Here is a 54717-nt window from a genome sequence, read left to right as displayed (position 1 = left end):
CCGCCTGGCCGGCGTCAGGGCCGGCCGATGCTCCGATCGCGGAAGCCGGCCTCGCGCATCGCCCGCGGGTCACGGAGGGTGTGCAGATCCCCGATCACCACCCCGCGCATCGCCGCCTTTGGCCGCACCGGATCGTCCCGCCACCACCCGAACGCCGCCCAGGCAACCGGCAAGCCGGCCCGAGCCCTGGCTGATCAGGCCGCGCTGGCTGCGGCGAAGAAGCGGTTCGGCGGGCGCTTCAGCCCCAGATGCTCGCGCAGCGTCACGCCCTCATACGCGGTGCGGAACAGGCCGCGCCGCTGCAGTTCCGGCACCACCTTGTCCACGAAATCGTCCAGCCCCGCCGGCACATGCGGGAACATCACGTTGAAGCCGTCGCAGCCGCGCCCTTCCAGCCAAGCCTCCATCTCGTCCGCAATCGAGGCGGCCGTGCCGACCAGGGCCAGCCCGCCATAGCCGCCCAGGCGCTGCGCCAATTGCCGAACCGTCAGCCCCTCTCGCCGCGCCAGGCCGATGGCACGCTCGCGGCCGGATTTGCTGGCTTCGGTTTCGGGTATCTCGGGCAGCGGTCCGTCCGGGTCGAAGCCGCGGGCGTCGACGCCCAGCGCGATGGAAAGCGAGCCGATGGCGCTGTCCCAATGCACCAGGCTGTCCAGGTGGTCGCGGGCGGCGCGGGCGGCGGCCAGCGTGTCACCCACCACCACCAGCGCCCCGGGCAGGATCTTGATCTGGTCCGGATCGCGCCCGTAGCGGGCCGCGCGGCCCTTCACATCGGCATAGAAGCCCTGTGCCTCGGCCAGCGTGCCGCCGGCGGCGAACACCATCTCCGCCGTCTCGGCGGCAATCTGCCGGCCGGCTTCGGAGGCACCGGCCTGCACGATCACCGGCCACCCCTGCACGGGCCGCGCCACGTTCAGCGGGCCGCGCACCGCCAGTTCCGGCCCCCTGTGGTCCAGCACATGCATCCGCGCCGGGTCCCAGAAGATGCCGCTCGCCTGGTCGCGGATGAAGGCATCGTCGGCGAAGCTGTCCCATAGGCCGGTGACCACGTCGAAGAATTCCCGCGCGCGGACATAGCGCTCACCATGCGCCCGATGGGCATCCTGCCCGAAATTCTGCGCCGCATCGGGATTTGCCGTGGTGACCAGATTCCATCCGGCACGGCCGCCCGAGATGTGGTCGAGCGAGGCGAATTTGCGGGCGATATGGTAGGGGTCGTTGTAGGTGGTGCTGGCGGTCGCGATCAGCCCGATGCGCTCCGTCACCGCGGCCAGCGCCGGCAGCAGGGTCAGCGGATCGAAGCTGGTGACGGTGTGGCTGCGCCGCAGCGCCTCGATCGGCATGTTCAGCAGCGCCAGGTGGTCGGCCATGAAGAAGGCGTCGAACTTGCCCGCCTCCAGCTTGCGGATCAGGTATGTCAGCCGCCCGAAATTGAAATTGGCGTCGGCCCAGGCGCCGGGGTAGCGCCAGGCGCCGGTGTGGATGCTGACCGGGCGCATGAAGGCCCCGAGATGCAGGCGGCGACGCATGGGCAGGGCTTTCCTTCGGCCGGGGTGCCATCCAACACGATGGTACTTCGTGATATATGATCGCCTACGACATGGGATGGTGAAACCGCTGATGCAACGCCGCCGCCCCGGCGGCGTTGAGCCTGCATGGATCGCATCACCGCTTCGGACCCGCCGCCCGAATTGCCTGGCCTGCCGCCGGTGAACCCGCCGACGCCGGAGCGGGAAATGCCACCGACGCCGCCGGACACCATGCCCGGCCCACCGCCGGCGGCCCCGCCCGAGAATCCCAACCCCGGCCCGGACCTGCCCTACCCGGGCCAGTTCCCGGAAGTGCCGAGCATCAGCCCGCCCGGCCCGCAAATGCCGCCGCCCGTGGCCTGAGCAGGCGCCCGCGGTCGGGTCAGCCCGTCTCGTCGTCGCGCGGCGTCACGCCATAGGGCGCGACCAGCGCCCAGACATGCGGCGGCACCATGTTCTTCAGCCGCGCCGGCACGGCCCGGCGCAGGTGCAGCACGGTCTCCACCGCCTTCATCTCCACCCTGGCGCGGGCGAATTCCAGGCCACGCGGGCCGATGCGCGGCATCAGCCAGCCGACCAATCCGCGCAGGAAGCCGGGCATCCGGCGGAGCGGCAGGCCGCCGGCGGCGCGTTCGGTATTGGCCAGGAAGCCCTTCACCGCGCCCGCGCGCCGGCCGGCGCTGCCCGGCGTGGCGGTGATCACCTCCGCGCCCAGCAGGTCCAGCAGCGCGGCGCCACGGGCATTGCGCACCAGCAGCCATTGCTCGCCCTCGCCGGCCATGTAGCCCACGGTGATGTCCGCCAGGACATTGGTGTAGTCGACGCAGGTGCGGCAGGTCAGCGGAAAGAAATCGCCCGGCAACTGGCTGATCGGCAGTTGCAGGAAGGGGACCTCCCTGACGCCGCCATCCGCGAAGCGCAGCTCCACATGGTAGTCGGCGCGGAATTCCAGATAGGTGATGTCCTCCGGCCGTGCCGAAAGCAGGGCCAGGAATTTGTGGAAATTCTCGGTGCTGGTGTTGTCGGAACAGGGCGTCCCGATGACGTGGATCGATTCGAACCCCAGCTCCGCCTCCAGCGCCCGCAGCGCATAGACCTGGCAGGGGATGCCGATCAGGGCGAGGCGCCGGTGGCCTGCCGCGCGGGCGGGCTCCAGCAGCGCCAACAGCGGCGCGTAGCCCATGCGCATGCCGCGGCATTGCGCCATGCCTTCGGGCTTCGTGACCAGCACCGGCACCGGTCGCCAGCGATCCGCCGGGTCGGCCGCCATGCACAGCACGGCATCCACCGCCCCGCTTTCCAGCAGCCGTTCCGCCAGGCGGGTGGCGATCCCGGTCCATTGCGCGCCCGGGCGGGGCGGTGCCAGGCGCGCGCGGAGCATGCGCTGGAAGGGGCCGAAATGCAGCTCGTCCGGCCGGGAGGGATCGCGGGCCCGGCCATGCACCTGGGCTTCCAGCCGCGCATAATCGGGCTTGATGAACTGGCAGGCCCGGCCGCAGGCCTTGGAGTCCGCCATGCGGGAGACCCCGCAATCCGTGCACAGGCCGCGCGGCGCCGCAGGGCCGGGCACCGGCACCTGCACCGCCGCGGGGGTCATGGCAGGCGGCGCCTCCGGCGCGGGCTCAGACGCCCTCGCAGCCCAGCTTGCGCAGGGTGGCGTCCACCCAGGCGCGGTCGATGGTGCCGGCCTCAATCTCCGCCATCTGCCTGGTCTCCGCCGCGTGCTTGGCCTCGGTGGCGGCGCACACCGTCTCGGCGTCGGCGAAGGGAATCGAGACGAAGCCATCCTCGTCGCCCAGGATCATGTCGCCCGGCTCGATCACCAGGCCCTCGAACCCGATGGCGACGTTGATCTCGCCCGGGCCGTCCTTGTAGGGGCCGCGATGGGTGATGCCGGCGGCGAAGACCGGGAAATCCTGCTTCGCCAGCGCGCCGCTGTCGCGGATGGCGCCGTTGATGACGATGCCGCCCAGCTTGCGCCGCACCATCTGCGCCAGCATCAGCTCCCCGATGATGGCGTTCGTCAGGTCGCCGCCGGCATCCACCACCACGATGTCGCCCGGCTCGGCGATGTCGATCGCCTTGTGCACCATCAGGTTGTCGCCCGGGCGGGTGCGCACGGTGAAGGCGGGGCCGGCCATGACGGCGCCGGCATGCATCGGCCGCAGCCGCGGCCCGGCGGCGAAGAGGCGGGACATGCTGTCGGAGACATTGGCCACCGGCAGCTTCCGGAAGCGCTCGATGAGGGCGGGCGCGACCGCGCGGGTGCGGGGCAGGATGCGGAAGCCGACGGGCATGGGCATTTCTCCAGGCGGGACTTTTTCCTCGCCTACAGGCGGCGGGGGGAGGCGGCAAGGGGGAGGCGGCATCGCGCCACAGGCGGGCAGCGGTGGCGCGGGGGTCGCGCGGGAATGTCATGGCAAAGCCGGCGGGCGCCCCCCATCTCCCGCAGCGCCAACAGAAGGAGAGTACCGATGGCGAGCATCACCCGCAGCGGTTCCGCCCATTGGGAAGGCGGCGGCAAGGACGGGACCGGCCATGTGTCCACCCAGTCCGGCGTGCTGAAGGAGGCGCCCTATGGCTTCAACGCCCGCTTCGGCGATGGCCGCGGCACCAATCCGGAGGAGCTGATCGCCGCCGCCCATGCCGGCTGCTTCACCATGGCGTTGGCCTTCCAGCTGGCCGGCGCCGGGCTGACGGCAGAGCGGATGGACACGGCGGCGAAGCTGTCCATGGAGCAGGTGGAGGGCGGCTTCCGGATCGTCCGCGTGGCGCTGACGCTGAAGGCCAAGGTGCCGGGCTGCGAGGAGGCGACGTTCCAGGAACTGGCCGCCACCGCCAAGGCGAACTGCCCCGTCTCCAAGGTGCTGAACGCCGAGATCACGCTGGAGGCGACGCTCGAAGGCTAGAACCGCTTCACCGAAAGCGACGACGGTGAAACGGCTTCAGCCTAGTGTGCCAACGCATCTTCCGAACCGCCTCGCGAAGCCGCACGGCTTGGACATGCCTTGAGGCCAGATCGCGGTGATCGGGGCCGATCACCGCCTCGGCGCAGGCTTGGCGGCGCGCCGGCTGGCGCGTCAGACGATGGCGGTCGGCAGCGGCCGCCCGTCCAGCTGCGCCTCCAGATTGGCCAGCATCAGCCGTCCCATATCCTTGCGGGTGTCGACCGTGCCGCTGGCCGCGTGCGGCTGCAGCACGACATGCGGCAGGGCGAGGAATTCGGGGTCGATGTCCGGCTCGTTCAGGAAGACATCGAGCCCCGCCGCCCCGATCTGCCCGCTGCGCAGCGCCGCCAGCAGCGCCGTCTCGTCCACCACCGTGCCGCGGGAGACGTTGACGAAGACGACGCCGGGGTTGAGCGCCGCGATCGCCGCGGCATCCACCAGGCCGCGTGTCGCCGCGCCGCCGGCGGCGGAGACGCAGAACACGTCCACATGCGGCGCCAGGGCGGCCGGCGTGGGGTAGTGGGCATAGGCCAGGCCGGGCTGCGGGCGGCGGCCGGAATAGGCGATGGACATGCCGAAGGCCTCCGCCCGCCGGGCGATGGCCTTGCCGATCCGCCCCAGCCCGACGATGCCCATGCGCTTGCCCCAGACCCGCGTTGTCAGTGGCATCGGCCCTTTCGCCGCCCAGGAGCCGTCGCGCACCCAGGCCTCGCCCAGGCGCAGGTTCCGCGCCGCCGCCAGCATCAGCATGATGGCCATGTCGGCCACCTCCTCCGTCAGAACGTCCGGCGTGTTGGTCACGCGGATGCCGCGGGCGCGCGCCGCCTCCAGGTCGATGGCATCCACCCCGACCCCGTAGCAGGCAATGATCCGGGTGTTGGGCAGCGCATCCATCAGCGCGGCGTCGGCGCCAATCTCGCCCTTGGTGGAGATGGCGACGATGCTGTCCCGGCCCGCTTCGAGCATCGCCGCGCGGTCCGGCGCCCGCCAGTAGAGATGCAGCGTGAAGCGCGCCGCCAGGGCGGCAAGATCCCACTCGGGCAGTTCGCCCACCACCAGCAGCCCCGGCTTGTCCGACATCCGATTTCCCCGCACCTTCGCCCCGAATGAAGGGCAGGAGACAGGAATGACGCAAGGGCTGTTCGACCTGAAGGGGCGCCGGGTGCTGATCACCGGCTCCAGCCGCGGCATCGGCTTCGCCCTCGCCCGCGGACTGGGCCAGGCAGGGGCCAGCGTGGTGCTGAACGGCCGCGATCCCAGCGTGCTGGCCGAAGCCACCCGCACCCTGGCCGCGGAGGGGCTGGACGTGACGGAAGCCGGCTTCGACGTGACGGACCCGCACGCCATCGACGCCGCGGTGGGGGAGATCGAGACCCGGCTCGGCCCGATCGAGGTGCTGGTGAACAACGCCGGCATCAACCGCCGCTTCCCCGCCGTGAACGTGACGCCCGAGACGTTCCGGGAGGTGATGTCCACGAATGTGGAAGCGGTGTTCTTCATGGCCCAGGCCTGCGCCAGGCGGATGCTGGCGCGCGGCCATGGCAAGATCGTCAACATCGCCAGCGTGCAGTCCGAACTCGGCCGCGCCACCATCTCCCCCTACGCCACCAGCAAGGGCGCGGTGCGCATGATGACGCGGACGCTCTGCGCTGAATGGGCCAAGGGCGGCATACAGGTGAATGCGGTGGCGCCGGGCTACTTCGCGACCGACCTGACGAAGCCGCTGGTGGATGACCCGGCCTTCACCGAATGGCTGTGCCAGCGCGTGCCCGCCGGCCGTTGGGGCAATGTGGAGGAGCTGGTGGGGGCGGCGGTGTTCCTCTCCTCCCGCGCCTCGGACTTCGTCAATGGGCACCTGTTGTATGTCGATGGCGGAATGACCGCGGTGGTCTGAAGCGGCGATCCTGCGGCGCGCTTGCCGCGCCGCAGGATCGCTGAATGGGGTTGCAACCGTTGCAACCAACGTTCCGTTTCGTGAAACCGTCCAGCGCCGCATGAGTCTCCTCGACGCCGCTGCCCAGGTGCTGCGCTGCTACGGCGCGGATTGCACCGACCTGACGGTGACGGAGCTCGTCACGCGGCTCGGCATGCCGAAGAGCAATGCCTCCCGCCTGCTGCGCGCGATGCGCGATGCGGGGCTGCTGGAGAATGTGGGCGCCAGCAAGCGCTACCGCCCCGGCCTGCTGCTGGTGGATGCGGCGCGGGTGTATCTGCGCGCCTCCTCGCTCATCGCGCGGGCGGATGCCATGCTGGCGCGCATCGTGGCCGATTGCGGCCATACCGGCCACATCGCCCTGCGCGAGGGGCGGGAGGTGACGGCGATCACGGACCATCCCGGGACCAAGGCGCTGCGCGTGGCGAGCTCCATCGGCACGCTTCTGGCCGCCTTCGCCAGCGCCACCGGCCGCAGCCTGCTGGCGCGGCTACCGGAGGCCGAGGTGCGCGCGCTGTATGCCGCGGGCTTCGCCCCACCCTCGCCCAGCGCGCCGCAGGACATGGCGGATCTGCTGCGGCGGCTGGAGGAGGTCCGGCGGCGCGCCTATGCCACCGCCAACGACGAGGCCAGTCGCGGCATTGGCGCGGTGGCGGTGGCCATCGTCGATCCGCGCGACGGCCAGGCCGTGAGCCTCTGCATCGCCTACCCCGCAGCCACCACCGATGCGGCGGAACGCCGCTCCCTCCTCGCCGCGCTGCTGGACGGGGCGGCGGAGATCGCCGCCCTGGTGGGCGACGCCACCCATGCCGTGCGGCCCCGCGCCGGGTGACGGACAGCCCCGCATCACCGCTTCCCCCTGGGCCCCGGCTTCGATCGCCGCGGCGCCTTCACCGGCTTCGTGCTGGTGAAGGGCCAGAGCACGCTGCGTTCAGATGATTCCAGCTGAGCACATATTGCTCTGGGTGGCGTGGCACAGGCGCCTGGCCACGCCGCGCGACCCGACCTGTGCGTGTGGGCAGGTGTTCGACGCGCCGCAAAGCCTTTATGCCCAGACCCTGCTGGCCGCCATGCCCGAGGTGCCGGCGCAGCGCTGACCGGGCAGGGGGACAGACCATGAAGCTGCTGCGCTTTGCCGTGGATGGCGCGACGCATACCGGCAGGCTGGACGGGGCGGCGGTGGTGGGCTTCGCCGGCAGCCCGGACCTCGCCACGCTGCTGGACGGCAGCATGCCGGCCGAGGCCGGGCGCTGGCCCCTGGCCGCCGTTACGGTGCTGGCGCCGCTACCCCAAGCGCGGCTGTTCTGCATCGGCCTGAACTACCCCAAGCCGCACCCGCTGGGCGGGGAGGTGAAGGGGCCGGCCAACATCTCCTACTTCATCAAGCACCAGGCGGCCCTGGTGCCGCATGGCGCGGCGCTGCGCCCGCCCGGCGTTTCCGTGCAGTTCGACTATGAATGCGAGCTCGCCGCCGTCATCGGCCGCGGCGGCCACCGCATCGCGGAAGCCGACGCGCTGGGCCATGTCGGCGGCTACACCATCCTGAACGACGGCTCGGTGCGCGACTGGCAGGCGCACAGCGTTACCGCCGGCAAGAATTTTTGGCAGTCCGGCAGCTGCGGCCCCTACGTCACCACCGCCGAGGAGGTCGCGGATTGGCGCGAGCTGCGCCTGCAGACAAGGCTGAACGGCCGCACCGTGCAGGACAGCAAGGCGGGCGCGATGTTCTTCGGGGTGGAGGCGATCATCGCCTATCTCTCCACCATCACCCCGCTGCTGCCCGGCGATGTCATCGCGACCGGCTCGCCGGAGGGCACCGGTGCCACCCAGAAGCCGCCGCGCTTCCTCACATCCGGCGATGCGCTGTCCTTCGAGGTTTCCGGCCTCGGTATCCTGGCCAATACTGTCGCCTGAACCGCCCCGAGGACCCCATGGACATCAACGCCCGATCCCCGATTCCCGCCGGCATGGACGAGGCCGAATGGACGCTGCGCTGCGACCTGGCGGCGCTGTACCGGCTGGTGGCGCACCACAAGATGACGGACCTGATCTACACCCATATCAGCGCCCGCATCCCGGGGCCGGAACACCATTTCCTCATCAACCGCTACGGCGTGATGTTCCATGAGATGCGCGCCAGCGACCTGGTGAAGATCGACCTGGACGGCAATGTGCTGGGCGAGGATGCGCCCATGAACAAGGCCGGCTTCGTCATCCATTCCGCCATCCATGCGGCGCGGGAGGATGCGCAATGCGTGATCCACACCCACACCGCCGCCGGCATCGCCGTCTCCGCCCAGGAACACGGGCTGCTGCCGATCAGCCAGCACGCGCTGAAATTCTACGGCCACCTGGCCTATCACGGCTATGAGGGCATCGCCCTCGACCTCGATGAGCGCGACCGGCTGGTGGCGGACCTCGGCGCGCATCCGGCGATGATCCTGCGCAACCACGGGCTGCTGGTGGCCGGCCGCACCATCCCGGAAGCCTGGAACCTGATCTACTACCTGGAACGCGCCTGCCAGGCGCAGGTCGCGGCGCTGGCCGGTGGCGCCAAGCTGGTACTGCCGCCGGAGGCGGTGCGGCTGCGCACCGCCGCCCAGTTCAACAGCAACCCGAAGCCGGACAGCCCGCACATGCTGCTGGCCTGGGAAGCCAGCCTGCGGCTGATCGCCGGCGACCGCAACGACTGGCGCTGCTGAGACGATGGCCCTGCAGGAGAGCACCCGCGCTGCGCTGAAGCGCGTTTCCACCGCCACGCTGGCCACCGCGCTCTACAAGCGCGGCTTCCGCTGCCAGATGATCCAGGGCGTGCTGCCGCTGCGCAAGCTGGGCGAAAGCATGGTGGGCGAGGCCTTCACGCTGCGCACGATTCCGGCGCGGGAGGATCTGAACCCGCTTTCCGCCTTCCGCGACCGCGCGCATCCGCAGCGCAAGGGCGTGGAGGATTGCCCGCCCGGGCACATCTTCGTCGTCGACAGTCGCAAGGACCCGCGCGCGGCCTCCGCCGGCGGCATCCTGGTGACGCGGCTGATGGTGCGCGGCGTGGCCGGCGTGGTCACCGATGGCGGCTTCCGCGATGCGGAGGACATCGCCCGCATGGCCATCCCCGCCTTCCATGCCCGGCCTTCCGCCCCGACCAATCTGACGCTGCACCAGCCGATCGAGATGAACGTCCCGATCGGCTGCGGCGATGCGCCGGTATTCCCCGGCGACGTGCTGGTGGGCGACAATGACGGCGTCATCGTGCTGCCGGCGCATCTGGCGGCGGAGCTGGCTGACGAGGCCGTGGAGATGACCGCCTTCGAGGATTTCGTGCAGGAGCGTGTGGCCGCCGGCCATTCGATCCTCGGCCTCTATCCACCGACGGATGAGGCCAACCTGGAGCTCTTCGCCGCCTGGCGGCAAGCCAAGGGGCGTTGAACCGGCCGCCCCCCATCGCCGGGGGGCGGCGTTTTGCGCTACTCCGCGACGAAGCGGGTGTCGTTGCGCTGGCGGTCCCAGAACAGCGTGATGCGGCTGATGCGGCAGAGATTGGCCTGGCGCAGCTCGGACTGGTCGCCATCATTGTAGACCAGCTTGATGTCCCACAGGCATTCCGAGGATCGGCCCGGGAAGGTCACGTTGAAGCTGCGGCCATTGACCAGGACATTCTGGCCCAGCAGGTCGCGGCCCCAATTGGGGCTGGAGGACGGGCCGACATAGATCTGATCGATCTGGTAGCCGGTGCGGTTGATCATGGTGAAATCCTGTCGCCCCTGCGCCTGCGCGCCGGAGGGCGAGAGGCAGGCAGCAGCGAAGGCGGCGAGCAGCAGGCGGCGCATGGCGTTCTCTCCCGAAGGCGGCGCCATGGTTCGCCAGGAAGTTGATGGGAACAAGGGCGCATTATGGCCTGCGCGTGTCATTCCGCATCCGGCTGCGCCTCCGGCGCCGCCTTGGCGAAGGCGGGCAGGGCGGCGCAGGCGGCCTCCACGCGGAGGATGCGGGGAAACGGCGCGAGATCCGCGCCGAAGCGCCGCGCATTGCCCAGTTGCGGCACCAGGCAGGCATCCGCCAGGCCGGGCGCGTCGCCATGGCAGAAGGCCCCGGCCTCCGCCTCCGCCAGCCGCGTCTCGAAGGCCGTGAGGCCCCGCGTGATCCAGTGCCGCGCGAAGGCGTCGATCGCCGCCTGCTCCTGGCCCATCGCCCGTTTCAGGTATTGCAGCACGCGCAGGTTCTGGATCGGGTGGATGTCGCAGGCGATGATGCCGGCCAGGGCGCGGACGCGGGCGCGGCCCCAGGGATCGGCCGGCAGCAGCTTCGCGCCCGGCTGCGTCTCCTCCAGCCATTCCAGGATCGCCAGCGACTGCGCCAGCACGCCCTGGCCCGGCACTTCCAGCACCGGCACCAGGCCCTGCGGGTTCTTCGCCAGGTAGTCGGGCATGGCTTGCTCGCCGCGGCGCAGGTGGCGAAAGCCGTGCTCATGCGCCAGCCCCTTGAGGTTCAGCGCGATGCGCACCCGCCAGGCGGCGGAGGAACGGAAATACCCCTGCAGGGTCAAGGCGTCGGTCATGGCGGATCCTCCCGGCCGCGGAGGCTGTCCGGGACCCCCGGGCGGGTCAAGCGGCGGCGCGGCCCATCAGCGCCAGGCCTTCCGCCACCGAGACGAATTCGCCGCCCGCCAGCACCCGCTCCGCGCCGAAGCGGTCCGTGAACAGGCGCCGCACCGCCGGCACCAGGGAGGTGCCGCCGGTCAGGAACACCCGGTCCACCTGCGCCGCCTGCAGCCCGGCATCGTCCAGCGCTGCCTGCACGGCGCGGGCGATCTGCGCCAGTTCCGGGGCGATCCAGCTTTCGAATTCGGCGCGGGCGATCGGTGCCGCCACGTCGAAATCGCCGTGCCGGAAGCGCAGCACGGCGTCCTCGGCACGGGAAAGGTCGGCCTTGGCGGTGGAGACGGCGCGGTACAGCGCGTAGCCGGCCTCGTCCTTCACCAGCCGGATCAGGTGGTGCAGCTGTTCCGGGCGGGCTGCGGTGCGGGCCACCGCCTCGATGTCGCGCAGCGTCTTCGGGGCGCGCATGAGGGACAGCAGGTGCCAGCGGGCGAAGCTGCCATACCAGGCGGGCGGAATCGGCAGGTCCGTCCCCGTCACCCGGTAGCTGCCGCCCTTGCCCAGCAGGGGGGAGATGACGCGGTCGATGATGCGGAAGTCGAAGGCATCGCCGGCGATGCCGACGCCGGCCTGGCCCAGTGCGGTGACGCGGCGCGGCGGCTCGAAGCGCAGCAGGGAAAAGTCGCTGGTGCCGCCGCCGAAATCCGCCACCAGCACGTTGGCCGGCGCGGTGAGTCCGGCGGCGAAGCGGTGGCCCGCGGCGGCGGGTTCCAGCGCCACCTGCACCTGTTCCACCCCGGCCAGGGCGAAGGCGCGGCGCAGCCGCTGCTCGCCCAGCGCATCGTCGGCCGACTCGCCGACGAAGCGCACCGGCCGCCCCACCACCACCTGCGCCCCCGCCAGTTCCTCCCGGAAGGGGGCGAGGAGCGCGCGCAGGAACACGCCGATCAGCGGTTCCAGCCCGAAGCCCTGGCCCAGGATGCGGGTTTCCACGAAGCTGCGCTGCGCCAGGTAGCTCTTCATGGACATGATCAGCCGGGCTTCCAACGGATCGTCCAGATAGGCCTCGATGGCGGCCGGCCCGGCGGCGTGGCGGGTGCGGCCATCGGCGCCGTTCCAGAAGCACAGGACGGAGCGGAAGACCTCCTCCGTCCCCTGCCGCAGTACGCGCGTGGTGCCGTCCGGCAGCAGGGCGGTCACCACGCTGTTGGTGGTGCCGAAATCGATGCCGATCACGGGCTGCATGGGTGTGCCTTGGGCCGGGGAGGGGGGCGGCTTAGACCCTGGATCGCCGCCCCTGGCAAGGCTGGCTGGAGCACGCTGCGTTCGCCTGAACGCAGATTGTGCTAGGGAACGACCAGGTCGGCCACGAACTGGATGGAGCCGTTGCCGGACGAATCCTGGAACAGCCAGCCGGTGTAGCCGTTGAGGTCGATCGCCATGTCGGCCTCCGTATCGCCGCCGGTGCTGACCAGCAGCGCGGTCGCCAGCATCTCCCCCTCGAACCAGACACCATGGCCAAGGCGCATCTCGATCCCCTCGCCGGTGAAGGCGCCGGAACCGCGCCATTGCGGGGCGCCTTCGCGGCCATAGAAGTCGGGATCGGGCGCGACCAGGCGGATCTTCTCACCGAGTTGCAGGTCGAGGATCGTGACCTTCGGGCCCTCGGGGGCGCGGATGACGAAGGTGTCGTTCCCCGCGCCGCCCTCCAGCGTGTCCTCATGCGCCCCATCCAGGCTCGCCAGCGTGTCGGCGCCCTCAAGGCCGCGCAGCAGGTTTCGCGGCGCGCTGCCTTCCATGTCGTTGGGGCCGCTGGTCCCGTTGGTGGCCGCGGGGCGGCGCTGGAAGACGAGGCTGCCCGGCGAGGTCTCCTCGAGACCGCTGTCGCCGGCGGCGACGCTGAAGTCGATGCCGTATCCCTGCGGCACCCCGGTGCCCAGCACATCGATCTCCAGCGAGGTTGACGTGATCAGCACCTCGCCGGCCTGCCCGGTGAAGCGGTCGACCACGCGCAGCCCGGGGATCGCGGACAGGTCGATCAGATCGGCAAGGTCGAGGTCGCCAATCGAATCGCGATAGGCGGGAAAATCGCGCCGCTCCACGAGTTCTGCGGTGGAGAGGAAAACGAAGCGGTCGGCCCCGCCGCCGCCGATCAGAACATCGACACCGAGTCCCCCGACCAGCACGTCGTTGCCTTCATCGCCCCGGAGCAGGTCATTGCCGCTGCCGCCGAGCAGCGTGTCGGCGCCCGCGCCGCCCAGCAGCCGATCGATCCCGGCGCCGCCGATCAGCGCGTCATCCCCGCCGAGGCCGGTCAGCGTATCGGCTCCGGCACCGCCCGAGAGGGTCTCGCCTGCCTCCGTGCCCGTGCGCGCGAGCGGCGCCGCGAAGCGGAGCAGGAGGCTGCCCGGCGTCGTCTCCTCCAGCATATGGACGCCGGAGAGGGAGAGGCTGACATCCCCGAGGCCATCGCCGTCGGTGTCGAATTGCAGGCCGGTGGAGCCGGCGGCGATTTCCCAGGGGGTGCCGGTGAACCCGGCATCGCCGACGAAGCGAAAGCCGCCCAGCGCGCTGAGATCCAGCCGGTCGCCCCAGTCGAAATCGGCGATGCCGTCACTTTCGATCTCCGCCAGGCTGCGCCAGGCGAACAGGTCGTTGCCGGCACCCCCGACCAGGCGGTCCCGGCCCAGGCCGCCCAGCAGCGTGTCGTCGCCGGCACCGCCCTCCAGCGTGTCGAGGCCCTCGCCGCCCAGCAGGCGGTCGGCCCCGTCGCCGCCCAGCAGCCGGTCGTCACCGCTGTCGCCCTGCAAGGTATCGGCGCCGGCACCTCCCTCCATCGTGTCGCGCCAGGCGCCGCCGCGCAGCAGATCGGCCCCCTCGAGCCCGACCAGGCTGTCCGCGCCCTGGCCGCCGGTCAGCGTGTCGCCGCCGGCGCCACCGGCCTTCGTGCTGCCGGTGCCAATGCGCAGGATCAGGCTGCCCGGGGCGCTCTGCACCAGGGGGGCGTAGAGGCCGGTCAGGAGCAATTCCCGGTCGGCGACGGCATCGCCATCCGTGTCCAGTTCCACCCGGCCTTCACCGGAGCGCTGCGTGTAGCGGAACTCCCCCGCCCTGCCGGTGAAGGCGGCATCCGCCAGGTAGGTGAAGCCGGCGAGGCCGGACAGGTTCAGCATGTCCTCCGCCCGCAGGTCGCGGATCAGGTCGCCATCCACCTCCGACAGCAGCGGGTAGATGAAGACATCGGCGCCAACGCCGCCCGCCAGCGTGTCGGCGCCATTGCCGCCGCGCAGCGTGTCATTGCCGGCGCCGCCATGCAGGAAATCGGCGCTGTCGCCGCCGCGCAGGATGTCGTTGCCACCGGCGCCGAGCAGTGTGTCGGCGCCCGCCGTGCCGTTCATCACCTCATTGGCGGCGGTGCCGAGCCGGTTCAGCGGCGCGACCGGCGCCAGCAGCCCAGCCCCCAGAAGCTGCAACGCATGCGTGCCGGCCAGGTGCAGCGCCAGCGGCGGGGTGCCGAGCCCTGTCTCGTCGAATTCCAGCCGGGTCGTGCCGGCCTCCTGCAGCAGCCGGTATTCCAGCCCGGCGCCGCTGAACCCGGCCTGGCCGAGGAAGCGCCAGGTGGCGGCGAAATCCAGCAGCAGCCGGTCGCCTTCGCCGAAATCGCCGATCCGGTCGCCGGCCAGCTCCGCCAGGCTGCGGAAGCGGAAGACGTCGGTGCCCTGGCCGCCGCTCAACCCGTCGGTGCCGCGGCCGCCCTCGATCCAGTCGTCGCCCTCGCCGCCCGCCAGCGTGTCCTGGCCGTGCCCGCCGAGCAGGGTATCGGCGCCGCCCCCGCCGAAGATCAGGTCGGGCTCGGTGCCTGTCCCCGCCACAAGCTCATCCGCCGCGCCGCCCAGGATCGTCGCCATCGCCCGCATCTCCCTGTCGGGCCAGGATGGCGGGCAGGCGTGGACGACGCCAGACAGTTGGGCCTGGCGTAAATCCATCTTGTTGAGTGGCTTGGGGTCAGCTCCGCTCGTAGATCAGCCGGGCGCGCACCGTGCCGGGCAAGGCGCGCAGCTCGGCCAGGATGGCCTCCGCCTCCGCCCGCGCCTCCACGCTTTCGACCACGACGTAGCCCAGCTCGCCGCCGGTCTGGTAGTACTGCGCCGCGATGTTCAGCCCGCGGCGGCCGAAACAGGCATTCATCTGGGACAGGATGCCCGGGGCGTCGCGGTGCAGATGCGTCCAGCGCGCGCCGGTGGGCCGTGCCGGAAGCTGCACCTGCGGCAGGTTCACGCTGCCCATGGTGGCGCCGGTGTCGGAATAATCCACCAGCTTGCGCGCCACCTCGGCGCCGATCCGGTCCTGCGCCTCCGCCGTGCTGCCGCCGATATGCGGTGTCAGGATCACGTTCGGCAGACCCTGCAGCGGGGAGACAAAGGCCTCCCCGTTCCGCTTCGGCTCCACCGGGAAGACGTCCACGGCGGCGCCCAGGATGCGCTTCTCCCCCAGCGCCGCGGCCAGCGCCGCCACATCCACCACGGTGCCGCGGGCGTTGTTGATGAAGACGGCGCTGGGCTTCATCGCGGCGAATTCTCGCGCGCCCATCATGCCGATCGTCTCCGGCGTCTCCGGCACATGGATGGTCACCACATCCGATTGCCGCAGCAGGTCGTGCAGGCTGGCGGCCGGTGAGGCATTGCCATGCGGCAGCTTGTTGGTGTGGTCGTGGTAGAGCACCCGCATGCCGAAGGCCTCGGCCAGCACCGAGAGCTGGCTGCCGATATTGCCGTAGCCGATGATGCCCAGCGTCTTGCCGCGCATCTCCCAGCTGTTGGCGGCGGATTTGTCCCAGCCGCCGGCATGGGCGGCGATGGATTTGTCGACGATGCCGCGCATCAGCATCACGGCCTCCGCCAGAGTCAGCTCCGCCACGCTGCGGGTGTTGCTGAAGGGCGCGTTGAACACCGCGACGCCGCGCCGGGCCGCGGCCTCCAGGTCCACTTGGTTGGTGCCGATGCAGAAGCAGCCGATGGCGATCAGCCGGTCGGCGGCCGCCAGCACTTCCTCCGTCACTTCGGTGCGGGACCGGATGCCGAGGATATGCACGCCCTTCACCGCCTCGATCAGCGCCTGGCCTTCCAGCGCCTTCTTCTCGCGGTGGATGGTCGCGTAGTCGGCCTGGCCGAACAGGTCCACCGCGCTGTCGGCGATGCCTTCCAGCAGCAGGATGCGGATGCGGTCCTTGGGGAGGGAGATGCGGTCGTTCATGGCCTGCCACTTCGAGCGGCCGGATGGGGGAGCCTCCGGCGGGCGCCTTCCTGAACCTTGGGGGGCGGCGCCGCAAGGGGGCGGCGCCGCGCTTCCTTCAGCCGCGTGCCAGGGCCATGCCGGCCCGTTCCTGGGCGCCGCGCAGGATGCGCTCCGAGCATTCGCGCATCAGCTCCAGGTCGCGCGTCTCCATCGCCCGTTCCAGCAGCTGTGCCTCGGCCTGGGCCGCCAGCAGCGCCATCTCCCGCGCCAAGCCGGGCCCGCCCGGGGGGAGGCCCAGCGCGGCCAGGTAGGGGGCGAAGCTGCTGCGGTGGTCGAAGCGCTCGGCGAAGGCGCGGCCGGCTCGGGCCACCGCTTCCGCCCGCCCGCGCGCCTCCAGGATGCCAGGGATCAGGTGCGGCCAGGCCTCCAGCTCGTCCTCGATGAAGGCCTCCTGGCCCGGCGTCACCTCCAGCCCGCGGAACGCCACCCGGGTGCCCAGCACCGGCAGCCGTTCCGCCATCGCCTCCAGCGTCTTCAGGGAGGATCCGGTGCCGTTGCGCAGCGGGATCACCGCCAGGCTGGCGATGCGGTACAGGCAGCGCAGCGCCAGGTCCGGCACCACGCCCAGCGCCTGGAAGCCCGGCGCGGTCTGCCGTTCCATGCAGCGGCCGACGACCAGGATGGTCACCTCCCGCGACTCCTCGCTCGCCGCCATCTCCCGCGCGATGCCGCGCAGCGCCTCGGCCGCCGTGACGTTGGGGGGAAAGTTGCTGCCGATGAACAGGCAGATCGGGCCCTGCGGCAGGGTGATGCCGTAATACTCCGCCAGGATGCGCCGCGGCGGCGCTGGCAGGCGGCAATCGGCCAGCGCCAGCCGCACCGGATTCGGGATCACCTCCGCCGCCACGCCGCGCGCGGCGAAGACGGCGTGGTCGGCCTCCGAGACGCAGGCCGCCTGGTTGCCGCGCGCCAGGCCCGCGACCTCCATCCGCAGGGTCATCTCGCGCAGCAGGCGCGACCCGGTCACCTGGTTCGCCACCACGTCATGGTCGGTGACGGTCAGCCCGACGCCGTGCCGGCGACAGAGCCGGGCGATCACCGGCGCCCAGAAGGTGTATTCCAGGAACACATGGTCGGCGCGGCCGATCACCCGCGCCGCATGGGCGTGGAAATCCGGGTCCAGCAGACGCGCCAGATGCATGGCCAGCATCAGGTGCTGGCCGCGGGCGCGCGGCCAGAGCAGGGGCATGGTCAGCAAGCCCAGCGCGCGTCGCACCAGCCGGTGGCGGATGCGGTCGCCGCTCGACTGGATGTGGATGTTGCCGCGGCGCAGCCAGGGCGTCGGATCGCCGCCCTGCACCACCGTCACTTCCTCCACCGCTTCGGACAGCAGGTTGGCCAGCATGTTGCTGCGCAGGCTGGCGCCGCTGCGCGGGTCCGCGAAATCGCCCCAGGGGTAGAAGAGGGCGACATTGCGCACCGGCATGGTCGCGGTGGCGGCGGGCCAGGGGCCGGCGGTGAGCCTTACCAGCGCATCGGCATTGTGCACCGCCCGGCAGGCCGTGGCGCCGCGGGCGGCCGAAGCGGCCAGCGTCGTCCACTCCGCGCGCACCGCCATGATGGCATCCTGCAACGCCTCCACATCGCCATCGGGGATGGCCCGGCCGGCGCCATGCCGGTCCAGCAGGTCGCTCAGCCAGGTGGCGCGGGTGCAGATCAGCGGCCTGCCGGTGGCGATCGCCTCCAGCGCCACGCCGGAGGTCCGGTCCTCGTAGATCTCGCGCCGATAGGGGGCGAGCACGACGTCGGCACTGGCCAGCAATGCCTCATAGGCCGCGTGGTCCAGCGCCTTGTCCAGCAGCGTGACACCGGGCGGCGGGCGGGAGCGGAAGCCGCGCAGGACGGAGGCCACGTCCTCCGACGGGTCATTCGCCTGCAGCACGAAGCGGATGCCCTGCGCCGCGCCCGGGATCGCGGCGATGCGCCGGGCGACGGTGAGGATCTCGGCAAAGCCCTTCTCGCCGCGCGCATTGCCCAGCGAGACGAAGGTCAGCGGCCGGTCCGGCGCCGGGTCGGGCAGCGGGATCTCGGCCGGCGCGTGCGGGATGGGCAGGGTGGCGACCGCCAGGCGGGTCAGCCGGCCGATGCGGGCGGACAGCCGGTCGCTGTCGGTGGCCAGGCGGATGTCGGCGCCGCGCGCCGCCAGTCCTTCGAAGCGCCGCAGCGCGCGGCGGGCGATGGCGCCGTGATAGAAGCTGGGCTGGTAGCGCAGCAGCACCACCAGCCGGACGCCCCGCGGCATCCCGGCCGCCCAGCCGGCCAGCCCCAGGATCTGCCGTTCCGTGATCATGTGGGCGAAGACGATGGAGCCGGCCGGCAGGGCTGGCGGCAGATGGCGCGCCAGCGCCTGGCGGAACACCTGGTTGCGGCGCAGCGTGTCGGCCAGCCGGGCGAGGCGCGAGCCGCCCTGGCGGCCGGCCCAGATATCCTCGGCGAAGGCCGGGACCAGCCTTGCGCCGTCCACCAGCCCGGCCTCCGCACCGGGCATTGCCACATGGCCCAGCACCACCGGCGCATAGCCCGCCCGGGCCGCGGCGCGGGCGACGGCATGGTCGTAGCTGGCGTGGTGGCCGAGGAAGTCGCGCAGGTTCGGGTCGATGATGCAGTAGGCGGGATTCACGCAGTCAGCCTTGGTTTGATCGAGGAGCGCAACCATTCTGGTGCGGCGGCGGAATGGGCGAGCGCGGTCAGGTGGACGAATTTCGGCCTCGACGCCACGGACCCGAACCGGCGCACCCATCACAAGATCGTAAGCGTTGCACTGTCGGTCGCATCGGGCGCGGGCGGCTTGCGCCGCAGCGGTATACCCAGCCTACAGGCGAGCCCCTCCGGGCGCCAGTCCAGGGCGATCGTTCCGCCAAGCTGCCGGCGCGCCGTCGCATCCAGCACCCTGGTGCCGAAGCCGACGCGGGAGGGGGGCGCGGCCAGTGGGGGACCGCCGCTTTCTGTCCAGGTCAGGACCAGCCGCTGGTCGGAAAGCCACCAGCGCACCGCCAGATGCCCGGCTTCCACCGACAGCGCGCCATGCTTCACGGCATTGGTCGCCAGTTCATGCACCAGCATGGTCAGCGGCTGCGTCGCTTCCGCCGGCAGGGCGATGGCCGGGCCCTCCAGCCAGGCGCGCGCCTGCAGCGCCGGCTCCTCGCCCAGGAAGGCGGCCAACTCGCCACGCAGCATCGTCTCAAGGTCCGCGCCCACCCAGGAATCCTTGGCCAGCAGCGTCTGTGCCCGCGCCAGCGCGGCGACGCGGCCTTCAAGGGTGCGGGTGAAGCTGCCGATGTCGGTTGCGCGGGTCAGCCGCAGCGCCGCCTGGACCACCGCCAGCACGTTCTTCGCACGGTGGTCCACCTCCCGCGCCAGCAGCGTCTGGCGTTCCTCCGCTTCCCGCCGGTCGGTGATGTCCATCACGGAGCCGACATGGCCGAGATACCGGCCCTCCGGATCGATGCGCGGTTCCGCCGCATCGATGGCCCAGCGCCAGCTGCCATCGACATGGCGCAGCCGATAGTCGACGCGCAGCGATTCGCGCGCGGCGACGGCCCGCGCGAACTGCGCCTTCGCCCGCGGCCGATCCTCGGGGTGCACCGCCTCCAGCCAGCCAAGGCCCAGGCCGGTCGCCTCATCCTGGCCGGTGAAGGCGTACCAGCTGCGGTTCAGGTGGGTGCAGTGGCCGTCGCGGTCCGTCACCCGCATCATCGCCGGTGCCGCGTCCAGCAGCGCCCGGAAGCGGCCCTCATTCTCCCGCAGTCGACGTTCCGCCAGCACCTGTCCGGTGGTTTCCATGCAGGTGCAGAACATGCCGGCGATGGCGCCGGCGTCGTCATGCACCGGGCTGTAGGAGAAGGTGTACCAGTTGTCCTCCGGGTAGCCGTTGCGGTGCAGCACCAGGTGGAGGTTCTCCATCCAGGTGGAGGTGCCCTGCAGCGCCCGCTGCACCAGCGGCAGCAACTCCTCCCAGACCTCCGACCACACCGCCCGGAAGGGCTGGCCGAGCGCGGCCGGGTGGCGCGCGCCGAGGATCGGCACGTAGGCGTCGTTGTAGAGGAAGCTCAGTTCCTTCCCCCAGGCCAGGAACATCGGCTGGCCGGAATGCTGCATCAGCCGGAGGATCGTGCGCAGTGCCTGCGGCCAGCCCGCCCGCGGGCCAAGCGGCGTGGCGGCCCAGTCGGTGGTCTCGATGAGCGTGGCAAATCCGGGCTTTCCTGCGGTCCCGCCTTCACCCAGGCCCTGAGCCATTGCGTCCATACCTGCCTTCGACCCTGCCTCGCGCCCGGCCTCGCGCCCTGCCTCGCGCCCTGGGCACGACGACAACTCGCCAGGCCCGAAACGGCTGCCCGCCATGGGCATCAAGGCCGCGTGTCGCCGGCGCTCAAGCCCGTCCCGCCAGGTCCAGCAGCACCCGCGCCAGCACCTGCGCGCCGCGGGCGGTCTGCGCCGGGCTGGAATACTCGGCCGGATGGTGGCTGATGCCGGCGCGGCTGGGGATGAAGATCATCCCGGTCGGGCAGACCGGCACCAGGAACTGCGCATCGTGGAAAGCGCCGGAGGGCATGGGCCTCGCCTGCAGCCCTTCCGCCTGCGCGGCGGCGGCGATCGCCTCCTGCACCAGCGGCGCGAAACGGGCGGGCAGGGCGTTGAAGGTCTCCGTCACCGTCGCCCGGCAACGCGCCATGGCGCCCTGGATCGTGGCCACCACGGCATCGCCACGCGCCGTCAGCACCGCCGCATCCGGGTGCCGCAGGTCGATGCTGAACCGCGCCAGGTCGGCGACGGTGTTGGAGGAGTTGGGGAAAACCTCCACCCGCCCCACGGTGAAGCGCAGCACGTCCTGCGGGTCTGCGGTCAGCGCGTTCAGCGCGGCGATGGCGCGCACCATGTCCTGTACCGCGTCCTGACGCAGCGCCAGCGGCGCGGTGCCGGCATGGTCGGTCTTGCCGGCGATCTCCACCAGGAACCAGCGGCTGCCCTGGATGCCGGTGACGATTCCGATATCCAGCCCCTCCGCCTCCAGCAGCGGACCCTGCTCGATATGCGGCTCGACATAGGCGTAGGGGGTGAAGCCCAGCGGCCGGCGGGGGATGTCGGCCTCGGCGGCCAGCAGCCGCGCCAGTTCCGCGCCGAAGCGCAGCCCGTCCCGGTCCTTCACCTCGTCCCAGCTCCCAGGCGGGCGAAAGCCGGAAAACGCCATGCTGCCCATGCAGCCTGGGGCGAAGCGTCCGCCTTCCTCATTGGTCCAGGCAACGATCTCGATGGCGCGGCGGGTGGCCAGGCCGGCCTCGCGGATCGCCTGCACCGCCTCCAGCGCCGCCAGCACACCCCAGATGCCGTCGAAGCGGCCGCCCTTGGGCTGGCTGTCCATGTGGCTGCCGGCCAGCACCGCGGGCAGGCCGGGGTCGGTTCCCTCATGCCGCAGGAACAGGTTGCCCAGCGCATCGACCGAAGGCGCCAGGCCCAGGGGCAGGGCCCAGGAAAGCAGCAGGCGCCGCGCCTGGTGGTCGAGGTCGCTCAGCGCCGCGCGGTTCACGCCCTCGCCCTGGATGGCGCCGAGGCGCGCCATCTGCATCAGCCGATCCCATTGCCGCTGCTCGCTGACCCGCATCGCCCGCTCCTGCCAGGACAACAAGCGTTCAGAGGGGATCATCTGAACGCGCTTCTTGCGCTGGGTTCAATGAATTAAGGAGCAGGTTGCGTTCAGGTGAAAGCGGCGTGCTCCGGTCCGCGGCGGAGGTATCAGCCGGGACGGCAAGACGGAAGCGCAACCCCTCGCCGCCGCCATGTTCGGCGGGCTTCGTGAAACGCTCCACCAGCACGCCGCCGCAGCCGAGAATGACGCGCTGGGAGGCGAGGTTGGCCGGGTCCGTCGTCAGTTCCACCCAGGGCAGGCCATGCGCGGCCGCCTGCGGCAGCAGCCGCGCCAGCGCCCGCCTTGCCACGCCCTGGCCGCGCCGGGCCGGGACGATGTTGTAGCCGACATGGCCGAGCACATGCGGCGGCAGGGCCGGCGTGCCCGGCTGCCAGCGCAGGCCGATATTGCCGCAGAACCCGTCCTCCCAGATCCAGAAGGTCATGCCCGGCAGGCGTGGCCGCAGCGTGCCGTCCGGCATGCGCACCGGCGCGCCGGCGCCTTCCGGGTCGTGCAGGCTGGCGAGGAAGGCGTCCGGATCGGCGGCGATCGCCGCCAGATGCTCCGACGCCAGGGCTTCGGCCCGCACCGTGGAAGGGGTCCAGCCAGCCCGCAGCGCCGCCACATAGGAGGGGAGCTCAAGCCGGGAAGGTCTGCGCAGTTCCATGTCCATCGTCGCCCAGCTTCGCGGCAGAATGGCCGTGCGGATGATTGTGGCGCCAGCAATGTCCCTGCATGGCTGGCCTGCCGGCCGCGAAAAAGGGGCTGACGAAGCCGCGCCGGCGCCCGAGACTGCCACACTCACCGTCCGGGAAGCTTCACCATGCGCCGCCGCCACCTGCTTGCCAGCCTGCCGCTGCTTGCCGCCCCCACCGCCCTGCGGGCGCAACCCGCCTGGCCGGAACGGCCGGTGCGCATCCTGGTGCCCTTCGCACCGGGCGGGAACACCGATGCGCTGGCGCGGCTGACCGCCGACCTGCTGCAGGCCGAGATCCCGGGTGCCAGCTTCGTGGTGGAAAACCGCACCGGCGCCGGTGGGCTGATCGCGGCGGAGGCGATGGTGCGCGCCCCGGCCGATGGCCATACGCTGATGATGGTGGCGGTCGCCGTGCTGGCGGTGGCGCCCGTCGCCATGGCGCAGCCGCCCCGCTTCGACCCGGTGGCGGATGTGACGCCGATCGTGAATCTCGGCACCAACCCCTTCGTGCTGATGGCGCATTCCAGCGTGGCGGCCACGGATCTGGCCGGGCTGATCGCCTGGATGCGGGCGCGCAACGGCGCCTTCCCCTATGCCTCCGGCGGCGTCGGCAGCTTCCAGCACCTGTCCATGGCGCTGTTCCTGCAGCGCATCGGCGTGCAGGCGGAGCATGTGCCCTATCGCGGCGGCGCGCCGGCCCTGGCCGACCTGATCGCCGGCAATGCACCGGTGATGTTCGCCAATCTGTCGGAGGCCGTGCCGCATGCGCAGAATCCGGCGGTGCGGCTGTTCGGCGTGTCCGGCACCACCCGCGCCGCCGCATTGCCCGAGGTGCCGGCGATCGCCGAGGCACTGCCGGGCTTCGAGACCATCACCTGGAACGGGCTGATGGGGCCGAAGGGCCTGCCGCCGGCGATCGCCACGCGCATCCACGGCATCATCGCCGCGGCCCTGGCCCGCCCGGCGGTGCAGGCGCGCATGGCGCAGATCGGCGCCGACCCGCTGGGCGAGGGGCCGGAGCCCTTCGCCGCCCGGCTGCGCGCCGATGTCGCGCGCTGGGGCGATGTGGTGCGCAGCGCCGGAATCCGCGTGCCCTGAACCGCGGTACCGGTCCCTTCCCCGCGTCGGCGGGGCAGGGACCGGCTCAGCGCGCGACGGCTGAAAGCCCGAGGCGCCGGGCGCTCTCCACCGGGCCGAGCGCACCCAGGGCGGCCATCTCGCCGAAGCCCACCGGCTGCGGCGGGCGCAGCGAGATCTCCAGCTCGCGCGGCTGGCGGATGAAGCTGGCCAGCGCCTGGCGCAGTTCCAGCAGCGGGTCGGCCTGCGGCGCGGCGGCGGCCGGGGCGCCCTTGCGCGCCGGGCCGGCCGGGGGCGTCGGCCGCCCGCCGCCCGGCACCGGCATGGCCAGCGCCATCTGCGCCATCTGTTCCCGCAGCCTTTCCTCCGGCATTCGCTGCTGGCGCGCCTGCCAGGCGATGGCCCGGCCCAGCAGCCCCTGGTCGCGATAGCTCAGCGTCAGGCTGCGCAGCCGCGCCTGCATCAGCTGCTGCATATAGGCCTCGTCATCCTTCACCTGGCCCGCCTGCGGAATCGGCATGCCGTCCAGCTCGCTGCGCAGGGTCAGGGTCCCGGCCTCGTCCCAGGCGATGCGGAAGGGCTCGATCTCCATCGCCCCGCCCTCGCGCTGCATGGCGGCGCGCAGCTCGATCCCGCCGGCGATCGCGCGGTAGCCGATCTGCTCCAGCCAGGCCGCGGTGCCGGGCGGCAGGGTCACCCGCAGCCCCTCGAAGGCCATGCCGCCGACCAGCCGGCCGCCAGCTTCCACGGCGCCGTCCAGGGCGATGCGGCCGAGCTGGAACATCGGCTGGCCACCGGTCGCCGCCGTCACGCCTTCCACCGTGAAGCGCTGCGGCGTGCCGGGCACCGGGTCCGGCGGCTGCACGCCGTCCAGGATGGCGGCGAGCGTGGTGGCGCCGTCGATGCCGCTGGCGGCGACGCGCCCGATGCGCATGTCGCCCTGGCCGAGCGGCCCGAAGGGCGCGCCGATGCGGGTGCCTTCCAGCGCCAGTTCCGCCAGCCGGCCCGGAATCCAGTCGCGCAGCGCGAATCGGCCGACTTCCAGATCCACCTGCTCGTCCGGCGCGCGCAGCGCCGCGCCTTCCAGCGTCAGGCTCTGCACCGTGAACTGGCGCGGATCCGGCGGCGTGCTGCCATCCATCACCGGCATGACCAGGGACTGCACCGCCGCCCGGCCCAGCCGGAAGGAAGGCGCCTGCTTTCCCTCGCCCTGGAAGTCCACGCCCTCCACCTGCGCCATGCCGAGCACGCCGGGCGCATAGCCCTGGGCGGTGGCGCGGCCGACGACCAGCGTGCCGCTCTTGGCGGTGCCGCGCAGCCCCTCCGCCTCCAACTCGCCCAACTCGAAATTGGCCAGGCTGAGCGCGGTGCCGGGGGCCGGCAGGGGGATGCCGCCGAGCACCAGGCGGGACAGCTCCATCCGGTCGTTGTCGCCGCCGATATCGGTCTGCAGCACCACCTCCCGCGCCTCGGCGTGGCCGAGGCGGGATTCGGTGACGTCCTGCAGCAGCAGTTCCGCCATCGCCAGGCGCTCCTGCGGCGCGGCGATCACCAGATTGCCCAGCCGGGTGCGACCGGTCACCGGGTCCACCTGCCGCAGGCCCACCGTCAACCGGGCGTCCGGCCCGAAGCTGGCGCGCAGCCGCTCCAGCGCCGCGTCGACCTGGCGCTCGGCCTCGGCCTGGGCCAGGGCGCCAGCCCCGGCCAGCGCCATCAGCCCGGTGAAGGCCCCGGTGAAGACGAAGGTGGACAGGCGGCGGCGCAGCATGGCGGGGCTCCCGGGTTGTTGCGGCAGCCTAGGCAGGAACCGCGCGGCAGGTCCAATGTCGGTTCCGCGCGCCTGTTTCAGGCTGTTTCGGCCGGTTTCGCCCTCCTCCTCCGCCTCAGGGGATGGATGCGGCGGCGCGCACGCCCTCGATCATGCTGGTGCGCAGCAGATGCGCCCGCGCCCGCGTCGGGTCCGCCGCGGTGGCGCGCAACTCCGCCAGCCTTGCGGTGCGGGTGGCGGGGTCCTTCTCCTCCAGCGTGCGCTTGTTGGCGATGGTCATGGCCTGCAGGAAGGCCTCCGCCACCTGGCGCCGCTGCCGGTCGTAGCGGTCCAGCAGCGAATCGGGCCCGCCTTCCAGCACCGCCACCAGGCGCTCCGCGGCCAGCACCGCGTCATGGATGCCGAAATTCATGCCCATGCCGCCCAGCGGGTTGTTCACATGCGCCGCATCGCCGGCCAGCAGCACCCGGCCCAGCCGGAAGCGCGCCGCGACGCGCTGGTGCACGGCATAGAGGTTGGTGTGCAGCACCGGATAGGGGTCCGGGTCCGGGATCAGCGCCGCCAGCCGCAGGGCTGCCGCCTCGCGGTCCAGCAACTCGGCCTCCGCCGCTGCCGGGTCGGTGGGGAAGACGATGCGCCAGCGGCCCGGCGGGCCATCGGCGGGAATCTTGAACAGCGCGCACCAGGTCACGGGGTCCGAGACGTAGGAGGACAGCGCGTAGCCCTTCGCCGCCATGTCGCGGTCCGTCGTCACCACCAGGAAGCGTTCCGGCCAGGTGAAGCCCTCGAAGTCGATCGCCTGGCTCTTGCGCACCACGCTGCGCCCGCCATCGGCGCCCAGCACATAGGCGGCGCGGTGCTGCGTGCCGTCCTCCATGGCGATGGTCACGCCATCCGCATCCTGCGCCACGCCGGCCACGGCGGCGCCCCACACCACCTCGGCATGGGAGAAGGCCGCCAGGCGGCGCAGCAGCATCCGGCACAGCTTGTGCTGTTCGCACATCAGCCGGAACGGGAAGGGGGTGGCATCGGCCAGGATGGAGAGGTCGAACGCCGCCACCACCCCTTCCTCCCGCCCGCGGATCTGCCAGATCGGCGCCACCAGCCCTTCCGCCAGCAGATCGTCGGCGATGCCGGATTCGGCAAACATCTCCATCGTCGGCGGGTGGATGGTGGCGGCGCGGGGGTCCTCGAAGGGTTCGGAATGGCGTTCCAGCACCCGCACGGCCACGCCGGCCCGGGCCAGCAGCAGCGCCGCCGTCAGGCCGGAAGGGCCGGCACCCACGATGACCACCTGCGGTTCAGCCATGCCCTTGTCGCTCCGGATTGTCCGGACATTGTAGGACGGCGCGGGTGCCCTGTCAGCCCGGCCCCATCCAGCCAGCCTCCGTCTGGTCCTTTGGCCGCACCGCCAGCCGGTCGATGCGCAGGCCGCGGCGTTCCAGCACGCGCAGCGCGTAGCGGCCGATGGCGAGTTCCGTCCCCACCGCCGGGATGCCGCGCTGGCGGGCGGCGACCAGCCCGCCGATCGTCGCCGCCTCATCCTCCGGCAGGTCCCAGCCAAGCTCGCGGTTGATGTCGCGCACCCGCAGGTCGCCGCGCAGCTCCACCTGGCCGCCTTCCGCCAGGTCGCCCAGAATCGCCTCGCCGCGCTGCACGATCTGGCCGACGACGACCTCCACGATGTCCTCCAGCGTGACGATGCCCTTGAGCGCGCCGTATTCGTCCAGCACCATGGCCATCTTCACCGGCGCCTTGCGGAAATCCTGCAGCTGGTCGCGCAGCGGGCGGGACTCGATGACCAGCGCCGCCGGCTGCGCCACGGCCGCCAGGTCCAGCCGGGCCGGATCGCCGCCCGCGGCATGCAATGCGCGCAGCACGTCGCGCGCATGCACCACGCCCAGGATCTCCTCCCCATCCCGGCCCCAGAGCGGGAAGCGCGCATGGGGGGAGGCGAGGACTTTCGCCAGCATCGCCTCCGGCGGCGCCGAGGCGTGCAGCCCGACGATGCGCGACCGGTGCGTCATCACGTCCCGCACCACCATGTCGTCCAGCGCCAGCACGCCGCGCAGCATGCCGCGTTCCTGCCGCGCGGCGAGATCCGCCGGCCCCTGCTGGCCCATCCCGTGCAGTTCGATGGCGCCCAGCAATTCGTCTTCCGTGATGCCAGGCCGGTCGGCTTCCGGCGGGCGGGCGCCGGCCAGGCGCAGCGTCGCGCGCACCACCCCATTCACCAGATCCGCCGCCGGGCCGAGCAGCCGCATGGTGGCGGACAACACCGGCACGACGCGCAGCGCCGCGGCATCCGGTGACCGCAGCGCCAATGTCTTGGGCAGGACCTCGGAGAACACCACCAGCAGCAGCGTCATCACCAGCGAGGCATAGGCCACGCCGCCCTCGCCGAACCAGGCGATGAGCAGGGCGGAGGCGAGGGCCGTGGCGGTGGTGTTGACCAGGTTGTTGCCCACCAGGATGGCCGCCACCACCCGGTCCTTGCGCTCGCTCAGCCGGCCGAGCGTCGCGGCGCGACGGTCGCCCTCGCGGGCGCGGCGGGTGATGAAGGCACGACTGGCGGCGGTGAAGGCGGTCTCGGTGCCGGAGAACAGGGCCGAGGCACACAGCAATGCCAGGATCACCCCGAGCATCACCAGACTGGAACCGTCCATTGCGCCGCCCATCCCCCCGTGCCGCGCCGCCGGGATCGGCGCCGGGCCGCCCCGCATAGCATGGCCGGGCGCCGCACTGCAGCAATCCGGCGCCACGGCCTGCTTGCCGGCGGGTCACGCCGGCGCGAATGTTGCTCTCACGCTGCCGCTGCCGGGCCTTCCCCCGGCGCCCAAGGACGCCCGAGACGATGGACCCCGCCTACCTCGCCGAATGGGCGAACCTGCTGATTCGCTGGCTGCACCTGATCACCGGCATCGCCTGGATCGGCACCAGCTTCTATTTCATCGGCCTGGACAACCAACTTGACCCGCCGCGGGACGGCAATCCGCGCGTCAAGGGCGAACAATGGTCGATCCATGGCGGCGGATTTTACCACAAACAGAAATACCTGAACGCCCCGGCCGAATTGCCGGAGAAGCTGCACTGGTTCAAATGGGAGGCCTATTGGACCTGGCTGTCCGGCTTCTCCCTGTTCATGCTGATCTATTGGGGCCAGGCCAGCACCTATCTGGTGGACCCGGCGGTGATGGCGCTTTCGCCGGGCGTGGCGGTGGCGATTTCCGCCGCCATGCTGGTGGCGGGGTGGGTTGTCTATGACCTGGCCTGCCGGTCGAAATGGGGCGAGCAGGAAAACCTGCTCTCGGCCTTCGGCGTCGGGCTGCTGGTGGTGGCTGCCTTCGTCGCCTGCCATGTGTTCTCCGGCCGCGGCGCCTTCCTGCAGGTCGGCGCCATGACCGGCACCATCATGGTGGCGAATGTTGCCATGGTGATCATCCCCGGCCAGCGGAAGATGGTCGCCGCCATGCAGGCGGGGCAGGAGCCGGATCCAAAATACGGGCGCTGGGGCAAGCAGCGCAGCGTGCACAACACCTACCTGACGCTGCCCGTGCTGTTCCTGATGATCAGCCCGCACTACCCGATGACCTGGGGCGCGTCGTGGAACTGGGTGGTGCTGCTGGCCATCACCCTGGCCGGCGCGCTGGTGCGGCAGTTCTTCGTGCAGCGCCAGTTCGGCCGAAACCCGGTGGCGCTGCCGGCCGCGGCGGCGCTGGTGGTGGTGGTGCTGGCCGTGCTGCTCATGCCGGCGCGCGGCCCGGCCGGCGGCGAGGCGCCGGCCTTCGCCGAGGTGCAGGCCATCGCCGCCGCCCGCTGCGCCACCTGCCACGCCGCCAACCCGACGCAGGACGGCTTCGTGGAGGCGCCGAAGGGCGTGCGGCTGGACGAGCCCGGCCAGATCCGCCGCTGGGCGCAATCCATCCGCCAGCAGGTGGCCAGCGAGGCCATGCCGCCGGGCAACCTGACCGAGATCACGGCGGAGGAGCGGGCAAAGCTGGTCGCCTGGGTCGCCGCCGGGGCGCCGCGCGAATGAAGCCCTCCGCCCTCACCACCCATGTGCTGGATACCGGCAGCGGCCGCCCCGCCCCGGGCGTGACGGTCGAGTTGTTCCGTCACGACCCGTCCGGCCCGGTGAAGCTGGCCGAGGCGGTGACCAACGCCGATGGCCGCACCGACGCGCCGCTGCTGGGGCCGGACAGCTTCGCACCCGGCACCTACGAACTCCGCTTCCACATCGGCGCCCATTTCGGCGGCGAGGGCTTCCTCGGCATCGTGCCGATCGTGGTGCGGCTGGCGGCGGGGCAGGGGCACTACCACGTGCCGCTGCTCTGTTCGCCCTGGTCCTACGCCACCTATCGCGGAAGCTGAGGCACCGCCGCGGCTTGCCCGCCGCGCCGCCGCCGGGCAACGTCCGGCCCCTGGGCAGGAGCGTTCGATGGGCATCAAGGTGGCGGTGATCGGGGCGGGAACCATGGGGCATGCGCTGGCCCTGGTGTTCGCCCTCGGCGGGCATGAGGTGCGCCTGACCGACAGCAGCATGGCGACGCTGGAGAAGGCCGGTGGCCTGATGCAGACCGCCCTTGAAACACTGGTCGTGGCCGGGGAGGCGCCGCGGGAGGCCGATGCCGAATGGCTGCACCAGGCCGTCACCCGCCTGCCGGTGCTGGCCGAGGCGGTGGAGGAGGCCGACCTGGTGCTGGAGGCGATCAGCGAGAACCCGGAGGCCAAGCGCGCCCTGTTCGCGGAGGTGGACCGGCTGGCGCCGCCGGCGGCCATCCTGGCCAGCAACACCAGCTACCTCGATCCCTTCCCGCTGATCCCGGCGCGGCGGCAGGACCGCGCCGTCATCATGCACTGGTACACGCCGCCCTATCTGGTGGATCTGGTGGACATCGTCGGCGGCCCGCAATGCGACCCGGCGGTGGTGGACTTCGCCGCCGCATTCTGCCGCGCCATGGGCAAGCGCCCGGTGGTGATGCGCAAATTCGTGCCCGGCTACATCGCCAACCGCGTGCAATCCGCCATCGCGATGGAGGTCCAGAAGCTGCTGGACGATGGCGTGGCGACGGCGGAGGAAATCGACACCGCGATCATCGAGGGCATCGCCCTGCGCCTGCCCATCCTGGGCGTGCTGGCCAAGGCCGACTTCACCGGCCTGGCCTTCACCCAGGCGAGCCTCGCCAACCGCATGTATGCGCCGCCGCCGGTGCGCGGGCAGTGCGAGGCGGTGGACGCGCTGGTCGCCGCCGGCCGCACCGGCGTGATGGCCGGCGCCGGCTTCTACGACTGGCCGGGCGAGACGGCCGCGGTGCTGGAGGCGCGCGACCGTCGCCTGCTGGCGCTGAAGCGCGCGCTGCGCCAGATCGGCACCATGGCCGGGCAGGGGAGGGAGGCATGATCACCTATGATCTGCGCGGCAAGGCCGCGCTGGTGACCGGCGGGGCGTCCGGCATCGGGCTGGCCACCGCGACGCTGCTGGCGCGCAGCGGCTGCGACGTCGCCATCAATTTTCTCGCCGGCGATACCCGCGGGCCGGATGCCGTGGCCCGGCTGCAGGGCGAGACGAATGCGCGCATCCTGCCCGCGCCGGGCAATGTCGCCGATGCCGCCGATGCGGCGCGCATGGTGGACCAGGCGGTGGCCGATCTGGGCCGGCTGGACTACCTGGTGAACAATGCCGGCACGCCCGGCACCCCCACCGCCATCGCGCCGCATGAATTCGACCGGCTGACGGAGGAACTGTGGGAAACGGTGCTGGCGGTGAACCTGCGCGGCGTCTTCCGCTGCGCCAAGGCCGCCGGGCCGGCGCTGCGCGCGGCAGGGGGCGCCATGGTCAACATCGCGTCCATCGCCGGGATCAACTCCGCCGGGTCTTCCATGGCCTATGGCGCCACCAAGGCCGGGGTGATCTCGCTGACGAAGAACCTGGCGCGGGGACTGGCGCCGGAGGTGCGGGTGAATGCCGTGGCGCCTGGCGCCGTCGACAGCACCTGGATGATCGAGTGGACCCCGGAACAGCGCCGCGCCTCCATCGAGGGCGCACTGCTGAAGCGCCGCTGCACGCCGGAGGATTTGGCCGAGGTGATCGTCTTCCTGCTGGCCGGCGCCGCCATGGTCACTGGGCAGACCGTGGTGGTGGATGGCGGGCTGACAACCTGAGCGTCTCGGCGCCTTGATGCGGCGGGGGGGTGCTTCGATCAACCAGACGGTTAGGTTTCGGGTGTGCCTCAGGGCCACCCACCAGACCCCGGCTGATCTTCGTCAACCTGCCCGTCCTCGACCTGATCGCCTTCTACAAGGGGATCGGCGCGCGCCGGAATCCGCAGTTCAGCGATGCCACCGCCGCCTGCATGATCCTCTCCGAGACCATCCACGTCATGCTGCTGACCCGTGCCAGAATCGCCCAGTTCACCCGCAAGCGCATCGCGGATGCACATCGATCCTGCGAGGTGACGAACGCGCTTTCCGCCGACGACCGCGCGGCGGTGGACGATCTGGTGGCCAGCGCCGGCGCCGCGAGGGACCCGACGCCGCAGCAGGATCTCGGCTTCCTGCAAGGACGCAGCATCGAGCATCCCGATGGACACATCTGGGAGGTGTTCTGGATGGATGCGGACGCCGTTGGAAAGGCCGCGGCAGCGGGCTGAGGGCTACTCCGCCGCCATCGCCGGCGCCGTCGCGGCGAAGCGCGGCGCCACCTCCTGCATGAACAGGCGCAGCGAGCGCGCGGCAAGGTCCGCCGGCATCGGGCCGAGCCGGAAACTGCCGATGACGCCGCCGATGCCTGTCGCCTCGATCTCGGCCATTCGTGCCGCGACCGTGGCGGGCGACCCGGCGATCAGCGCCTTCGCCGGATCCACGCGCGCCGGCGGCGCAGTCTCCTTCTTCATGATGATGCCCTGCTCGCGGTAGATCCGCTCCCGCAGCGCCTTGCGCTGTTCCTGCATCGCCAGGAAGTTCGGCACCGCGATGCGCTCCGCCTCCGCATCCGTCTCGGCCACGAAGATGTTGCGCCAGCACCAGCTTTCATCAAGCCGGGCCTGCACCTCCGCCGCGCCGAAGCCGGCTTCCGCCATGGTCGCGCGGTACTGCAGGATGCGCTGCGCCGTGGTTTCCATGGACTGCACGTTCATCAGGAAGGGCAGGCCGCGCCGCGCCAGGTGCAGCGCGCCGGCTTCCGAGGAGGCGGCGCGGATCACATAGGGATGCGGCCGGGTGAAGGGCGTCGGCCGCAGCCGCGGGATGTTCAGTGTCCAGAACTTCCCTTCATGCGTCATGCCTTCGGGGCTGGTCCAGGCCTTGAGCATGATGCCCTCGGCTTCCTCGTAGCGTTCCAGCGCTTCCTCCGCCGGAATGCCGTAGCCCTGGTATTCGTAGACGTTATACGCGGTGCCGCGGCCGAGCCCGACGATGACGCGGCCGCGCGAGAGGTTGTCCAGCAGTGCCATCTGCTCCGCCAGCCGTGTCGGATGGTGCAGTGAGACCTGCGCCACCGCGAAGCCCACCTTGATGCGCTTCGTCGCCGACAGGATCGCGGCGGCGAAGGTCACCGGGTCCACATAGGCGCAGTTGCCGTCGAAGTGGTGCTCGGCGAGCCACACGACCTCGAAGCCCAGCTCCTCGCACAGCAGGGCCTCGTCCATCGCTTCCCGGATGGCTTCCGCGTCGCGATCGGGGTCGCGGCTTTCGGGGAACAGGAAGTTGCTGAAGCGCAGCATCCGGCGGGCTCCGCGATTGTCCAGACATTAGGCTAGCAGAGCGCGCCCCGCCTGCAACCTTCCTTCTTGCGTTGCGGCGGCGTGCCGATGTTAAGCTGAACCTCCCCTTCGCGGAGGCTTGCCCCATGCTCAGGCGTCGCACCCTTCTCGCCAGCGGCCTCGCCCTGCCGGCCCTGCTGCGGCCGGCCGTGGCGCAGGACCGGCCCATCCAGCTCATGGTCGGCTTCGCCCCTGGCGGGAACATCGACCTCGCCGCGCGCATGGCCGCGCCGTTCCTGGAGAAGTATCTCGGCGGGCAGCAGATCATCGTCGTGAACCGGCCGGGCGCCGGCGGGATGATCATGCTGAACGACGTCGCGGCCGCCGCGCCGGATGGCCGCACCGCCGCGCTGGTGTCCTTCCCCGCGCTGGTCACCGCGCTGTACGACAACCGGCCGCGCTATACCGTGGACAGCTTCGCCTATGTCGGCCTGCTGACGGACGAGCCCTACACCATCTTCGTCGGGCCCAATTCGCCCTACAAGTCGCTTCCCGACCTCATCGCCGCGGCGCGCGCGCAGCCGGAGCATGTCACCATGGCCGGCGCCGGTGTGGGCAGCGCCCCGCATCTGGCGCTGATGCAGCTGGAACGCGCCGCCGGCGTGCGCTTCACCTGGGTGCCGACGCCGGGCGCGGGGCAGGCGATGCAACTGGTCCAGGGCGGCCATGTCGCGGGATCCATCTCCACCGTCAGCCTGACCGTGCGCGCGCATATCCAGGGCGCCCTGCGCGTGCTGGCGCTGATGTCCGAAAGCCGCTGGGACCGCGCGCCGGACCTCCCCACCACGGGGGAGGCCGGCTGGAAGCTGGAGGCCGGCTCCGCCCGCGGCTTCGCCCTGCCGGCCGCAACCCCGGCACCGATGCTGCAGCGCTGGGAGGATGCGGTACGCCGGACCGCGCAGGACCCGGCCTTCAAGGCGCTGACCGATCGCGACTATCTGATCCTCCGGCACATGGACCGCGCGACGATGACGCGCTTCGTGCAGGATGAGAACGCGACCTATGCACGAATCTGGCGGGAGAGTCCGTGGCGGCAGAACTAGGCGGGCGGCGGGTTCAGGCCGTCATTGGCGGGGTGCAGAAATCTGCCACCTCTGCCCTTTTCCATGCATTGCGTGCGCATCGTGGAATGGCGCCGGCCCGCACCAAGGAAGTGCACTACTTCGACCGCGAGCAGGGTGTCGACTGGTCGGCGCCGGACTACGCCGCCTACCACGCCGAATTTCCCGACCGCCCTGGGCTGTGGCTGGAGGCGACGCCAATCTACATCTTCTGGCCGCCCAGCATCGCCCGGATGCGCGCCTACAGCCCGGCGCTGCGCCAGATCTACCTGTTTCGTGATCCGATCGAACGCTGCTTCTCGCATTGGTGCTGGGAGTATGCGCGCCAGGCGGAGTTGCTCGACTTTCCCGCGGCGATCGAGGCCGAGCCGGCGCGCCTGGCGGCGGCGGCGCCGCTCGACGACCAGCGCCGCGTTGTCACCTACCAGGCGCGCGGTCTCTATGCCGGGCAGGTGGAGCGGCTGCTGGCGCATTTCCCGCGTGAGCAGCTTCTGTTCCTCAGCCAGGCGGAGCTGCGCACGCAGCCGCTGGCGACGCTGCGGCGGGTGACCGATTTCCTGGAGATCGACGCGATCCTGACGCCGCCCGCAATCCGCAATCCGCGGCCGAAGCGCGACTACCCTTCGCGCCTGACCGCCGGGATGGTGGAGCGGCTGCAGCCGGTGTTCCGCGACGACCTGCGGCGCTTCGCCGACCTCACCGGCCTTGACGTGCAAAGCTGGCTGACGCTGCGTGGACCTTCGGCCCTGCCCGAAGCCGGCTGACGGCGCGGCCCTGGACGCCTCCCGCCACGCTGATCCACCATGTCGCCGCAACAGCCAGGGTCTTTCCCATGCCGCAGGTGGACACCGCCCGCTTCCTCCAGGACCTGCACGAACTGCGCAAGATCGGCGCCTACAAGACCGGCGTGCATCGCCCGACCTATTCGCCGGAGGACATGGAAAGCCGCCGCTGGCTGATGGCGCGCATGGCCGAATGCGGGCTGGAGCCCAGCATGGACGGCATTGGCAACGTCATCGGACGTCACCCCGGCGCGGGGCCGAAGCTGCTGGTGGGCAGCCATATCGAAAGCCAGAACCAGGCCGGCTGGCTGGATGGCGCGCTGGGCGTGATGGCTGGCGTGGCGCTGGCGCGCAGCGGCCTGCCGGTGGATGTCATCGCCTTCGCCGATGAGGAGGGCCACTATGGTGGCTTCATCGGCAGCCGTAGCTTCATCGGCGAATTGTCCGAGGAGGAGATCGACCGCCTGTCGAACCGCTACCACGGCAAGCCGCTGCGCCAGGCGCTGCGCGAGGCGGGGCTGGAGGGGCTGCCGCGCATCCAGCGGGAGCCCGGCCGCCACAAGGGTTTTCTCGAATTGCATATCGAGCAGGGAACGCAGCTGGAATCGGCGGGCCAGCAGGTGGGCGTCGTCACCGGCATCGTCGCCATCTGGCAGTGGCGCATCACCATCGAAGGCATGCAGGACCATGCCGGCGGCACCACCATGGCGGAGCGCCGCGATGCCGGGCTGACGGCGGTGCGGCTGCTGGCGATGCTGGATGAGCGCATGCCCATGGCCTGCGGCCCGCGCAGCACCTGGACCTGCGGCCGCATCGCGCTCGACCCCGGCGCGGCCTCCATCATCCCCGGCAAGGCCGAGGTGCTGTTCCAGTTCCGCGACGTGGAGGAGCCGGTCCTGCACCGCATGGAGGCCTGCCTGCGTGCCTGCGTGCAGGAGGCCAACCGCCGCGAGCGCTGCAGCGTGACGCTGGAGGCGATGAGCCTGTCCAAGCCCGCACTCTGCGACCAGGCGATGCAGGCAGCGCTGGCCGCGGCGGCGGAAGACCTCGCGCCTGGCGGGTGGCGCCACATGCCGAGCGGTGCCGGGCACGATGCGCAGTACATGGCGAAGGTCATGCCCGCCGCCATGCTGTTCTCCCCCTCCATCGCCGGCATCAGCCACCATTGGGCGGAGGACACGAAGGACGAGGACCTCGCGAAGTGCGTCGAGGTGCTCGCGGCGGGCGCGGCGCGCTACCTGGGGAACAACGCGCCGGTGTGAGGGGGCGCCATTGCCCCCACCCCACCTTCCCCGCAGGGCGGGGAAGGGTCCGGGTGGGGGCGAAGCCCCGCCTCAGCGCAGCAAGGTCTCCGCCAGCCGCAGCAGCGTCCCACCGGGCTGGCGCAGCGCCTCCAGCACGCGGAAATGGTCGGCGCCCGGGATCGGCACCAGCGGCCCCGGCGCATGGGCGGCGCTGCGCAGCGCGTGGAAATCGCGGCTCTGCCGCACCAGCTCCGGCAGTTCCGCGGTGCCGTAGGCGATGGCCAACGGCTTGTGCACCACCGGCCGGCGCATCGGCGACAGTTCCGCGATCTCCGCCTCCGTCAGATGCAGCGCCGCGTTCAGGTAGGTGTCGCGGATCGGCGCCAGCTCGAAGATGCCGGAGATCGCCAGCCCCGCCGTCACCGCCGGATGCTCCAGCGCCAGCGCCGTCAGATGCCCGCCCGCGGACCAGCCGGAGGCCACCAGCGGCCCGCCGATGCCCTGTGCCGCGCCCTCCGCCGAAAGCCAGTCCAGTGCGCGGTGGATCTGCCAGGCGATCTGCGTCAGGGAGGCGGCCGGCGCCAGCGTGTAGCCGTTGAAGGCGACGGACCAGCCCATCGCCAGCGCCCCCTCCGCCAGGTGCGAGAAATTCTCCCGCTGGTTGCGCTGCCAATAGCCGCCATGGATGAACACCAGGCAGGGCGCCGCGGGATCGCGGCCGGGGAACAGGTCCCAGGCCTCGCGCTCGCCGGGGCCATAGGCGAGGTCGAGATGCGCCGGATGCGCGGCGCGGAAGGCGCCGGCCAGCGCGTCCCGCTCCGCGATCAGCGCCGTGCTGTCCGCCACCGCCTCGGCATTGTTGTAGGCAGCGTCGCGCTCGGCCTGGCTGGCCGCGGCCCAGAAAGCCGGCAGCGCGCTCATGGCGTCAGGAGGCGGATCGGCGCGCCCGCGAGATAGGCCTCGATGGTCTCCACCGCGCCATGGAAGTAGGCCGAGAAATTCTGGCGGGAGACATAGCCCAGATGCGGCGTCAGCAGCGTGTTCGGGCAGGCCATCAGCGGGTGGTCCAGCGGCAGCGGCTCCCGGTCGAACACATCGAGGCCGGCGCCGGCGATGCGCCCTTCGGTCAGCGCTGCGATCAGTGCCGGCTGGTCGATCAGCGGGCCGCGGCTGGTATTCACGATGCAGGCGCTGGGCTTCATGGCGCCCAGTTCCGCCGCGCCGACGATGCCGCGGGAACGGTCGGACAGGATCATGTGCAGCGTCACCACATCCGCCTGCGCGAACAGCGCCGCCTTCTCCACCCGCGTCACGCCGACGGCGGCGGCGGCCTCGGCGGTCAGGTTCTGGCTCCAGGCGATGGTCTTCATGCCGAAGGCCTGGCCCACCCTGGCGACCCGCGTGCCGAGCTTGCCGAGGCCGAGGATGCCAAGCGTCAGCCCCTCGGCCGCCGTGCCGACACTGTTCGGCGCGCCATGCGCCTGCCAGGTGCCGGCGCGCAGGCTGGCCATCTGCGCCGGCAGGTCGCGCAGCAGGCCGAGGATCAGGCCCCAGGTGATGTCCACGGTGGGCGCGCCGGCGGAGGGCGTGCCGCAGACGGTGACACCCTGGGCATTGGCGGCGGCGACGTCGAAGGCGCGGTTGCGCTCGCCAGTCGTCATCAGCAGCTTCAGGTTCGGCAGGCGCTGCAGCAGGCTGGCGGGGAAGGGGGTGCGTTCGCGGATGCCGAGGATGGCGTCGAAGGGCAGCAGCCGCGCCACCAGCGCGTCCTGGTCCGCCACCGCGTCGCGGAACACCTCGATCGTCAGGCCCGGCGGCAGCCGGTCCCAGGGGCCCATCTGCAGGGCGACGCCCTGGAAGTCGTCGAGGATCGCGAGCCGCGTCAGCCTGGTCATGCCGGGATTCCCTTGCGTAGCTGGAACCCGGAATGCGTGCAGCGTTGCCCTTCCGTCAATGCCCCTTCCGCCGGGCCGGCTCAGCCGGCGAGGAGGTCCCAGCGGATGGTGCGGCCGGGGCGGATGGGCAGGGTGCCGGCGGGCGTTTCCGCGGGCTGGCCATCGGCATCCAGAGGGCGGAACGCGGCCGGGTGGAACAGGCCTTCCTGGCGCACCGGCTCCATCCCATCCAGGTCGTCCGGCAGCGCGGCCAGGAAATCCGCGGCCAGCGCCGCGGCCAGGCCGGGCACCGGCAGGGCCACCTCCAGCAGGCGGGGCCGGGGCGGTGGCGGCGGCTGGTCCAGGCGTGGTGCCTCGCCGGGCAGCAGCAGGGCGAAGCGACCCTCGGCATCGGTCCAGGTGACGATGCGCACCGGCCGCCCCTCCATCACGGAGCCGCAATCGAGCCGGCCGAGCGCCACCGTGCGGCCGGCCGCATCGCGCAGCGTGCCGATGACGGCGGTCATCCCGGCGGGGACGGCGCGGCTGGGGGAGGGGCGGAGGCGCAGGGTGAGGCGAGGCGGGGGGGCTGGCCTGGGCGCCGTGTTCCCCGCGCCGCCCAGCGTCGGGCGGGGCGGGAAGCGCGGCGGCACCACCACGGTCAGGGCCGCGGGCAGGAAGCGGCGCGCCGGGTCCGTCACCAGGATGCGGCGCGGGCCGGGCGGCAGGTCCACCAGGCAGGTCAGGCCGGCGCGCAGATCCTCGACCATGGTCGCCTCCGGCACGCCCACGGCCTGCAACCGCAGGCCGGTGATCGCCGGCAGCGCGCCCGGCCGGCCTTCCGCCTCGTAGCGCAGCAGGCGGAGGCCGAGGATCGGCTCCGGCGCGGCCTCCGGCGACGCCAGGCGCCAGCCGGTCTGCAGGGCCCCAGCCGGTGGGCTGGTGATGCTCATGCGCCGCCCTTCCTCCCTTCCGTGTGGAAAAGCTAACAGGGTTGACCGCGGGCCTGCAACTATCGGTTGTCGAACCCTACGCCGCCACGATCAGGCGCGCGGCGGCCTCGCGCAGCGCTGGCGGCAGCGGCGTCGGCTGGCGCTGCGTCGCGCGGTCCACATAGACATGCACGAAATGCCCCTCCGCGCTCACCACCTCCGCCGCGCCGCGGAACAGGCCGATGCCGTAGCGGATGGAGGTGTTGCCCAGCCGCTCCACCCGCAGGCCGGCCGTCACCTCGTCGGGGAAGGCCATGGGGGCATGGAAGCGGCAGAGGGTTTCCACCACCACGCCGATCACCGGGCTGTCCACCAGGTTGATCGCGCCCGCACCCAGCAGGAAGCGCGCCACCACCGTGTCGAAATAGGAATAGTAGGTGACGTTGTTGATGTGCCCGTAGATGTCGTTGTCCATCCAGCGGGTCGGTATGGGCAGGAAGAACCGGTACTCGGCGCGGGTTGGCAGGGTCTTGCTCATGCCAGCGCCTCCGCGACCACCGCGGTGTCGACGCAGGCGGCGAAGCCCGGGCGGCGGGGGATGGCGCCGACGCCGGCCATGGCGCCTTCCAGCGCCTCGAAGGCCGCCTGCGGAAACACCGGGTCCCGCGCCCAGATGCCGAGGTCCAGATAGCGGCCGATGGCGGTGGCCAGCACGCCGCGGTCGAGGTCGGGGAAATGGTCGGCCACCACCGCGGCCACGCCTTCCGCCGGCGTCGCGTGCAGCCAGGCCTGCATGGCGGCCAGGCCGCGCACCATGCCGAGCATGGCCGGGCGCTTGTCCGCCAGCAGGGCGCGCGTGGCGTAGAAGGCGGTGTAGGAAGTCGGGCCGCGGCTGGCCTGGGCGTGCCAGATGGCGCCGCCGGCCGCCACGGCCTGGCTGGCGAAGGGCTCGAACAACTGCGCCACGTCGATCTCGCCGGCCAGCATCGCCGCCATGTTCGCCGCCATCGTCGCCCCTTCGCGCACCGCCAGCCGTGCCGGGTCCAGGCCCAGGCCGAGCAGGTCCTGCTGCAGGCACCACCAGGGCGTCGGCACCTCGCTGACCACGCCGAGGCGAAGTGCCGCCAGATCGGGCAACTTGAATCCCGGCCGCATCCCACGCCCCACCAACAGGAAGGGGTCGCGCATCACCACCCCACCGAAGCTGACCAGCGGGCTGGCGGGGTCCGCCGCATGGTCGCGGATCACCCGCATCGGGCCCGACCAGGCCAGATCTGCCGCGCCGGACAACAGGTTGGCCACCGCCCGGTCCGGCTCCCCCACCGTGATCAGCCGCACCTCCACCCCCTGCCGGGCGAAGTCGCCACGGGCGAGGGCGGCGTAGAAGGGGGTGTAGAAGACGGCGCGGAACGGCTCTTGCAAGGTCAGCGGGGTCACGCGCATGTCTCCGGGGTTGGGGCGCGCATGTGACAACAGCCTCACGTCCAGGAAAAGGGACCCGCCATGCGCCTCTCGCGCCGCCACCTTCTCGCCGCCCCGGCGCTGCTGCTGTCCGCCACCGCCTTCGCGCAGTCCCGCCCGCTGCGGGTGGTGGTGCCCTTCGGCGCGGGCGGGCTGACCGATGTCGTCACCCGCATCCTGGCCGAGCCCATGTCCCAGACGCTCGGCCGGCCGATGGTGGTGGAGAACCAGGGTGGCGCCGGCAGCACCATCGGCGCCTCCACCGTGGCCCGCGCCGCGCCGGACGGCAACACCATCCTGGTCGGCAGTGTCGGCCATGCCGCCATGAAGGCGCTGTATGCCAGCTTCCAGTTCGACCCGGTGGCGAGCTACGCGCCGATCGCGCTGTGCACCCGCCAGCCCTTCGTCGCCGCGGTGCATCCCGCCATCCCGGTGACGGACCTGCCGGGCTTCATCGCCTGGCTGAAATCCCGCAACGGGGAGGCGAATTTCGGCACCGCCGGCATCGGCGCCTCCTCCCACCTCGCAGCGGAATTGCTGCGGAAATCGACGGGCGCCGGCTTCACCGTGGTGCCCTATCGCGGCACGCCGGCGGCGGTGGCGGACCTGACCGCGGGGCGGATCGACTTCATGATCGACAGCCAGACCCTGCTGGCGCCGCTGATGGCGGATAACCGCGTGCGCGGCCTGGCAGTGACCAGCGCCGAACTCTCCACCCTGCTGCCGCAGCTGCCCACCATCGCGGAGGCCGGGGTGCCCGGCTACGACGCCGCCGCCTGGCAGGCGATGTATGCGCCGGCCGGCACCCCCGCCGCGCCGATCCGTGCCATCTCGGACGCCGCCGCCGCGGCGCTGAAGGATCCGGCGACGCTGAAGCGGCTGGCCGATGCCGGCGTCGACGCCTACACCGACAATTCGCCCGAAGCGGCTGCCCGCCACCTGGCGTCGGAGGTGGCGAAATGGGGTGGGCTGGTGCGGGAGCTGGGGTTGCGCGGCTAGCCCCGCAGCCGCACCCGCGCGGCGGCGCCCGATTCGCTGCTGAGATCGCATTGCAGGAACGCCGCGCAAGCGCCTGCAATGCGTCATGCCTGCGCGAGAAGGCTTCGCGCCTTGCCGGCCGGCCGGTATAGAGCACGATCACGCCGCCCCCAGCCCCCGGGAAAACTCCCATCGCGATGTCCGCCGCGTCCAGCCACCCCGCCCCGCGCCTTGAGCCCTTCCGCCTGCGGGGGGCGAATTTCAACCTGCTGGTGATGCGGCTGCTCGACCATCGGGTGGAGGCGCTGGTGCCGGCGCTTGGCGACCAGTTCCGCCGCGCCCCCGGCTTCCTGCGCTTCGCCCCGGTGGTGATCGGCCTGGACGACATCCCGGCGCGGCCGGAGGATGTGGACTTCGCCGGGCTGGTACAGGGCCTGCGCGCGATCGAGATCGTGCCGATCGGCACCACCGGCGGCACGCCGGAAATGCGCAACGCCGCGGTCGGCGCCGGCCTGCCGCCGCTGCGCCTGGCCGGTGGCGGGCGGGAGGAGGATGTGGCGCTGGCGGCGCAACCCTCGCCGCCGCAGCCCGCGCCGCCCCCCCCGGCCGCCCCGGTTGCCGCGATGCCGGCGGCGATGGTGGTGGACCAGCCGGTGCGCGCCGGCCAGCGCATCTGGGCGCAGGGCACCGACCTGATCATCGTCGGCACGGTGAACCGTGGCGCGGAGGTGATCGCGGACGGCAACATCCATGTCTATGGCAGGCTGCTGGGCCGGGCGATCGCCGGCGGCCAGGACAATGCCGCGGCGCGCGTCTTCGCGCTGCATTTCGACCCCGAGCTGGTTTCCATCGCCGGCTATTACGCCGTGCGGGAAGGGCTGGGGGAGGCACCGATCGGCAAGACCGTGCAGGCGCGGCTGGTCGGCGAGCATATGCGGTTCGACCCCGTCGGCTGAGCCGATCCGGGTCGTTTGAAAACGGATGACGGCGCGCGCCTGGCGGGGCGGCGCCGGTTTCAGGGGGTCAGCATGGCGGAAATCATCGTCGTCACATCGGGCAAGGGGGGCGTCGGCAAGACCACCTCCTCGGCGGCCATCGCCACCGGCCTGGCGCAGCGCGGCAAGAAGACCGTGGTGATCGACTTCGACGTCGGCCTGCGCAACCTCGACCTCATCATGGGGGTGGAGCGCCGCGTGGTGTTCGACATCGTCAATGTCATCAGCGGCGAGGCGCGGCTGAACCAGGCGCTGATCAAGGACAAGCGTGTCGAGACCCTGTCGATCCTGCCCGCCAGCCAGACCCGCGACAAGGATGCGCTGACCAAGGAAGGCGTCGGCAAGATCATCGAGGAACTGTCCAAGGACCATGACTTCATCGTCTGCGACAGCCCCGCCGGCATCGAGAAGGGCGCGCTGCTGGCGCTGTACTTCGCCGACCAGGCGATCGTCGTGACCAACCCGGAAGTCTCCTCGGTGCGTGACAGCGACCGCATCCTGGGCGTGCTGCAATCCAAGTCCAAGCGGGCGGAGGAGAAGCGGGAGCCGGTGCGCGAGCACCTGCTGGTCACCCGCTACGACCCGGCCCGGGTGGAGCGCGGGGAGATGCTGAAGCTGGAGGACATCCGGGAGATCCTGGCCATCCCGCTGCTCGGCGTGATCCCGGAAAGCGAAAGCGTGCTGAAGGCGTCCAACACCGGCAACCCGGTCATCATGGATGCGGAGAGCGTGGCAGGGCAGGCCTACAAGGACGCGGTGGGCCGTTTCCTCGGCGACAAGATCGAGCACCGCTTCCTGGAGCCGACGAAAAAGGGCCTGTTCTCCCGCCTGTTCGGGGGGAGGGCGGCATGAGCTGGCTCGCCGATCTTTTCAAGGCCCGCAAGCCGGAGCCGCCGACGGCCGCCAATGCCAAGGAACGGCTGCAGATCGTCCTTGCGCATGAGCGCATCGGCCGGACGCGGGAGGATTTCCTGCCCAAGCTGCAGATGGAAATCGTCGCCGTGGTGGCGAAATATGTCGCCATCGACCCGGGCAAGGTGAATGTCTCGCTCGACCGTGGCGGCGACATGTCGACGCTGGCGATCGAGATCGACCTGCCCGGCCCGCAGGCCATGCCAAGCCGGCGGGCCGCCGCCGGCTGACCGGACCGGCGCCGCGCGGGTCAGCCGCGCCGCCCTGACAAGACCGCCCGGCCGCCTCAGTCGGGCGTGTCGTCGCCGAAGCCTTCCGGCAGGATGCGCGCCAGCGGCAGCCAGGCCTGCCAGCGCAGCCCCTCCGCCGTCCAACCCTGCTCCAGCCGCCCGCCGAGCTGGCGCAGGATGGTTGCTTCGATGAGCTGGGAGCCGAAGCCGCGTCGCGCCGGAGGCGCGCTGGCGTGCATGGCCGGAGGCGCGCTGGCGTCCGTGGCCGGCGGCGCGCTGGGGTCCGTGGCCGGAGGCGCGCTGGCGTCCGTGGCCGGAGGCGCGCTGGCGTCCGTGGCCGGAGGCGCGCTGGCGTCCGTGGCCGGAGGCGCGCTGGCGTCCGTGGCCGGCGGCGCGCCGCCCTGCCCGACGCGGCCGGTCTCGGTCCAGGCGATGTGCAGCAGCCGCTCGGCCTCATCCAGCGTCCAGGCGATCTCAAGATGGCCGTCCGGCAGGGCCAGCGCGCCGTATTTGGCGGCGTTAGTCGCCATCTCGTGGAAGGCGAGGGACAGCGCCTGCACCGCGGCGGGGGAGAGCGCGACCGCCGGGCCCTGCAGCGTGGCGCGCGCGCCGCCCTGCCCCGGGGCGGCGAGGAAGGTGGCCAGTTCCCCGGCCAGCACCGCCCGCAACTCCGCCCCGCTCCAGCGGCCTTCCGCCAGCAGCGAATGGGCGCGGGCCAGCGCGGTGACGCGGCCCTCGATGGTCGCGGCGAAAGCGGCGGGGTCGGCGCGCGGCGTCAGGCGCAGCGCCGCCTGCACCACGGCCAGCGCGTTCTTGGCGCGGTGGTCCACCTCCCGCGCCAGCAGCGCCTGGCGATCCTGCGCCTCGCGCCGCGCCGTCACGTCCTGGGTGGTGCCGATCAGCCGCACCGCCTGGCCTTCCGCGTCGCGCTCCGCCGCGCGGCCATGGCTCTCCACCCAGCGCAACTGGCCATCCGGCCGGCGGAAGCGGTAGCTGACCTGGTAGCGTTCCGCACGGCCGCAGCGCACCTCCTCCACCGCCGCGTTCAGCCGCGCCAGATCCTCCGGGTGCACCCGGTCGCGCCAGGCGGGGAAGCGGCCCAGTTCCGCCTCGCTGCCGACGCCGAAGATCTCCAAGGTCCGCCCCGTGCGCCGGGCGCGGCCATGCCGCAGGTCGATCTCCCAGGCGCCGAGATCCGCCGCCTCCAGCGCCAGGCGCAGCATCTCCTCGCTGTCGCGCAGCGCCGCCTCGGCGGTCTTCAGGGCGGTGATGTCGACATGGGCGCCGATCATGCGCAGGGCGCGGCCGGCACTGTCGCGTTCGATCTCGGCGCGGGCGGCGATCCAGCGGATCGCGCCATCCGGATCGCGGATGCGGTATTCCTGGCCGTAATGCGTCTCCGGCCGGCCATCGGCGACCACGGCGCGGAAATAGCGTTCGGCGCGGTCCCGGTCCGCGGGGTGCAGGCGTTGCAGCCAGGCCTCGTGCGTCGCTTCCTCGGCCGCGGGGGTGGCGCCGTAGAGATCCACGTAGTCGAGCGCGCGCTGGTTGGCGCCGCTGCGCAGGTCCACCAGGAAGCCACCGACGCGGCCGATCTCCTGCACCCGGCGGAACTGGTCGCGGCTTTGGCGCAGCGCCGCCTCGGCCGCCGCCACGGCGCGGCGCAGCCGCTCGAATTCCCGCAGCTCGGCGGGCGGCAGGCTGGTGGCGGCTGGCGCCGGACCGTCGGCGGGAAAGGGCCCGGTGGCCATGACGGCCACGGTTTCCGCGTGGTCCACCAGCGCCTGCACCGGGCGCAGGATGCGCCGCGCAAGGCCGCCGGCCAGGCCGAGCCCGAAGGCCAGCGCCAGCAGCGCGCCCCCGGCCAGCGCCAGCAGGATGTCGCGGCGCGCCGCGGCGAAGGTGGATTCCGGCTCGTTCACCCAGACCATCCAGGCGGGAGCCCGCGTCAGCCTGACATAGGCGGTCCGGATCGCCTGGCCATCCGCCAGGCTGCGGCCACGCAGCACGCCGGCCTGGCCGGAGGGGCCGGCATCGCTGCGCGGCGGCCGCTGCTGGCCGATCAGCGCCGGGTTGCGGGAGTGCGCGACGATCAGGCCCTGCCCATCGGTCAGCGCCGCGGCGCCGGCGCCGGTGGTCGCCTGGCCAGCCAGAAGCGTCGACAGGCGCTGTGGCTCGAGCGGCATGCCGATGATGCGCCAGACCACGCCGTCACGCAGCACGGGCGCCAGCACCACCGGGACGAAGCGGCCGGAGACGCGGCCGGTCGCGGCATCGGTGACCAGCGGGCGGCGCTGTTCCACCACCTGCCGCACCCACCGCCCGCCACCGCCCTGGCCGGTTGCGCCGCCCGGGCCGGGCAGGCTGTCGCCTTCCGGCAGGCCGGTGTGCATCAGCACGCGGCCCTCCGTGTCCATCAGCGTCACCCAGCCGCCGAAGGCTGCGGCGGTGCGGGCGGACAGCCGGCGGAAGCCCGGCAGGTCCACAGGGTCCTGCAGGCTGTCGGCCGCGCCCAGCACCTCCAGCGCCGAGAGCTGGCCGTCGATCCGGCTGTCCATGGCGGAACGCAGCGCCTGCGCCGTGTCCACCAGCCGGCCCTCCAGCGCCCGGTCGCGGCTGCGCAGCGCCTCCCAGGAGGCGACGGCGCCGAAGGCCACCGCTGGCAGCAGCACCGCCAGGACCAGGGCGAACAGGTAGTGGCGCAGCCCGGCAGGCGGCATCGAGGGCGTGATCGGGGGCGGCGCCGTGTCGGCGGGCAGGGCCGGGCCCTGAGCCCGATCAGCAGTCATCCGCGTGGATTCCAGCGTGGTCCGGCAACCCTGCCGCAGGGGCGGGACGGCGCCGGGGGTTCAGATGGACCGGACAGGAGGCTTTGCCGCAAAGCCCGCTGGCCGAAGCACGACTCCTACAGCAAGCGTAATCGAGAAGCGACGCTGCCGCCGCGGGGCATACCGGGCCGCTGCCGGCCCGGACACGAAGATCTGATCCGGCAGGGCGTCGGGCGCGCGCGCCGGACGCCCTGCGGGGCCACCGCCGACATGGGCCTGCCTTGGAATCTTAACAGGACGTTACCCTCATCGCCCGGGTAACTCGCCGCGACCGGCCGGGCACCTCACGCCGGCCTGCGGGAGACACTGCGCCATGGCCACGGGCATCTTCATCAACGAGATCCACTACGACAATGACGGCACCGATACCGGTGAGGCGATCGAGGTGGTCGGCCCGGCCGGCACCGATCTGACCGGCTACACGCTCGTGCGCTACAACGGCAACAATGGCGCGGTCTACACGACGCCGGCGGTCGAAGGCGGCCTGTCCGGCGTGCTGGCCGACCAGGGCGGCGGCTTCGGCACCCAGGTCGTGACCTACCCCGCGAACGGCCTTCAGAACGGCGCGCCGGACGGCATCGCGCTGGTCGACCCCGACGGCAACGTCCTGCAATTCCTGAGCTACGAGGGTTCCTTCACCGCGACCGACGGCCCGGCGGCCGGCATGACCAGCACCGATATCGGCGTGCTGCAGGGCGGCAGCGACCCGGTCGGCTCCGCGCTGCAACTCACCGGGAATGGCACGGTGGACACCGACTTCACCTGGGCCGCCACCGCCGGCAGCAACAGCTTCGGCGCCATCAACCCCGGCCAGAGCTTCGGTGGCGAATCGCAGCCCGGCTTCAACCTTTCGGCCGATTCCCTGGCCCTGACCGAGGGCGGCGCGGCCGGCAGCTTCACCCTGGCGCTGCTGACCCAGCCCACCGCCGAAGTGACCGTGATGCTGACGGCGCCGGTCGGCGAGCTCGCGCTGGACAGCGCCACGCTGGTCTTCACGACCGAGAACTGGAACCTGCCCCGGACGGTCAACGTGACCGCCCTCGAGGATTCGCTGCCCGAGGGCAGCGAGGTCCTGGCCATCGCCCTGACGGTCACCTCCGCCGACGCCAATTATGACGACATCGATCCGGTGGTGGTCGAGGTGACCGTGCAGGACGCGCTGCCGCTGACCGCGATCTACGACATCCAGGGCGCCGGCCACAGCTCCGGCTTCCTCGGCCAGACCGTCAGCACCAGCGGCATCGTCACCGCGGTGGACAGCAACGGCTACTACCTGCAGGACGCGGCGGGCGACGGCAGCATCGCCACTTCCGACGCCATCTTCGTCTTCACCAGCAGCGCACCCGCCGTGACGGTCGGCGATGCGGTGACGGTGCGCGGCACGGTCAGCGAGTTCTTCCCCGGCGGCGCCGCCACGGGCAACCTCTCCACAACGCAGATCAGCGCCACCCAGGCCTCGGCCACCCAGGTGACCTCCTCCGGCAATGCGCTGCCGGATGCCATCCTGCTCGGCCCGGACGGCCGCCTGCCGCCGACCGGGGTGATCGAGGACGACAACTTCGCCAGCTTCGACCCGACGACGGATGGCACCGACTTCTTCGAGAGCCTCGAGGCGATGCGCGTCACCGTGCAGGCGCCGACGGTGGTGGGCGCGACCAACGGCTTTGGTGAGATCTACACGGTGGTGGATGCGCCGGGTGGCGGGCTGAACGCCACCGGCCTGAGCGACCGCGGCACGCTGAACATCGAACCCGGCACCGGCGGCGCCGGCGTGACCAACGTGGTCGGCGGCGACTTCAATCCGGAACGCATCCAGATCGACGACGACACCGGCCTGTTCAACCAGGCGACGCCGGAGGCCGATGTGGGCGACCGCCTGACCGACGTGACCGGCGTGGTCAGCTACAATTTCGGCAATTACGAGGTCCTGCCGACCCAGGCCTATGGCGTCGCCGAGGATGCCGGCCTGGCGCGCGAGACCACGGCGCTGGTCGGCGTGGGCGAGAAGCTCTCGATCGCCACCTACAACGTGCTGAACCTCGACCCGAAGGTGGAGGACATCAACCTGGTCAATGGCCGCAGCAGCTCCAACGTCGATGACGATGTGGGCCGCGGCCAGTTCGACGCCATCGCCCGGCAGATCGTGGACAACCTGCACACGCCCGACATCATCGCGCTGCAGGAGGTGCAGGATGGCGACGGCGCGGAGATCAGCGACCTCGTCTCCGCCGCCGCCACGCTGCAGGCGCTGGTCGATGCGATCGTCGAAGCCGGCGGCCCGCAATACGCCTTCGCCGACAACCCCTTCATCGGCAACGGCACCAGCGGTGGCCAGCCCGGCGCCAACATCCGCACCGCCTTCCTGTACGACCCGGCGCGGGTGACGCTGGTGGAAGGCTCGCTGCGCACGGTGACGGACCCGGTGGCGCAGCAGACCGACACCTCCGCCCCCTTCTACGACACGCGCCTGCCGCTGGTGGCCGACTTCGTCTTCCAGGGCGAGACGGTGACGGTGGTGAACAACCACCTCTCCTCCAAGGGCGGCAGCACGCCGCTGTTCGGTGCGGTGCAGCCGCCGCTGAACGGCTCCGAGGCGCAGCGCCAGGCGCAGGCGGAGGCGCTGGCCGACTTCGTGCGCGACCTGCAGGTGGCCGACGCCAACGCCAACATCGTGCTGCTGGGCGACCTGAACGAGTTCGAGTTCGAGGAGCCCCTGCAGGCCCTGGCCGGCCCCACCGGCCCGCTGGTGAACCTGACGGAGACGCTGCCGGCGCTGGAGCGCTACTCCTACAATTTCGAGGGCAACAGCCAGTCGCTGGACCATGTCCTCGTCAGCGGCAACCTGGTCGCCGAAAGCCGCTTCGACGCGGTGCATGTGAACAGCGAATTCGCCGACCAGGCCAGCGACCACGACCCGCTGGTGGTGGAGATTGCGCTCGGCCAGCTGGCGCTGGAAGGCGATGCGGGTGCCGACCGGCTGGTCGGGCGTGGTGGCGCGGACCGGCTGGAAGGGCTGGGCGGCGATGACCGCCTGCTCGGCCGCGGCGGCAACGATCTGCTGGATGGCGGCGAGGGCGAGGACCGCATCGTCGGCGACGCCGGCGCCGACAGCCTGATGGGCGGCGCGGGCAACGACACGATGTGGGGCGGCGCCGATGACGACCTGGTGATCGGCGATGCCGGCGCGGACCGGATCCTGGGCGATGCCGGGAATGACCGCCTGTTCGGCCTGGCCGACGAGGACGTCATCCTGGGCGGCGCCGGCAACGACCTGCTCGAGGGCGGCGATGGTGCCGACCGCCTGCTCGGCCAGGCCGGCGACGACATCCTCTTCGGTGGCCTCGGCGCCGATGTGCTGCTCGGCGGCACGGGCGCCGACGTCTTCAGCTTCGGCGGCTTCGAGGAAAGCCTGCGCGGCCAGTCCGACCGCATCCGCGACTTCTCGGTGGCGGAAGGCGACAGGATCAGCTTCGTCGCGATCGACGCCAATGCGATGGCGGAGGGCGACCAGGCCTTCGCCTTCGTCGGCGAAGGCGCCTTCCTGGGCGGCGGCCAGGGCTCGCTCCGCCTCCTGTTCGGCGCCACCGGCACGGCCATCCAGCTGGATGCCGGCGATGGCGGCGAGGCGGAGATGGTGGTGCTGCTGGTCGGCCAGCCGGCGCTGACGGCGAGCGACTTCATCCTGTAGGGCCCGGCATTCTTCGCCCTCTCCGGCCGCCATCCCCGCGAACGGGCGGGGTGGCGGGTTGGATGGGGGGAGGGTCGCCTTCAGGCCGGGCGGCTGGGTCCGTTCCTCCGCCCACTGGCGCGCCACCTCATCCCGCGCGGGGATGGCGGTGGCGGGGCGCGGTGGGGAGGGGTGGCGGGAGGGTGACCCCATGGCCCGTCCGCAGCGCCCCGCCCGACTCGCCGCCCCTTGGGAAGCCGGGCGGGGCCTCGGCCTCCAGGCAGGTCATCAGCCGGTCCATCAACTCGGCCAGGCCGAAGACGAACAGATCCGTCTCCGGGCCGCGCCGCCTGGCCAGCGCCGCCAGGTCCAGCAGCCCGCGATAGATGTCGGCACAGTCGGCCGGCAGCATCAGGCTGGTCGCCACCGGCTGCGGGACCGGCGCGCCGGTCACGCAGCCGGCCAGCAGCAGGGCGCCAGCCAGGGCGCCAAGCCCGGATCCGCCCCGCCGCCTTGCCGCCGGCACGCCCGGGACCAGTATCAGGGCCGGCGCAGCTCGAAGGCCGCCAGGGTCCGGCGGCCCTCCGGCGACAGCAGCGGCACGGCCTCCAGCAGCACCTGCCGCGCCAGCTCGGCGAAGGGCAGGCGGTCGGCGCCGATCGCCTCCAGCGCCGCGGCCAGCCGGGCCTCGTCCAGGGGCTCCTGCTGCATGGCCGCCCGTGCCGTCGCGACGCGCTCGAGGAATGCGGTCCGCGCCGCCAGGAAGCCCGGCAATCGCCGCAGCGCCACCTCGCGCAGCACGGCCGCATCCTGCGCCGGCAGCACCTCCGCCAGGCGGCGCAGGGCGGCCATGGCGGCGGTTTCGCTGTCGGGCCAGGCCAGGGTGGCCGCCGGCGTCGGCGGCCGGTGCTGCGTGCGGGCCAGCAGGAAGCCGCCCAGGAACAGGTTAAGCGCCAGCGAGGCGAGCAGCAGCCGCCGCAGCATCCGCGCCGCCGGGGTGAGGGGTTGGGTCATCGCAGGGCCTCCGTATCCAGCGCCACGTCGCCCAGCAGCACCGCCAGGACCGGCACCGCCGCGGGCTCCGGCTGTGGCTCGGCGCCGGCGAACCAGCCGAGCAGCAGCATGGCGGCGAGGCTGGCGCCGACCGGCCGGCTGAACAGCCAGCGCCAGTCGAGCCGCGCCTCCGCCCGCGGCAGGGCCCGGATGCGGGCCAGCGCCGCGGCGATCACCGCCTGTTCGCGCGCCGCATCGGGTGCCGCCGCCCCGGCCTCCGCCAGCAGCGTGTCCAGCCGCCTTGCGGCTGCCCATGCCTGCCAGGCGCGCTGGTCCTGCCGGATCAGCGCCTGCGCTGCCTGGCGCTGGTCCGTGGGCCAGCGCTCCGGCCGGCCACCCTGCGTCTGCAGCAGCAGGCGCAGCTGTTCGAGCGTCATTCCCGCCTCCCCAGCGAATCCTGCACGCCCTGGCGGGCGCGCTGCAGCAGCGACCAGAAGGCTCGCAGCGACAGGCCCATGATGCCCGCCGCGGCCTCCCCGCTCGCCTCCTCGTAGTAGAAAAGAACGATGGCGGCGCGTTGCCGCGGCGGCAGCCGGGCCACGCTGGCGGCCACCAGCGCCCGTTCCTCCGCCTCGCCCAGCATCTCCAGCGGGCCGGCGCCCGGATCCGGCCGATCCGGCAGCCGGTCCATCGGCGCTTCCCGCCGCCGCCGCAGCCGGTCCAGGCAGAGGCGATAGGCGATGGTGGCCAGCCAGGTGCCGACCGAGCCGCGCTCCGCCCGCCACTCCCCGGCATGGGTCCACAGCCGCAGCAGCACCTCCTGCGCCACCTCATCCGCCTCCGCCCGGTTGCCCAGCAGGCGCTGGGCGAGGCGCAGGATGCGCCCGGTATGCCGCTGGGCCAGCCGCCGCAGCGCGGCCTCCTCGCCATCCTGCAGGGCGCGCATGAGGGTGGCCTCGGCCGGATCCGCCTCGGGGGCGGCACGGGCAGGGCGGAGCGTCATGGCGGCGGTGGAAGCGGCATCGGGCATCGCAGCCCCTACGGCCGGCGGCGGCGGAATCATCGCCCGGGTGACGCGATTCGGCGCACGAAAACTTTGCCGGACGGCGACGTGGGCAGGGGACCACCCTACAGGAGCGGCCGCCGCATGGCCCATCCCCTCCGCACCGCCCTGATCCTGGCGGCGCTGCTGCCGCCTGTCCCGGCTCTGGCGCAATCCGCCGGCGCGCAACGCGCCGCGGCGCAGGCCTGCCGGGCCGAGTTCCGCAGCCTCTGCAACGGCGTTCAGTCCGGCGAGGGCCGCCGCGCCGCCTGTCTGCGGGAGAGACAGGACCGGCTTCCGTCGGGCTGCCGCCAGGCGATCGGTGCGGCGCGGACGCAGCCTGGCGGGGGATGAGGCGGTGGCCGGGGTATCGTGGTGCCGGGTGAGGGGATCGAACCCCCGACCTTCGGTTTACAAAACCGCTGCACTACCGCTGTGCTAACCCGGCGATTGGCCCAGCACTAGCGCGCCCTGCCGCGCCGCTCAAGCATGGCCGACCTGGCCGAAGGCGTCGTCATTGGTGGCGCGGACCACGGCGGCGAACAGCCGCAGCGCGTCCGGGCCGCCGCGGTCGGACAGGGTGCCGCGCTCCATCTCCTCGGCCAGCAGTTCCGCGTGCTCGGCCAGCGTCTCCGCGGCGCGGCGCAGCGCCTCCCGCGACAGCACGAGCTGCAGGTCCTCGGGCAGGGTGTTCCAGTCGGCGATGCGCATGGCGGTCCCGTGGCAGGGGCGCCATTCTGGCGGAGCACCGCGCGGCAGGCTGCGGCGGCCGCAGGATGCACCCGCTCGGGTTTCCAGATGGTGAAGCCCTGAGCGGCCAGGTTCACCCCGGTGCAGCCTTGGCTCAGGTGAAGTGCAGGTCCACCCGGCCGAGCGTGTCGAATTCCACCACCACCGCGCAGGGGCCCTCGATCCAGATCGGCGGGGTGACCGAGCCGAGGAAGACCACCTGGCCGGCGCGCAGCCCGCCGAAGGCCTCGGCCGCCGGGGAAGCGGCCAGCCAGGCCAGCGCCGCGAAGGGGTGGCCGAGCAGGTCGGCGCCCACGCCCTCGCCCCGCAGGGCGCCCGCCACCTGCATCCGCCCGCGCGTCGCCGCCAGGTCCAGCGCCTGCCAGCCGGGCGCCGGGGCGCCCAGCACGCCGGCGGCGTGGAACACCTGGTCGGCGATCAGCGTCGGCGTGCCCAGCGCGGTCAGGTCGTCATAGCGCTTTTCCACCACCTCGATGGCGGCGAAGACCTCCGCCACCGCCGCGCGGGCCTGGTCCTGGGTGCAGGGGCCGGCGGGCAGGTCGGTGGCCAAGCGCAGCCCGACCTCGCATTCCACGCCGGGTGCCACGAAATCGGCGAATCGCAGCCGCGCCGGCGTGCGGTGCAGGCCGGCGGCCGGCACGAAGCCTGCGGCAGGGCCGGACAGGCCCAGATAGGCCTGCATCTGCCGGGTGGTGGCGCCGATCTTGAAGCCGGCGGGCGGCAGCGCGCCCATGGCCTGCGCCACCTCCCGCTGCACGGCATAGCCGCCGGCGGCATCGGCCGGCGCCAGGGCGCCGAGCGGCGCCAGGTTCTGCCGGGCGTGGCGCGCGGCCAGGATCGCGGTGGCGGCGGGGCTGGTCATTCCGGGGTCTCCTCTTCCTCCTGCTCCTGCGCGGGGGCTTCAGCTTCGGCCGGCGCCGCGCGGGCGATCTCGTACAGCGCCACGGCGGCAGCGGCGGCGACGTTCAGGCTTTCCACCCCCGGCGCCATGGGCAGGTGCACCAGCTCGTCGCAGGTCTCCCGCTGCAGGCGGCGCAGCCCGGCATCCTCGGCGCCCAGCACCAGCACGCAGCGCCGGTCGCGCGGCACGGCCTCCGCCAGGCTGCGCTTGCCCTCGCCGGCCAGGCCCAGCACCCAGCAGCCGGCGCGCTGCAGCGCGACGATGGCGCGCGAGAGGTTCACCTCCCGCGCGATCGGCACCAATTCCAGCGCGCCGGAGGCAGCGCGGGCCAGGGCGCCGGTCTCGGGCGGCGCGTGGCGGTCCTGCATCACCACGCAGGCGGCCCCGAAGGCGGCGGCGGAGCGCAGGATGGCGCCGACATTGCGCGGGTCCGTCACCTGGTCCAGCACCAGCACCGGGCCGGGGCGGTCGGCCAGCGCCTGCTCCAGCGGCAGGGGTGTCAGCGGCTCGCACAGCAGGGCGGCGCCCTGGTGGATGGTATCCTCGGCCAGGAAGGTCTGGAAGCGGTTGCGCTCGACCCGTTCGGCCGGGATCCGCCAGGGGCGCGGCAGGTGCTCGGCCAGGGCCGCCTCGGCATCCACCGTCAGCAGCAGGCGCTTCACCCGGCGGCGCGGATTGCCGAGCGCGGCGGCCACGGCATGCAGGCCATGCAGCCACAGCGTCCCGCCGGGCGGCACGTCGCGCGCGATGGCGGCCGGGGAGGGGCGGGGCGCCCGGGCCGCGGGGGCGGCGACGACCGGGGCGCGCAGGAGCTTCGGCTCGCCGGTGCCGCGACGGTCGCGGCC

Annotated in this window: 53 protein-coding genes and 1 tRNA gene; 23 read left to right on the top strand and 31 right to left on the bottom strand. The window is 72.1% G+C overall.

Annotation, left to right across the window (positions count from 1 at the left end; all coding sequences use genetic code 11):
- Positions 1-194: 194 nt before the first annotated feature.
- Positions 195-1529, bottom strand: coding sequence for an LLM class flavin-dependent oxidoreductase (locus tag HEQ75_RS18840; RefSeq protein WP_168033573.1), 1335 nt, complete (start codon positions 1527-1529; stop codon positions 195-197).
- 126 nt (positions 1530-1655) lie between these two features.
- On the opposite strand from HEQ75_RS18840, the gene HEQ75_RS18835 reads away from it, so the two are divergent.
- The gene (locus HEQ75_RS18835) at positions 1656-1892 is read left to right on the top strand and encodes a hypothetical protein (protein ID WP_168033571.1); all 237 of its coding nucleotides are present in this window, start codon (positions 1656-1658) and stop codon (positions 1890-1892) included.
- Between the two features lie 19 nt (positions 1893-1911).
- Here the strand turns inward: HEQ75_RS18835 and HEQ75_RS18830 are convergent, their stop codons facing one another.
- The gene (locus HEQ75_RS18830) at positions 1912-3126 is read right to left on the bottom strand and encodes a Coenzyme F420 hydrogenase/dehydrogenase, beta subunit C-terminal domain (protein ID WP_168033569.1); all 1215 of its coding nucleotides are present in this window, start codon (positions 3124-3126) and stop codon (positions 1912-1914) included.
- 25 nt (positions 3127-3151) lie between these two features.
- Positions 3152-3826, bottom strand: coding sequence for an RraA family protein (locus HEQ75_RS18825; protein ID WP_168033567.1), 675 nt, complete (start codon positions 3824-3826; stop codon positions 3152-3154).
- A gap of 177 nt (positions 3827-4003) precedes the next feature.
- Here HEQ75_RS18825 and HEQ75_RS18820 point away from each other — a divergent pair, with 177 nt between their 5' ends.
- A complete protein-coding gene (locus tag HEQ75_RS18820; protein ID WP_168033565.1) occupies positions 4004-4438 on the top strand; it encodes an OsmC family protein in 435 nt (144 codons plus the stop codon).
- 171 nt (positions 4439-4609) lie between these two features.
- Here the strand turns inward: HEQ75_RS18820 and HEQ75_RS18815 are convergent, their stop codons facing one another.
- On the bottom strand, positions 4610-5557 hold the full coding sequence (locus tag HEQ75_RS18815; RefSeq protein ID WP_168033563.1) for a 2-hydroxyacid dehydrogenase: 948 nt from the start codon (positions 5555-5557) through the stop codon (positions 4610-4612).
- Positions 5558-5603: 46 nt separating this feature from the next.
- On the opposite strand from HEQ75_RS18815, the gene HEQ75_RS18810 reads away from it, so the two are divergent.
- The 6 genes from HEQ75_RS18810 to HEQ75_RS18790 all read left to right on the top strand — a co-directional run bounded on the left by HEQ75_RS18810 (position 5604) and on the right by HEQ75_RS18790 (position 9833).
- Positions 5604-6371, top strand: coding sequence for an SDR family oxidoreductase (locus tag HEQ75_RS18810; RefSeq protein ID WP_168033561.1), 768 nt, complete (start codon positions 5604-5606; stop codon positions 6369-6371).
- 100 nt (positions 6372-6471) lie between these two features.
- A complete protein-coding gene (locus HEQ75_RS18805) occupies positions 6472-7242 on the top strand; it encodes an IclR family transcriptional regulator (RefSeq protein WP_168033559.1) in 771 nt (256 codons plus the stop codon).
- Positions 7243-7375: 133 nt separating this feature from the next.
- Positions 7376-7507: a hypothetical protein gene (locus tag HEQ75_RS28825; protein WP_268887777.1), complete on the top strand. Its 132-nt coding sequence runs from the start codon at positions 7376-7378 to the stop codon at positions 7505-7507.
- Between the two features lie 19 nt (positions 7508-7526).
- On the top strand, positions 7527-8324 hold the full coding sequence (locus HEQ75_RS18800; RefSeq protein ID WP_168033557.1) for a fumarylacetoacetate hydrolase family protein: 798 nt from the start codon (positions 7527-7529) through the stop codon (positions 8322-8324).
- A gap of 17 nt (positions 8325-8341) precedes the next feature.
- Positions 8342-9112 carry a class II aldolase/adducin family protein gene (locus tag HEQ75_RS18795; protein WP_168033555.1) on the top strand — a complete coding sequence of 257 codons (771 nt, stop codon included), beginning with the start codon at positions 8342-8344 and terminating at the stop codon, positions 9110-9112.
- Positions 9113-9116: 4 nt separating this feature from the next.
- The gene (locus tag HEQ75_RS18790) at positions 9117-9833 is read left to right on the top strand and encodes a ribonuclease activity regulator RraA (protein ID WP_168033553.1); all 717 of its coding nucleotides are present in this window, start codon (positions 9117-9119) and stop codon (positions 9831-9833) included.
- Between the two features lie 38 nt (positions 9834-9871).
- Here the strand turns inward: HEQ75_RS18790 and HEQ75_RS18785 are convergent, their stop codons facing one another.
- The 9 genes from HEQ75_RS18785 to HEQ75_RS18745 form a co-directional block, all read right to left on the bottom strand.
- The gene (locus HEQ75_RS18785; protein WP_168033551.1) at positions 9872-10234 is read right to left on the bottom strand and encodes a hypothetical protein; all 363 of its coding nucleotides are present in this window, start codon (positions 10232-10234) and stop codon (positions 9872-9874) included.
- 77 nt (positions 10235-10311) lie between these two features.
- Entirely contained in the window at positions 10312-10962 is a 651-nt protein-coding gene (gene maiA / locus HEQ75_RS18780; protein ID WP_235961939.1) for a maleylacetoacetate isomerase, read from the bottom strand.
- Between the two features lie 46 nt (positions 10963-11008).
- Entirely contained in the window at positions 11009-12247 is a 1239-nt protein-coding gene (locus tag HEQ75_RS18775) for an Hsp70 family protein (protein WP_168033549.1), read from the bottom strand.
- 101 nt (positions 12248-12348) lie between these two features.
- Positions 12349-14910, bottom strand: coding sequence for a calcium-binding protein (locus HEQ75_RS18770; protein ID WP_168033547.1), 2562 nt, complete (start codon positions 14908-14910; stop codon positions 12349-12351).
- Between the two features lie 97 nt (positions 14911-15007).
- A complete protein-coding gene (gene serA / locus HEQ75_RS18765; RefSeq protein WP_168033545.1) occupies positions 15008-16255 on the bottom strand; it encodes a phosphoglycerate dehydrogenase in 1248 nt (415 codons plus the stop codon).
- A 97-nt stretch (positions 16256-16352) separates the two neighbouring features.
- Positions 16353-18917, bottom strand: a complete 2565-nt coding sequence (locus HEQ75_RS18760; RefSeq protein ID WP_168033543.1) for a glycosyltransferase — start codon at positions 18915-18917, stop codon at positions 16353-16355.
- Positions 18918-19036: 119 nt separating this feature from the next.
- Positions 19037-20533, bottom strand: a complete 1497-nt coding sequence (locus HEQ75_RS18755) for a PAS domain S-box protein (RefSeq protein WP_168033541.1) — start codon at positions 20531-20533, stop codon at positions 19037-19039.
- A gap of 133 nt (positions 20534-20666) precedes the next feature.
- Positions 20667-21896: a hydantoinase/carbamoylase family amidase gene (locus HEQ75_RS18750; RefSeq protein ID WP_168033539.1), complete on the bottom strand. Its 1230-nt coding sequence runs from the start codon at positions 21894-21896 to the stop codon at positions 20667-20669.
- Positions 21897-21924: 28 nt separating this feature from the next.
- Positions 21925-22587: a GNAT family N-acetyltransferase gene (locus HEQ75_RS18745; protein ID WP_168033537.1), complete on the bottom strand. Its 663-nt coding sequence runs from the start codon at positions 22585-22587 to the stop codon at positions 21925-21927.
- Positions 22588-22743: 156 nt separating this feature from the next.
- On the opposite strand from HEQ75_RS18745, the gene HEQ75_RS18740 reads away from it, so the two are divergent.
- Entirely contained in the window at positions 22744-23715 is a 972-nt protein-coding gene (locus tag HEQ75_RS18740; RefSeq protein ID WP_168033535.1) for a Bug family tripartite tricarboxylate transporter substrate binding protein, read from the top strand.
- 46 nt (positions 23716-23761) lie between these two features.
- Here the strand turns inward: HEQ75_RS18740 and HEQ75_RS18735 are convergent, their stop codons facing one another.
- From HEQ75_RS18735 to HEQ75_RS18725, 3 genes are all read right to left on the bottom strand, one after another.
- On the bottom strand, positions 23762-25462 hold the full coding sequence (locus tag HEQ75_RS18735) for a hypothetical protein (RefSeq protein WP_168033532.1): 1701 nt from the start codon (positions 25460-25462) through the stop codon (positions 23762-23764).
- 115 nt (positions 25463-25577) lie between these two features.
- A complete protein-coding gene (locus tag HEQ75_RS18730) occupies positions 25578-26771 on the bottom strand; it encodes an FAD-dependent oxidoreductase (protein WP_168033530.1) in 1194 nt (397 codons plus the stop codon).
- Positions 26772-26823: 52 nt separating this feature from the next.
- Positions 26824-28128 carry an HlyC/CorC family transporter gene (locus HEQ75_RS18725; protein WP_168033528.1) on the bottom strand — a complete coding sequence of 435 codons (1305 nt, stop codon included), beginning with the start codon at positions 28126-28128 and terminating at the stop codon, positions 26824-26826.
- Between the two features lie 188 nt (positions 28129-28316).
- Between HEQ75_RS18725 and HEQ75_RS18720 the strand changes: the two genes are divergently transcribed.
- From HEQ75_RS18720 to HEQ75_RS18700, 5 genes are all read left to right on the top strand, one after another.
- Positions 28317-29498, top strand: coding sequence for a urate hydroxylase PuuD (locus tag HEQ75_RS18720; protein WP_168033517.1), 1182 nt, complete (start codon positions 28317-28319; stop codon positions 29496-29498).
- Complete coding sequence (gene uraH, locus HEQ75_RS18715) at positions 29495-29833, top strand: hydroxyisourate hydrolase (protein ID WP_168033515.1); 339 nt, start codon at positions 29495-29497, stop codon at positions 29831-29833. The genes HEQ75_RS18720 and uraH overlap by 4 nt, the downstream gene beginning before the upstream one ends.
- Before the next feature lie 67 nt (positions 29834-29900).
- Complete coding sequence (locus HEQ75_RS18710) at positions 29901-30863, top strand: 3-hydroxyacyl-CoA dehydrogenase family protein (RefSeq protein WP_168033506.1); 963 nt, start codon at positions 29901-29903, stop codon at positions 30861-30863.
- Positions 30860-31624, top strand: a complete 765-nt coding sequence (locus HEQ75_RS18705) for an SDR family NAD(P)-dependent oxidoreductase (protein ID WP_168033504.1) — start codon at positions 30860-30862, stop codon at positions 31622-31624. Before HEQ75_RS18710 ends, HEQ75_RS18705 begins: the two co-directional genes overlap by 4 nt.
- 29 nt (positions 31625-31653) lie before the next feature.
- Complete coding sequence (locus HEQ75_RS18700) at positions 31654-32112, top strand: VOC family protein (protein ID WP_168033502.1); 459 nt, start codon at positions 31654-31656, stop codon at positions 32110-32112.
- 3 nt (positions 32113-32115) lie between these two features.
- On the opposite strand, the gene HEQ75_RS18695 is transcribed toward HEQ75_RS18700, so the two are convergent.
- Positions 32116-33183, bottom strand: coding sequence for an LLM class flavin-dependent oxidoreductase (locus tag HEQ75_RS18695; RefSeq protein ID WP_168033500.1), 1068 nt, complete (start codon positions 33181-33183; stop codon positions 32116-32118).
- A 125-nt stretch (positions 33184-33308) separates the two neighbouring features.
- Here HEQ75_RS18695 and HEQ75_RS18690 point away from each other — a divergent pair, with 125 nt between their 5' ends.
- The 3 genes from HEQ75_RS18690 to HEQ75_RS18680 all read left to right on the top strand — a co-directional run bounded on the left by HEQ75_RS18690 (position 33309) and on the right by HEQ75_RS18680 (position 36327).
- A complete protein-coding gene (locus HEQ75_RS18690; RefSeq protein WP_168033497.1) occupies positions 33309-34265 on the top strand; it encodes a Bug family tripartite tricarboxylate transporter substrate binding protein in 957 nt (318 codons plus the stop codon).
- The gene (locus HEQ75_RS18685) at positions 34250-35047 is read left to right on the top strand and encodes a sulfotransferase domain-containing protein (protein ID WP_328734370.1); all 798 of its coding nucleotides are present in this window, start codon (positions 34250-34252) and stop codon (positions 35045-35047) included. The genes HEQ75_RS18690 and HEQ75_RS18685 overlap by 16 nt, the downstream gene beginning before the upstream one ends.
- Before the next feature lie 68 nt (positions 35048-35115).
- Positions 35116-36327: a Zn-dependent hydrolase gene (locus HEQ75_RS18680; RefSeq protein WP_168033493.1), complete on the top strand. Its 1212-nt coding sequence runs from the start codon at positions 35116-35118 to the stop codon at positions 36325-36327.
- A 72-nt stretch (positions 36328-36399) separates the two neighbouring features.
- Here HEQ75_RS18680 and HEQ75_RS18675 read toward each other — a convergent pair whose 3' ends face one another.
- From HEQ75_RS18675 to HEQ75_RS18655, 5 genes are all read right to left on the bottom strand, one after another.
- Positions 36400-37230 carry an alpha/beta hydrolase gene (locus HEQ75_RS18675; RefSeq protein ID WP_168033491.1) on the bottom strand — a complete coding sequence of 277 codons (831 nt, stop codon included), beginning with the start codon at positions 37228-37230 and terminating at the stop codon, positions 36400-36402.
- Entirely contained in the window at positions 37227-38204 is a 978-nt protein-coding gene (locus HEQ75_RS18670; RefSeq protein ID WP_168033489.1) for a D-2-hydroxyacid dehydrogenase family protein, read from the bottom strand. The genes HEQ75_RS18675 and HEQ75_RS18670 overlap by 4 nt, the downstream gene beginning before the upstream one ends.
- Positions 38205-38284: 80 nt before the next feature.
- Entirely contained in the window at positions 38285-39136 is an 852-nt protein-coding gene (locus HEQ75_RS18665; RefSeq protein WP_168033487.1) for a hypothetical protein, read from the bottom strand.
- Between the two features lie 76 nt (positions 39137-39212).
- Positions 39213-39653, bottom strand: a complete 441-nt coding sequence (locus HEQ75_RS18660) for an acyl-CoA thioesterase (protein ID WP_168033485.1) — start codon at positions 39651-39653, stop codon at positions 39213-39215.
- Positions 39650-40552, bottom strand: a complete 903-nt coding sequence (locus tag HEQ75_RS18655; RefSeq protein ID WP_168033483.1) for an ABC transporter substrate-binding protein — start codon at positions 40550-40552, stop codon at positions 39650-39652. Before HEQ75_RS18655 ends, HEQ75_RS18660 begins: the two co-directional genes overlap by 4 nt.
- A 66-nt stretch (positions 40553-40618) precedes the next feature.
- Between HEQ75_RS18655 and HEQ75_RS18650 the strand changes: the two genes are divergently transcribed.
- From HEQ75_RS18650 to minE, 4 genes are all read left to right on the top strand, one after another.
- Positions 40619-41575, top strand: a complete 957-nt coding sequence (locus HEQ75_RS18650) for a Bug family tripartite tricarboxylate transporter substrate binding protein (RefSeq protein ID WP_168033481.1) — start codon at positions 40619-40621, stop codon at positions 41573-41575.
- Positions 41576-41751: 176 nt separating this feature from the next.
- A complete protein-coding gene (minC, locus tag HEQ75_RS18645) occupies positions 41752-42510 on the top strand; it encodes a septum site-determining protein MinC (protein WP_168033479.1) in 759 nt (252 codons plus the stop codon).
- A gap of 72 nt (positions 42511-42582) precedes the next feature.
- Entirely contained in the window at positions 42583-43401 is an 819-nt protein-coding gene (minD, locus tag HEQ75_RS18640) for a septum site-determining protein MinD (RefSeq protein ID WP_168033477.1), read from the top strand.
- Positions 43398-43691: a cell division topological specificity factor MinE gene (gene minE / locus HEQ75_RS18635; protein ID WP_168033475.1), complete on the top strand. Its 294-nt coding sequence runs from the start codon at positions 43398-43400 to the stop codon at positions 43689-43691. The genes minD and minE overlap by 4 nt, the downstream gene beginning before the upstream one ends.
- Before the next feature lie 56 nt (positions 43692-43747).
- Here minE and HEQ75_RS18630 read toward each other — a convergent pair whose 3' ends face one another.
- Positions 43748-46480 (bottom strand): PAS domain-containing protein, encoded by a 2733-nt coding sequence (locus HEQ75_RS18630; RefSeq protein WP_168033473.1) that lies wholly within the window; start codon positions 46478-46480, stop codon positions 43748-43750.
- Positions 46481-46832: 352 nt separating this feature from the next.
- On the opposite strand from HEQ75_RS18630, the gene HEQ75_RS18625 reads away from it, so the two are divergent.
- Positions 46833-50207, top strand: coding sequence for a M10 family metallopeptidase C-terminal domain-containing protein (locus tag HEQ75_RS18625; RefSeq protein WP_168033471.1), 3375 nt, complete (start codon positions 46833-46835; stop codon positions 50205-50207).
- A gap of 127 nt (positions 50208-50334) precedes the next feature.
- On the opposite strand, the gene HEQ75_RS18620 is transcribed toward HEQ75_RS18625, so the two are convergent.
- From HEQ75_RS18620 to HEQ75_RS18605, 4 genes are all read right to left on the bottom strand, one after another.
- The gene (locus HEQ75_RS18620; protein ID WP_168033469.1) at positions 50335-50640 is read right to left on the bottom strand and encodes a hypothetical protein; all 306 of its coding nucleotides are present in this window, start codon (positions 50638-50640) and stop codon (positions 50335-50337) included.
- A gap of 86 nt (positions 50641-50726) precedes the next feature.
- Positions 50727-51200 carry a periplasmic heavy metal sensor gene (locus tag HEQ75_RS18615; protein WP_168033467.1) on the bottom strand — a complete coding sequence of 158 codons (474 nt, stop codon included), beginning with the start codon at positions 51198-51200 and terminating at the stop codon, positions 50727-50729.
- Positions 51197-51616 carry a hypothetical protein gene (locus tag HEQ75_RS18610; RefSeq protein WP_168033465.1) on the bottom strand — a complete coding sequence of 140 codons (420 nt, stop codon included), beginning with the start codon at positions 51614-51616 and terminating at the stop codon, positions 51197-51199. Before HEQ75_RS18610 ends, HEQ75_RS18615 begins: the two co-directional genes overlap by 4 nt.
- Complete coding sequence (locus HEQ75_RS18605; protein ID WP_168033463.1) at positions 51613-52182, bottom strand: sigma-70 family RNA polymerase sigma factor; 570 nt, start codon at positions 52180-52182, stop codon at positions 51613-51615. The genes HEQ75_RS18610 and HEQ75_RS18605 overlap by 4 nt, the downstream gene beginning before the upstream one ends.
- 144 nt (positions 52183-52326) lie before the next feature.
- Between HEQ75_RS18605 and HEQ75_RS18600 the strand changes: the two genes are divergently transcribed.
- Complete coding sequence (locus HEQ75_RS18600; protein WP_168033461.1) at positions 52327-52575, top strand: hypothetical protein; 249 nt, start codon at positions 52327-52329, stop codon at positions 52573-52575.
- Between the two features lie 19 nt (positions 52576-52594).
- Here HEQ75_RS18600 and HEQ75_RS18595 read toward each other — a convergent pair.
- From HEQ75_RS18595 to rlmB, 4 genes are all read right to left on the bottom strand, one after another.
- Positions 52595-52669: transfer RNA gene (locus tag HEQ75_RS18595), tRNA-Thr, on the bottom strand.
- Positions 52670-52704: 35 nt separating this feature from the next.
- Positions 52705-52932, bottom strand: a complete 228-nt coding sequence (locus HEQ75_RS18590) for a GH3 auxin-responsive promoter family protein (protein ID WP_168033459.1) — start codon at positions 52930-52932, stop codon at positions 52705-52707.
- Between the two features lie 133 nt (positions 52933-53065).
- Positions 53066-53833: a 2-keto-4-pentenoate hydratase gene (locus tag HEQ75_RS18585; RefSeq protein WP_168033457.1), complete on the bottom strand. Its 768-nt coding sequence runs from the start codon at positions 53831-53833 to the stop codon at positions 53066-53068.
- Positions 53830-54681 (bottom strand): 23S rRNA (guanosine(2251)-2'-O)-methyltransferase RlmB, encoded by an 852-nt coding sequence (rlmB, locus tag HEQ75_RS18580; RefSeq protein WP_168033577.1) that lies wholly within the window; start codon positions 54679-54681, stop codon positions 53830-53832. The genes HEQ75_RS18585 and rlmB overlap by 4 nt, the downstream gene beginning before the upstream one ends.
- Positions 54682-54717: the final 36 nt, after the last annotated feature.

Origin of the sequence: Falsiroseomonas selenitidurans, assembly GCF_012103215.1 — a bacterium.
GTDB classification, from domain to species: Bacteria; Pseudomonadota; Alphaproteobacteria; order Acetobacterales; family Acetobacteraceae; genus Falsiroseomonas; species Falsiroseomonas selenitidurans.
The sequence above is the reverse complement of the archived record's forward strand: the minus strand, read 5'-3'. Positions and strand labels throughout refer to the sequence as shown.

Bases quoted from the DNA above. Each gene is read 5' to 3' on its own strand.
- HEQ75_RS18770 (WP_168033547.1), bottom strand. From the start codon at position 14,910: ATGGCGACGATCCTGGGCGGCGCGGCGGATGAGCTTGTGGCGGGGACA.
- HEQ75_RS18710 (WP_168033506.1), top strand. From the start codon at position 29,901: ATGGGCATCAAGGTGGCGGTGATCGGGGCGGGAACCATGGGGCATGCG.
- HEQ75_RS18830 (WP_168033569.1), bottom strand. From the start codon at position 3,126: ATGACCCCCGCGGCGGTGCAGGTGCCGGTGCCCGGCCCTGCGGCGCCG.
- HEQ75_RS18735 (WP_168033532.1), bottom strand. From the start codon at position 25,462: ATGCTGCGCCGCCGCCTGTCCACCTTCGTCTTCACCGGGGCCTTCACC.
- HEQ75_RS18820 (WP_168033565.1), top strand. From the start codon at position 4,004: ATGGCGAGCATCACCCGCAGCGGTTCCGCCCATTGGGAAGGCGGCGGC.
- HEQ75_RS18730 (WP_168033530.1), bottom strand. From the start codon at position 26,771: ATGGCTGAACCGCAGGTGGTCATCGTGGGTGCCGGCCCTTCCGGCCTG.
- HEQ75_RS18660 (WP_168033485.1), bottom strand. From the start codon at position 39,653: ATGAGCAAGACCCTGCCAACCCGCGCCGAGTACCGGTTCTTCCTGCCC.
- HEQ75_RS18795 (WP_168033555.1), top strand. From the start codon at position 8,342: ATGGACATCAACGCCCGATCCCCGATTCCCGCCGGCATGGACGAGGCC.
- minC (WP_168033479.1), top strand. From the start codon at position 41,752: ATGTCCGCCGCGTCCAGCCACCCCGCCCCGCGCCTTGAGCCCTTCCGC.
- HEQ75_RS18675 (WP_168033491.1), bottom strand. From the start codon at position 37,230: ATGAGCGCGCTGCCGGCTTTCTGGGCCGCGGCCAGCCAGGCCGAGCGC.
- HEQ75_RS18720 (WP_168033517.1), top strand. From the start codon at position 28,317: ATGGACCCCGCCTACCTCGCCGAATGGGCGAACCTGCTGATTCGCTGG.
- HEQ75_RS18600 (WP_168033461.1), top strand. From the start codon at position 52,327: ATGGCCCATCCCCTCCGCACCGCCCTGATCCTGGCGGCGCTGCTGCCG.
- HEQ75_RS18670 (WP_168033489.1), bottom strand. From the start codon at position 38,204: ATGACCAGGCTGACGCGGCTCGCGATCCTCGACGACTTCCAGGGCGTC.
- HEQ75_RS18650 (WP_168033481.1), top strand. From the start codon at position 40,619: ATGCGCCTCTCGCGCCGCCACCTTCTCGCCGCCCCGGCGCTGCTGCTG.
- HEQ75_RS18665 (WP_168033487.1), bottom strand. From the start codon at position 39,136: ATGAGCATCACCAGCCCACCGGCTGGGGCCCTGCAGACCGGCTGGCGC.
- HEQ75_RS18790 (WP_168033553.1), top strand. From the start codon at position 9,117: ATGGCCCTGCAGGAGAGCACCCGCGCTGCGCTGAAGCGCGTTTCCACC.
- HEQ75_RS18680 (WP_168033493.1), top strand. From the start codon at position 35,116: ATGCCGCAGGTGGACACCGCCCGCTTCCTCCAGGACCTGCACGAACTG.
- HEQ75_RS18630 (WP_168033473.1), bottom strand. From the start codon at position 46,480: ATGACTGCTGATCGGGCTCAGGGCCCGGCCCTGCCCGCCGACACGGCG.
- HEQ75_RS18745 (WP_168033537.1), bottom strand. From the start codon at position 22,587: ATGGAACTGCGCAGACCTTCCCGGCTTGAGCTCCCCTCCTATGTGGCG.
- HEQ75_RS18590 (WP_168033459.1), bottom strand. From the start codon at position 52,932: ATGCGCATCGCCGACTGGAACACCCTGCCCGAGGACCTGCAGCTCGTG.
- HEQ75_RS18775 (WP_168033549.1), bottom strand. From the start codon at position 12,247: ATGCAGCCCGTGATCGGCATCGATTTCGGCACCACCAACAGCGTGGTG.
- HEQ75_RS18705 (WP_168033504.1), top strand. From the start codon at position 30,860: ATGATCACCTATGATCTGCGCGGCAAGGCCGCGCTGGTGACCGGCGGG.
- HEQ75_RS18585 (WP_168033457.1), bottom strand. From the start codon at position 53,833: ATGACCAGCCCCGCCGCCACCGCGATCCTGGCCGCGCGCCACGCCCGG.
- HEQ75_RS18785 (WP_168033551.1), bottom strand. From the start codon at position 10,234: ATGCGCCGCCTGCTGCTCGCCGCCTTCGCTGCTGCCTGCCTCTCGCCC.
- HEQ75_RS18825 (WP_168033567.1), bottom strand. From the start codon at position 3,826: ATGCCCGTCGGCTTCCGCATCCTGCCCCGCACCCGCGCGGTCGCGCCC.
- HEQ75_RS18625 (WP_168033471.1), top strand. From the start codon at position 46,833: ATGGCCACGGGCATCTTCATCAACGAGATCCACTACGACAATGACGGC.
- HEQ75_RS18810 (WP_168033561.1), top strand. From the start codon at position 5,604: ATGACGCAAGGGCTGTTCGACCTGAAGGGGCGCCGGGTGCTGATCACC.
- uraH (WP_168033515.1), top strand. From the start codon at position 29,495: ATGAAGCCCTCCGCCCTCACCACCCATGTGCTGGATACCGGCAGCGGC.
- serA (WP_168033545.1), bottom strand. From the start codon at position 16,255: ATGAACGACCGCATCTCCCTCCCCAAGGACCGCATCCGCATCCTGCTG.
- minD (WP_168033477.1), top strand. From the start codon at position 42,583: ATGGCGGAAATCATCGTCGTCACATCGGGCAAGGGGGGCGTCGGCAAG.
- HEQ75_RS18725 (WP_168033528.1), bottom strand. From the start codon at position 28,128: ATGGACGGTTCCAGTCTGGTGATGCTCGGGGTGATCCTGGCATTGCTG.
- HEQ75_RS18800 (WP_168033557.1), top strand. From the start codon at position 7,527: ATGAAGCTGCTGCGCTTTGCCGTGGATGGCGCGACGCATACCGGCAGG.
- HEQ75_RS18615 (WP_168033467.1), bottom strand. From the start codon at position 51,200: ATGACCCAACCCCTCACCCCGGCGGCGCGGATGCTGCGGCGGCTGCTG.
- HEQ75_RS18815 (WP_168033563.1), bottom strand. From the start codon at position 5,557: ATGTCGGACAAGCCGGGGCTGCTGGTGGTGGGCGAACTGCCCGAGTGG.
- HEQ75_RS18695 (WP_168033500.1), bottom strand. From the start codon at position 33,183: ATGCTGCGCTTCAGCAACTTCCTGTTCCCCGAAAGCCGCGACCCCGAT.
- HEQ75_RS18610 (WP_168033465.1), bottom strand. From the start codon at position 51,616: ATGACGCTCGAACAGCTGCGCCTGCTGCTGCAGACGCAGGGTGGCCGG.
- HEQ75_RS18740 (WP_168033535.1), top strand. From the start codon at position 22,744: ATGCGCCGCCGCCACCTGCTTGCCAGCCTGCCGCTGCTTGCCGCCCCC.
- HEQ75_RS18755 (WP_168033541.1), bottom strand. From the start codon at position 20,533: ATGGCTCAGGGCCTGGGTGAAGGCGGGACCGCAGGAAAGCCCGGATTT.
- HEQ75_RS18605 (WP_168033463.1), bottom strand. From the start codon at position 52,182: ATGACGCTCCGCCCTGCCCGTGCCGCCCCCGAGGCGGATCCGGCCGAG.
- HEQ75_RS18840 (WP_168033573.1), bottom strand. From the start codon at position 1,529: ATGCGTCGCCGCCTGCATCTCGGGGCCTTCATGCGCCCGGTCAGCATC.
- minE (WP_168033475.1), top strand. From the start codon at position 43,398: ATGAGCTGGCTCGCCGATCTTTTCAAGGCCCGCAAGCCGGAGCCGCCG.
- HEQ75_RS18690 (WP_168033497.1), top strand. From the start codon at position 33,309: ATGCTCAGGCGTCGCACCCTTCTCGCCAGCGGCCTCGCCCTGCCGGCC.
- maiA (WP_235961939.1), bottom strand. From the start codon at position 10,962: ATGACCGACGCCTTGACCCTGCAGGGGTATTTCCGTTCCTCCGCCGCC.
- HEQ75_RS18750 (WP_168033539.1), bottom strand. From the start codon at position 21,896: ATGCGGGTCAGCGAGCAGCGGCAATGGGATCGGCTGATGCAGATGGCG.
- HEQ75_RS18805 (WP_168033559.1), top strand. From the start codon at position 6,472: ATGAGTCTCCTCGACGCCGCTGCCCAGGTGCTGCGCTGCTACGGCGCG.
- HEQ75_RS18835 (WP_168033571.1), top strand. From the start codon at position 1,656: ATGGATCGCATCACCGCTTCGGACCCGCCGCCCGAATTGCCTGGCCTG.